Source organism: Bacillus sp. REN10 (assembly GCF_016820555.1).
Taxonomy (GTDB): Bacteria; Bacillota; Bacilli; order Bacillales; family Domibacillaceae; genus Bacillus_CE.
Map to the genome: position 1 here is coordinate 115,344 of NZ_JADHDW010000004.1, position 57,671 is coordinate 173,014.

The 57,671-nt window shown below is 39.5% G+C and carries 60 protein-coding genes and 2 pseudogenes (1 of these 62 only partly in view); 47 read left to right on the forward strand and 15 right to left on the reverse strand.

The features are described 5' to 3' along the window. Positions 1 to 126 precede the first annotated feature (126 nt). Entirely contained in the window at positions 127 to 366 is a 240-nt protein-coding gene (locus tag IRB43_RS07985) for a transposase (protein ID WP_203362940.1), read from the forward strand. Between the two features lie 67 nt (positions 367 to 433). Here the strand turns inward: IRB43_RS07985 and IRB43_RS07990 are convergent, their stop codons facing one another. After that, entirely contained in the window at positions 434 to 1,156 is a 723-nt protein-coding gene (locus tag IRB43_RS07990) for an SDR family oxidoreductase (RefSeq protein WP_203362941.1), read from the reverse strand. A 125-nt stretch (positions 1,157 to 1,281) separates the two neighbouring features. On the opposite strand from IRB43_RS07990, the gene IRB43_RS07995 reads away from it, so the two are divergent. From IRB43_RS07995 to IRB43_RS17835, 5 genes and pseudogenes are all read left to right on the forward strand, one after another. Continuing rightward, positions 1,282 to 1,629: a winged helix-turn-helix transcriptional regulator gene (locus IRB43_RS07995; RefSeq protein ID WP_203362942.1), complete on the forward strand. Its 348-nt coding sequence runs from the start codon at positions 1,282 to 1,284 to the stop codon at positions 1,627 to 1,629. A gap of 256 nt (positions 1,630 to 1,885) precedes the next feature. Beyond that, a complete protein-coding gene (locus IRB43_RS08000) occupies positions 1,886 to 2,875 on the forward strand; it encodes an alpha/beta fold hydrolase (RefSeq protein WP_203362943.1) in 990 nt (329 codons plus the stop codon). Between the two features lie 144 nt (positions 2,876 to 3,019). Continuing rightward, positions 3,020 to 3,424 (forward strand): IS200/IS605 family transposase, encoded by a 405-nt coding sequence (tnpA, locus tag IRB43_RS08005; RefSeq protein WP_203362944.1) that lies wholly within the window; start codon positions 3,020 to 3,022, stop codon positions 3,422 to 3,424. A 35-nt stretch (positions 3,425 to 3,459) separates the two neighbouring features. Further along, a complete protein-coding gene (locus IRB43_RS08010) occupies positions 3,460 to 4,815 on the forward strand; it encodes an RNA-guided endonuclease TnpB family protein (RefSeq protein WP_203362945.1) in 1,356 nt (451 codons plus the stop codon). A 289-nt stretch (positions 4,816 to 5,104) separates the two neighbouring features. Continuing rightward, a pseudogene (locus tag IRB43_RS17835) lies at positions 5,105 to 5,188 on the forward strand (alpha/beta hydrolase); the annotation flags it as partial. Between the two features lie 107 nt (positions 5,189 to 5,295). Here the strand turns inward: IRB43_RS17835 and IRB43_RS08015 are convergent. Then, positions 5,296 to 5,517, reverse strand: a complete 222-nt coding sequence (locus IRB43_RS08015) for a DUF3923 family protein (protein ID WP_203362946.1) — start codon at positions 5,515 to 5,517, stop codon at positions 5,296 to 5,298. Between the two features lie 289 nt (positions 5,518 to 5,806). Here IRB43_RS08015 and IRB43_RS08020 point away from each other — a divergent pair, with 289 nt between their 5' ends. The 7 genes from IRB43_RS08020 to IRB43_RS08050 all read left to right on the forward strand — a co-directional run bounded on the left by IRB43_RS08020 (position 5,807) and on the right by IRB43_RS08050 (position 14,564). Continuing rightward, entirely contained in the window at positions 5,807 to 6,133 is a 327-nt protein-coding gene (locus IRB43_RS08020; RefSeq protein ID WP_203362947.1) for a nucleoside triphosphate pyrophosphohydrolase, read from the forward strand. Next, positions 6,126 to 8,558, forward strand: coding sequence for a DEAD/DEAH box helicase family protein (locus tag IRB43_RS08025; protein ID WP_203362948.1), 2,433 nt, complete (start codon positions 6,126 to 6,128; stop codon positions 8,556 to 8,558). Before IRB43_RS08020 ends, IRB43_RS08025 begins: the two co-directional genes overlap by 8 nt. 86 nt (positions 8,559 to 8,644) lie before the next feature. After that, the gene (locus IRB43_RS08030) at positions 8,645 to 10,345 is read left to right on the forward strand and encodes a DUF262 domain-containing protein (protein ID WP_203362949.1); all 1,701 of its coding nucleotides are present in this window, start codon (positions 8,645 to 8,647) and stop codon (positions 10,343 to 10,345) included. A 95-nt stretch (positions 10,346 to 10,440) separates the two neighbouring features. Further along, positions 10,441 to 10,764, forward strand: coding sequence for a hypothetical protein (locus IRB43_RS08035; RefSeq protein WP_203362950.1), 324 nt, complete (start codon positions 10,441 to 10,443; stop codon positions 10,762 to 10,764). A gap of 3 nt (positions 10,765 to 10,767) precedes the next feature. Continuing rightward, positions 10,768 to 11,256: a GNAT family N-acetyltransferase gene (locus tag IRB43_RS08040; RefSeq protein ID WP_238941896.1), complete on the forward strand. Its 489-nt coding sequence runs from the start codon at positions 10,768 to 10,770 to the stop codon at positions 11,254 to 11,256. 297 nt (positions 11,257 to 11,553) lie between these two features. Continuing rightward, on the forward strand, positions 11,554 to 12,348 hold the full coding sequence (locus IRB43_RS08045; RefSeq protein ID WP_203363174.1) for a YitT family protein: 795 nt from the start codon (positions 11,554 to 11,556) through the stop codon (positions 12,346 to 12,348). Between the two features lie 164 nt (positions 12,349 to 12,512). Continuing rightward, a complete protein-coding gene (locus tag IRB43_RS08050; protein WP_203362951.1) occupies positions 12,513 to 14,564 on the forward strand; it encodes a bifunctional diguanylate cyclase/phosphodiesterase in 2,052 nt (683 codons plus the stop codon). 295 nt (positions 14,565 to 14,859) lie between these two features. Here IRB43_RS08050 and IRB43_RS08055 read toward each other — a convergent pair whose 3' ends face one another. From IRB43_RS08055 to IRB43_RS08070, 4 genes are all read right to left on the reverse strand, one after another. Next, positions 14,860 to 15,546, reverse strand: coding sequence for a hypothetical protein (locus IRB43_RS08055; RefSeq protein WP_203362952.1), 687 nt, complete (start codon positions 15,544 to 15,546; stop codon positions 14,860 to 14,862). A gap of 393 nt (positions 15,547 to 15,939) precedes the next feature. Next, positions 15,940 to 17,628 carry a hydroxysqualene dehydroxylase gene (locus IRB43_RS08060; RefSeq protein WP_203362953.1) on the reverse strand — a complete coding sequence of 563 codons (1,689 nt, stop codon included), beginning with the start codon at positions 17,626 to 17,628 and terminating at the stop codon, positions 15,940 to 15,942. A 477-nt stretch (positions 17,629 to 18,105) separates the two neighbouring features. Continuing rightward, positions 18,106 to 18,945 (reverse strand): LiaG family protein, encoded by an 840-nt coding sequence (liaG, locus tag IRB43_RS08065; RefSeq protein ID WP_203362954.1) that lies wholly within the window; start codon positions 18,943 to 18,945, stop codon positions 18,106 to 18,108. Between the two features lie 28 nt (positions 18,946 to 18,973). After that, the gene (locus IRB43_RS08070; protein WP_203362955.1) at positions 18,974 to 19,822 is read right to left on the reverse strand and encodes a DUF4097 family beta strand repeat-containing protein; all 849 of its coding nucleotides are present in this window, start codon (positions 19,820 to 19,822) and stop codon (positions 18,974 to 18,976) included. A gap of 192 nt (positions 19,823 to 20,014) precedes the next feature. Here IRB43_RS08070 and IRB43_RS08075 point away from each other — a divergent pair, with 192 nt between their 5' ends. From IRB43_RS08075 to IRB43_RS08170, 20 genes and pseudogenes are all read left to right on the forward strand, one after another. Then, positions 20,015 to 20,707 (forward strand): response regulator transcription factor, encoded by a 693-nt coding sequence (locus IRB43_RS08075; protein ID WP_203362956.1) that lies wholly within the window; start codon positions 20,015 to 20,017, stop codon positions 20,705 to 20,707. Between the two features lies 1 nt (position 20,708). Next, on the forward strand, positions 20,709 to 21,644 hold the full coding sequence (locus tag IRB43_RS08080) for a sensor histidine kinase (protein ID WP_203362957.1): 936 nt from the start codon (positions 20,709 to 20,711) through the stop codon (positions 21,642 to 21,644). Positions 21,645 to 21,872: 228 nt separating this feature from the next. After that, a complete protein-coding gene (locus IRB43_RS08085; RefSeq protein WP_203362958.1) occupies positions 21,873 to 22,082 on the forward strand; it encodes a helix-turn-helix domain-containing protein in 210 nt (69 codons plus the stop codon). Further along, positions 22,075 to 22,506, forward strand: coding sequence for a DUF2178 domain-containing protein (locus IRB43_RS08090; protein WP_203362959.1), 432 nt, complete (start codon positions 22,075 to 22,077; stop codon positions 22,504 to 22,506). The genes IRB43_RS08085 and IRB43_RS08090 overlap by 8 nt, the downstream gene beginning before the upstream one ends. A gap of 327 nt (positions 22,507 to 22,833) precedes the next feature. Continuing rightward, positions 22,834 to 23,166, forward strand: a pseudogene (locus IRB43_RS08095) (hypothetical protein); the annotation flags it as partial. Between the two features lie 14 nt (positions 23,167 to 23,180). Next, entirely contained in the window at positions 23,181 to 23,600 is a 420-nt protein-coding gene (locus IRB43_RS08100; protein ID WP_343070827.1) for a DUF7674 family protein, read from the forward strand. 426 nt (positions 23,601 to 24,026) lie between these two features. Further along, positions 24,027 to 24,950: an ABC transporter ATP-binding protein gene (locus tag IRB43_RS08105; RefSeq protein WP_203362960.1), complete on the forward strand. Its 924-nt coding sequence runs from the start codon at positions 24,027 to 24,029 to the stop codon at positions 24,948 to 24,950. Beyond that, a complete protein-coding gene (locus IRB43_RS08110) occupies positions 24,943 to 25,647 on the forward strand; it encodes an ABC transporter permease (RefSeq protein WP_203362961.1) in 705 nt (234 codons plus the stop codon). Before IRB43_RS08105 ends, IRB43_RS08110 begins: the two co-directional genes overlap by 8 nt. A gap of 21 nt (positions 25,648 to 25,668) precedes the next feature. Next, entirely contained in the window at positions 25,669 to 26,361 is a 693-nt protein-coding gene (locus IRB43_RS08115) for an ABC transporter permease (protein WP_203362962.1), read from the forward strand. 295 nt (positions 26,362 to 26,656) lie between these two features. Next, on the forward strand, positions 26,657 to 27,325 hold the full coding sequence (locus IRB43_RS08120; protein WP_238941898.1) for a DedA family protein: 669 nt from the start codon (positions 26,657 to 26,659) through the stop codon (positions 27,323 to 27,325). Beyond that, the gene (locus IRB43_RS08125; RefSeq protein ID WP_238941899.1) at positions 27,283 to 28,251 is read left to right on the forward strand and encodes a helix-turn-helix transcriptional regulator; all 969 of its coding nucleotides are present in this window, start codon (positions 27,283 to 27,285) and stop codon (positions 28,249 to 28,251) included. Before IRB43_RS08120 ends, IRB43_RS08125 begins: the two co-directional genes overlap by 43 nt. Positions 28,252 to 28,708: 457 nt before the next feature. Further along, positions 28,709 to 29,098, forward strand: coding sequence for a PHP domain-containing protein (locus IRB43_RS08130; protein WP_203362963.1), 390 nt, complete (start codon positions 28,709 to 28,711; stop codon positions 29,096 to 29,098). A 21-nt stretch (positions 29,099 to 29,119) separates the two neighbouring features. Next, positions 29,120 to 29,527: a PHP domain-containing protein gene (locus IRB43_RS08135; RefSeq protein WP_203362964.1), complete on the forward strand. Its 408-nt coding sequence runs from the start codon at positions 29,120 to 29,122 to the stop codon at positions 29,525 to 29,527. Further along, positions 29,524 to 30,300 (forward strand): sugar phosphate isomerase/epimerase family protein, encoded by a 777-nt coding sequence (locus IRB43_RS08140; RefSeq protein WP_203362965.1) that lies wholly within the window; start codon positions 29,524 to 29,526, stop codon positions 30,298 to 30,300. The genes IRB43_RS08135 and IRB43_RS08140 overlap by 4 nt, the downstream gene beginning before the upstream one ends. 18 nt (positions 30,301 to 30,318) lie before the next feature. Further along, a complete protein-coding gene (surE, locus tag IRB43_RS08145; protein WP_203362966.1) occupies positions 30,319 to 31,125 on the forward strand; it encodes a 5'/3'-nucleotidase SurE in 807 nt (268 codons plus the stop codon). Further along, positions 31,118 to 32,164: an ABC transporter substrate-binding protein gene (locus IRB43_RS08150; protein ID WP_203362967.1), complete on the forward strand. Its 1,047-nt coding sequence runs from the start codon at positions 31,118 to 31,120 to the stop codon at positions 32,162 to 32,164. Before surE ends, IRB43_RS08150 begins: the two co-directional genes overlap by 8 nt. Before the next feature lie 36 nt (positions 32,165 to 32,200). Beyond that, positions 32,201 to 33,940, forward strand: a complete 1,740-nt coding sequence (locus IRB43_RS08155) for an ABC transporter permease (protein WP_203362968.1) — start codon at positions 32,201 to 32,203, stop codon at positions 33,938 to 33,940. Beyond that, positions 33,937 to 34,998: an ABC transporter ATP-binding protein gene (locus IRB43_RS08160; RefSeq protein ID WP_203362969.1), complete on the forward strand. Its 1,062-nt coding sequence runs from the start codon at positions 33,937 to 33,939 to the stop codon at positions 34,996 to 34,998. Before IRB43_RS08155 ends, IRB43_RS08160 begins: the two co-directional genes overlap by 4 nt. A gap of 153 nt (positions 34,999 to 35,151) precedes the next feature. Further along, positions 35,152 to 36,129 (forward strand): permease, encoded by a 978-nt coding sequence (locus IRB43_RS08165; protein WP_203362970.1) that lies wholly within the window; start codon positions 35,152 to 35,154, stop codon positions 36,127 to 36,129. Positions 36,130 to 36,144: 15 nt separating this feature from the next. After that, positions 36,145 to 36,981: a TIGR03943 family putative permease subunit gene (locus tag IRB43_RS08170; protein ID WP_203362971.1), complete on the forward strand. Its 837-nt coding sequence runs from the start codon at positions 36,145 to 36,147 to the stop codon at positions 36,979 to 36,981. Between the two features lie 112 nt (positions 36,982 to 37,093). Here the strand turns inward: IRB43_RS08170 and IRB43_RS08175 are convergent, their stop codons facing one another. Together IRB43_RS08175 and IRB43_RS08180 are read right to left on the reverse strand one after the other, a co-directional pair. Continuing rightward, positions 37,094 to 37,369: a hypothetical protein gene (locus tag IRB43_RS08175; RefSeq protein ID WP_203362972.1), complete on the reverse strand. Its 276-nt coding sequence runs from the start codon at positions 37,367 to 37,369 to the stop codon at positions 37,094 to 37,096. Next, positions 37,366 to 38,046 carry a class I SAM-dependent methyltransferase gene (locus tag IRB43_RS08180; RefSeq protein ID WP_203362973.1) on the reverse strand — a complete coding sequence of 227 codons (681 nt, stop codon included), beginning with the start codon at positions 38,044 to 38,046 and terminating at the stop codon, positions 37,366 to 37,368. The genes IRB43_RS08175 and IRB43_RS08180 overlap by 4 nt, the downstream gene beginning before the upstream one ends. A 118-nt stretch (positions 38,047 to 38,164) precedes the next feature. On the opposite strand from IRB43_RS08180, the gene IRB43_RS08185 reads away from it, so the two are divergent. The 8 genes from IRB43_RS08185 to IRB43_RS08220 all read left to right on the forward strand — a co-directional run bounded on the left by IRB43_RS08185 (position 38,165) and on the right by IRB43_RS08220 (position 47,112). Next, complete coding sequence (locus IRB43_RS08185; protein WP_203362974.1) at positions 38,165 to 39,046, forward strand: LysR family transcriptional regulator; 882 nt, start codon at positions 38,165 to 38,167, stop codon at positions 39,044 to 39,046. Between the two features lie 108 nt (positions 39,047 to 39,154). Continuing rightward, positions 39,155 to 40,219, forward strand: coding sequence for an HD domain-containing phosphohydrolase (locus IRB43_RS08190; protein WP_203362975.1), 1,065 nt, complete (start codon positions 39,155 to 39,157; stop codon positions 40,217 to 40,219). 40 nt (positions 40,220 to 40,259) lie between these two features. After that, positions 40,260 to 42,743 (forward strand): ATP-binding protein, encoded by a 2,484-nt coding sequence (locus tag IRB43_RS08195; RefSeq protein WP_203362976.1) that lies wholly within the window; start codon positions 40,260 to 40,262, stop codon positions 42,741 to 42,743. A 328-nt stretch (positions 42,744 to 43,071) separates the two neighbouring features. After that, positions 43,072 to 44,007, forward strand: a complete 936-nt coding sequence (locus IRB43_RS08200; RefSeq protein ID WP_203362977.1) for a cation diffusion facilitator family transporter — start codon at positions 43,072 to 43,074, stop codon at positions 44,005 to 44,007. Between the two features lie 300 nt (positions 44,008 to 44,307). After that, a complete protein-coding gene (locus IRB43_RS08205; protein ID WP_203362978.1) occupies positions 44,308 to 45,213 on the forward strand; it encodes a lysozyme inhibitor LprI family protein in 906 nt (301 codons plus the stop codon). 220 nt (positions 45,214 to 45,433) lie between these two features. After that, positions 45,434 to 45,862, forward strand: coding sequence for a MarR family winged helix-turn-helix transcriptional regulator (locus IRB43_RS08210; protein ID WP_203362979.1), 429 nt, complete (start codon positions 45,434 to 45,436; stop codon positions 45,860 to 45,862). Between the two features lie 20 nt (positions 45,863 to 45,882). Beyond that, positions 45,883 to 46,521: a nitroreductase family protein gene (locus IRB43_RS08215; RefSeq protein WP_203362980.1), complete on the forward strand. Its 639-nt coding sequence runs from the start codon at positions 45,883 to 45,885 to the stop codon at positions 46,519 to 46,521. 249 nt (positions 46,522 to 46,770) lie between these two features. Then, a complete protein-coding gene (locus IRB43_RS08220) occupies positions 46,771 to 47,112 on the forward strand; it encodes a hypothetical protein (protein WP_203362981.1) in 342 nt (113 codons plus the stop codon). A gap of 271 nt (positions 47,113 to 47,383) precedes the next feature. On the opposite strand, the gene IRB43_RS08225 is transcribed toward IRB43_RS08220, so the two are convergent. Continuing rightward, positions 47,384 to 48,844 (reverse strand): amidase, encoded by a 1,461-nt coding sequence (locus IRB43_RS08225; protein WP_203362982.1) that lies wholly within the window; start codon positions 48,842 to 48,844, stop codon positions 47,384 to 47,386. A 136-nt stretch (positions 48,845 to 48,980) separates the two neighbouring features. Here IRB43_RS08225 and IRB43_RS08230 point away from each other — a divergent pair, with 136 nt between their 5' ends. After that, positions 48,981 to 49,706 carry a response regulator transcription factor gene (locus IRB43_RS08230; RefSeq protein ID WP_203362983.1) on the forward strand — a complete coding sequence of 242 codons (726 nt, stop codon included), beginning with the start codon at positions 48,981 to 48,983 and terminating at the stop codon, positions 49,704 to 49,706. A 182-nt stretch (positions 49,707 to 49,888) separates the two neighbouring features. After that, the gene (locus IRB43_RS08235; protein ID WP_203362984.1) at positions 49,889 to 50,383 is read left to right on the forward strand and encodes a YfbM family protein; all 495 of its coding nucleotides are present in this window, start codon (positions 49,889 to 49,891) and stop codon (positions 50,381 to 50,383) included. Between the two features lie 311 nt (positions 50,384 to 50,694). Here the strand turns inward: IRB43_RS08235 and IRB43_RS08240 are convergent, their stop codons facing one another. After that, on the reverse strand, positions 50,695 to 51,387 hold the full coding sequence (locus tag IRB43_RS08240) for a type 1 glutamine amidotransferase domain-containing protein (RefSeq protein ID WP_203362985.1): 693 nt from the start codon (positions 51,385 to 51,387) through the stop codon (positions 50,695 to 50,697). Positions 51,388 to 51,502: 115 nt separating this feature from the next. On the opposite strand from IRB43_RS08240, the gene IRB43_RS08245 reads away from it, so the two are divergent. Beyond that, on the forward strand, positions 51,503 to 51,886 hold the full coding sequence (locus tag IRB43_RS08245; RefSeq protein WP_203362986.1) for a MerR family transcriptional regulator: 384 nt from the start codon (positions 51,503 to 51,505) through the stop codon (positions 51,884 to 51,886). A 216-nt stretch (positions 51,887 to 52,102) separates the two neighbouring features. Beyond that, entirely contained in the window at positions 52,103 to 52,417 is a 315-nt protein-coding gene (locus IRB43_RS08250) for a KH domain-containing protein (RefSeq protein ID WP_203362987.1), read from the forward strand. Between the two features lie 207 nt (positions 52,418 to 52,624). Here the strand turns inward: IRB43_RS08250 and IRB43_RS08255 are convergent, their stop codons facing one another. The 4 genes from IRB43_RS08255 to IRB43_RS08270 form a co-directional block, all read right to left on the reverse strand. After that, a complete protein-coding gene (locus tag IRB43_RS08255) occupies positions 52,625 to 52,993 on the reverse strand; it encodes a hypothetical protein (protein WP_203362988.1) in 369 nt (122 codons plus the stop codon). Positions 52,994 to 53,377: 384 nt separating this feature from the next. Next, positions 53,378 to 53,872 carry a GNAT family N-acetyltransferase gene (locus tag IRB43_RS08260; RefSeq protein WP_203362989.1) on the reverse strand — a complete coding sequence of 165 codons (495 nt, stop codon included), beginning with the start codon at positions 53,870 to 53,872 and terminating at the stop codon, positions 53,378 to 53,380. A 1-nt stretch (position 53,873) separates the two neighbouring features. After that, positions 53,874 to 54,335: a hypothetical protein gene (locus IRB43_RS08265; RefSeq protein ID WP_203362990.1), complete on the reverse strand. Its 462-nt coding sequence runs from the start codon at positions 54,333 to 54,335 to the stop codon at positions 53,874 to 53,876. A gap of 8 nt (positions 54,336 to 54,343) precedes the next feature. Then, positions 54,344 to 55,057, reverse strand: coding sequence for a FadR/GntR family transcriptional regulator (locus IRB43_RS08270; protein WP_343070830.1), 714 nt, complete (start codon positions 55,055 to 55,057; stop codon positions 54,344 to 54,346). 155 nt (positions 55,058 to 55,212) lie between these two features. Between IRB43_RS08270 and IRB43_RS08275 the strand changes: the two genes are divergently transcribed. Continuing rightward, entirely contained in the window at positions 55,213 to 56,610 is a 1,398-nt protein-coding gene (locus IRB43_RS08275) for an FAD-binding oxidoreductase (protein ID WP_481748125.1), read from the forward strand. Beyond that, positions 56,607 to 57,578, forward strand: coding sequence for a bile acid:sodium symporter family protein (locus IRB43_RS08280; RefSeq protein WP_203362992.1), 972 nt, complete (start codon positions 56,607 to 56,609; stop codon positions 57,576 to 57,578). Before IRB43_RS08275 ends, IRB43_RS08280 begins: the two co-directional genes overlap by 4 nt. 48 nt (positions 57,579 to 57,626) lie before the next feature. Here the strand turns inward: IRB43_RS08280 and IRB43_RS08285 are convergent, their stop codons facing one another. After that, positions 57,627 to 57,671, reverse strand: partial view of an S-layer homology domain-containing protein gene (locus IRB43_RS08285; protein WP_203362993.1) — the 3' end only. It continues 2,361 nt past the right edge of the window; only the last 45 of its 2,406 coding nucleotides appear in the window; its start codon lies off the right edge, out of view; it ends in the stop codon at positions 57,627 to 57,629.

The following is a 57,671-nucleotide window of genomic DNA, read 5'->3' on the forward strand; positions in this document are numbered from 1 at the left end:
GAAAATTGTTCAAACGAGATTTCTTTGTCTATATGTCTTATCGCCGATTCGCAACGAAGGATCATCGATCGCGTGCTACCTAGTTCCATTCATTAAAAGATTTACGATCAATTAAGGGAACAGCGCTTGTCGCCAAGAGGAAAGATTCTTCGCTCAGTTCGTCCTTCTACGGTTGAACGGAGTTTTGCTCATAGTAAAGAACTCCACGGTTTGCGCTATGCGCGTTACCGTGGAGTTCAAAAGGTGAAAACACAAGTTTTGATGACCGCCATCATACAAAACTTGAAAAAATGGGCCAAACTTCGCTCACTTAAGCAAGTAGGCTTACATCTCACACATCAAATTATAGAAGAAATGCCTTTGTAAAACAAATAGAAACATGAAAATGTCAACAAAATTCTTGGCATTTTCATTGACACAACCTTGTTTCATTTTATGCTTGTTGTTTTGTTGGTGCCAATACAATTTCTCGAATATTTACACTTTGAGGTTGATTAAATACAAAATAAATTGTTTCTGCAACTGTATTTGGATTTAGACCACCATGAATAGATTCTTTCCATTCTGTGTAACTCTCTTTAATTTGTTCGTCAGATGTGTGTGATAGTAACTCCGTCTCAACTACACCTGGCGCAATTGTTATAACACGTACGTTATGCTTCGAAACTTCTTCACGGACATTTTCACTCATTGAATGAACTGCGAATTTCGTCCCCACATATGCTGCATGATCAGGGAATGTTTTCTTTCCAGCAATAGAGCTTACATTAATAATAGTTCCTGTTTGGCGCTTAATCATAGAGGGAAGTACTGCTTGCATTCCATTTAATAAACCTAACACATTCACATCATACATTTCTTTCCATTCATTAGGGTTTTGTGTAGCGATATCTCCTAATAACATACGTCCAGCATTATTTACGATTGCTTCAACTGGTCCGAACTTGTCCTCAGCTTCCATAAGAACTTTATTTAAAGCCTCTCTATCTGTTACATCCACACTCGCTTTCATTACATTATCACCTGTAAATTGTTCTAACAAATGGGCACGACGAGCTATAACTAAAACTTTATGACCGTTCTCCATAAATTTCTTTGCCGTAGCTTCACCAATACCTGATGAGGCACCTGTAATTGCAATAAAGCCTGTTTTCATTTTGATTGTCTCTCCTTCTTTGATTTCTAAGTAAAATCAGTTTACAATTGAAGCTACTTGAGGTAAAGTAGGCACCTCTTTGTCCTTTAGTAACCTTGAGGTACTTATATAAGGGAGACAATGAATTGAATCAGAAAAAATATTTAAATGAGTTTGATGCAACGATGCAAATCATTCAAGGAAAATGGAAAATAATGATTTTATATGAACTATACGAGAACCCTATCAAACGATTTGGAGAACTTCAAAAATATATTGAGGATATTTCACATAAAACACTATCCAGACAATTAAGGGAACTAGAAAAGGATGGACTAATTACAAAAACTGTTTATCCAGAAGTCCCTCCTCGAGTAGAATATTCCCTAACTAAAAAAGGATTATCCCTTATTCCTTTACTCGATATGATTTGTGAATGGGGGATTACTCATATAAAGAGGGAACATTTAGAACGTGTGTTATGTGATAATTAGGTACCTGTCACCCCCCGGTTTTTGTCGAATGACAAGCATGTAGTTTTGTGAAAACGTGGATGATCTACAATAAAGTTTCGTGACAATCATTCCGCACCTCTAGTTCTTTTTGGAGGGGCGGTTTTTTGTTGGATATTTATGTTAATATTGCAATGGAGGTTGTAGAAAATATGCCTATATTAAAGGGGCGATTTTGTTCAAAAAGAGAAAGGGGGATATCAAGATCCACTTAATACGTTAAACAGAAAGGAACCTCATGAAAAAGATCAAAAAATTAATAAAGTTTATTGGAGTCCTTCTTGTCTTATCACTAATTGTAGCGCTTTTTTTCCCGACATGGACTGCACGTATAAAAGGTGATAACAGTATAAGTACATTGGAACAAGTAAAGATCAATGGAAGTAATCATGAAGTGATGATACGCGGCAATGATAGGGATCATCCAGTGATTATTTTTGTACATGGCGGACCAGGGTGTCCAGAAATACCATATGCTGATAAATACCAAAACTTATTAGAAAACGATTTTACAATTGTTCATTACGACCAAAGAGCAAGCGGAAAATCCTATCATTTTTCTGAAGACTATTCTAACCTTTCATCAGACTTACTCGTCGAGGACTTGCTGGCTATGACGGACTATATATCAAAACGTCTTGGCAAGGAAAAGGTCATCCTCATTGGTCATTCTTATGGTACATATATTGCAACACAAGCGGCTTATAGAGCGCCTGGAAAATATGAAGCATACATTGGCATTGGGCAAATGAGTGATACAGTGGAAAGCGAGATTGATAGTTTGAACTACTCTATTAATCAAGCTCAACATGAGGGGAATACGGAGGATGTTTTATATTTACAAGGGCTGACTGAAAAAATCAAAAAGGGTGATACATTTACTCCACGAAATTATGTTGCAAAATATGGCGGGTCTTCAAGACTTATTGAGAACCCTGATGGGAATAACATCGGTATGTTATTCAGTAGTGAGTACAACTTATTAGATGTCATCCGTTACAACTATGGACTATCCTACTCTCAAAAAGTTTTGTTAAAAGAAGTGTTGGAGAATCCATTGCCTAAGATCGTGCCGAAACTAGAAGTCCCTTGCTACTTTGTTATGGGGAAATACGACTACATGACTTCCTCTCATGCAGCAAAAACATATTTTGATATGCTTGAAGCCAATCAAAAAGAATTTATCCTTTCCGGCAAGAAGACTCCATCTGATTTGTGTTACGGGTGAAGCCCGACAATTCAGGTGGAGATGAATTACCGTCAGCCAACAGGCTGAACTTTTTTGTTTAGTTCATAACTATTTTTAAGAACAAACATTCGCTTCTTTTTTTGTCTTATGATATAATTAGTCGTAGATAAGGAGGGCATAGATATGACAGTTAAATTGGACAACAACAACCATTCAGTGTTCTCGCTCTGCTATCATTTAATTTTGGTTATTAAATACCGCAAAGAAGTGCTGGATGATGACATTTCAGATTATCTGAAGGAACACTTCGTTCGGTTACTTGAGCCAAAAGGAATTACCCTAGAAGAATGGAATCATGATGGAGATCACGTTCATATTTTGTTTCGTTCAGTTCCAAATATTGATTTGTCAAAAGCTATTAACAGTTACAAAAGTGTTAGTTCTCGTTTCGTGAAACGAGATTTCCCTAAGATCAAACAGGATCTATGGAAAGAAATGTTTTGGTCTCGAAGTTATTGCCTTTTAACAACGGGCGGCGCATCGATAGATGTCATTCGTAAGTACATTGAATCACAAGGAATGAACTAATTTTCATTAACTCCACGAGAAAGGCGGTGAAAACAATGACTAGAAAGAAAGCAGTTAAAGTATTACGCAAACAAAAGAAAAGTGAAAACATTCAACGTTTCACTCAAAAACAGAATATTGGACGAGCTTGCCTCAAGGCAAAAGAATTTCGTGTACTTCAACGCATGTCACATAGTTCAAAAGCGTTGCGAAATGTTGGATTGTACACCATTAAGCAAGGTTATTTGAACCACAATAAAATGGCTACCGTAAAAGAAGTGGACGCTGCCATGAAAGCCGATATGAACTATTGGGGTGTTCAATCCAACTCTGTTCAAGCTATCCGTAGAACCTTATATGCAGAAGCGAAAAGCTTTTTTAAAGCACTGGAACAGTGGAAGAAAAACCCTGAAACATTCACAGGTCGCCCTAAGTTTCCGAAATATTCTGGTTCGACTGAAAAACGAATAATTGAAATCTATCAAGTTCCAAAAGTAGATGATAACGGGTATTGGACGATTCCAATGAATGTTGAATTCAGAAAAAGATTTGGTTCCATCAAGATACGTATGCCTAAAAACTTAATGAATAAAAAAATTTCCTACATTGAAATTGTACCCAAACAAAAAGGTCGGTTCTTTGAGGTGCATTACACATATGAAGTGCACGTTTCTCAAATGAAGAAAAAATCAACGACTACTGTTAACGCTTTAAGTTGCGATTTAGGTGTAGACAGATTATTAAGTTGTGCAACAAACACAGGTGATACGTTCTTGATTGATGGCAAAAAACTAAAATCTATTAACCAATACTTCAACAAAATGATCAGTCATCTGCAACAAAAAAATATTGAAAATGGACTTTCAAAACGTGTTGTAACGAATCAAATGGCTGAACTTTGGAACAAACGAGAAAGACAAATGAATGGTTACATTTCACAAACTGTAGGTTTGTTGTTCAAAAAAGTGAAAGAATTCAACATAGATACTGTTGTCGTAGGTTATAACACTGGTTGGAAACAAGAATACGATATGGGAAAAAAGAATAATCAAACATTTGTTCAAATCCCATTCAATAAACTGATTTCAGCCATCGAGAATAAATGTTTAAAAGAAGGCATTCAATTCTTTAAACAAGAAGAAAGCTATACCTCAAAAGCTAGTTTCTTAGACAAAGATATGATTCCTGTTTGGTCAAAGGATAATAAGACGAATTATCGCTTTAGTGGCAAACGAATCACTCGTGGTCTGTATCGAAGTGAATCAGGGAAATGTATCCACGCTGATATTAATGGTGCGTTGAATACATTGCAAAAATCAGGAGTTGTAGAATTGAATGAAAACCTCAAAGTGAAAACTCCGATTCTATTAGAAGTGCAAAAACGTAAGGCTGTTGCTTCGTGCATAGCTTAGTGGGTGTGTCAACCATCCATGTGTACTCGACTTGTCGGGGCTTGTAGCACACGCCGGAGTAATCTGAGTGGTGACTTCTTCCGCAAGGGAGAATTGCTCTTTTTCGAAAGGGTGGTGCAAGTGGGAAAACAATCGTTCGTTGCCAGTACCAACCAAAAACTTACTTGGGGTGTTGCCGTAAGGTGGCATGGATTCTAGAGCGTCAAACTGTCTAGTGATAGACGAAAAGACCTAGAGTTCTAACTCAAGCCCCCACTGAAGCGTTTCATCTCAGTGGGGGTAGTTGACTACATTTGAGAAATCAGCTCATTATCCACAAATGGAAGAGAAGGAAAAATTTCATGAATGGATGTCTAATGTATTTATAAATTGAATCACTTTGTTTTGATCGCTAAAGATAAGTAAATTGAGATCTTCACTCTCATTTATTAAAAGGAGAGCGCTACGAAAAGCCGCTCTCCTTGTTTCTTCATTTGTGAACTATCGCGTTGCATTTCTTCTAACAAAATAAAGAAAAACCAGCTGAATGACTACAACCATTATAAAGGCAATACCCAACACAATGAATGATACCATTCTGATTTCAGGAGTTTGAACAGCCCCTGCCCCATCCACTTCCCTTATTCCAATAAATACGGCTCCAACAGCAAAAATCAATAGCCACACCATATTTATAAGCCACCATATTTTCATTTTCACCATCAATGTCTCCTTTCTCAGCGAGTTAGTAAATCTACTGATACTGCCAATTTATCACCAAAAAACATATGATAATTCCAAATTCTTCATCCTTCTTAATAACAGTATCCTAATTACAAGTCATTTACCAGTTTGAAAGTCCTAGCTTCCTCTTACAATTTCATGAGATTTGTCGATCAATAAAATAGGTGGAAATATAAAGGGAAAATTCAATGCAATGTAGAGGGTGTCTGTTTTTTTAATTCACCTTTCTGTTAAAATATTAGAAAACACTAAAAAAGGAGTCGTTCCTATGCCTACTTACAATAAACTCGTCCGTGACCGCATTCCAGAAATCATCGAAAAAGACGGCAAATCTTTAAAAACTCGTATTCTTAACGAGCAAGAATACTATGAAGAAGTCCATAAGAAAATGAATGAAGAATTGATGGAATATGAAGCTGCCGCTAACGACGAAGAGGCACTCGAAGAACTGGCGGATCTACTAGAACTGATCCATGCAGCAGCCACAATTCATGGGGCCGATTACGAACAACTTGAAGCGATTCGTGAGCGTAAGGCAGAAAAGCGCGGCGGATTTCAGGAGCGGATTTTTTTGATTGAGGTGGAGGATGACTAAGCTACAATTAATCACTAAAAACTTGGTGGACACGATTAATGTACTCGCAGAAGAGGCGGAAGAAATTTATATTCTCACTTCTTTTGTAATGAAGTCGGGTGTGAAAAAGATTCTTCCTTCATTAAAAAAGGCCGCTTTGCGCGGGGCGGAAATTAAAATTGGCACAGGTGACTATTTACATATTACTCAGCCGGATGCCCTTCAGCTTCTTGTGGATGAACTGCCTGAAGCGAAAATCCGCATGTGGAAAAGCGGAGGAAAATCCTTTCATCCGAAAGCGTATTTGTTTCGGACCAATGGATCAGGTCATTTAATTGTTGGCTCATCGAATCTATCAGCTTCGGCGTTAACGAGTGGGATAGAGTGGAATCTTCATGCTCCGCCAGCTGTGGATAAAGATATTTTTGAGAAGGGGTTAGAGGAGTTTTTCTCTATTTTTCAACATGAATTTACCATCCCTGTGAATAAGGAAACGATTAAGCAATATCGAGAAAGCTACGATCAGTTTCATAGAGAGCAGTCCGTGGCGAAACAGTGGACAGAAGCGGAAGAAACAGAAATGATGTTTTCAGAACCTGCTGATCAAGCACAACTCTTGAGTGAGACAACAGAGCCATACATAGTGAATCAAGAATTAAGTCCAAGACCCGCTCAAGAAGAAGCGTTAGCAGCGCTGGAAAATACACTTGAAGAAGAGTATGACCGCGCGCTTGTCGTCATGGCAACAGGGCTTGGAAAAACATATCTTGCGGCTTTTTTCGCTCGCAAATTTCAACGAATCCTATTTATTGCGCATCAAAAAGAGTTATTAACACAAGCGAAAAAATCATTTCAGCATGTGATGCCAGAAAGAACGGCGGGCATTTTAAATGCGGACTACAAAGAAAAAGATGTGGATATGCTGTTTGCTTCTGTGTTTACTATTGGAATGAAGCATCATTTAGAAAGCTTTGCTCCAACTGATTTTGATTTAATTATTATTGATGAATTTCACCATGCGGCCACTCAGTCTTACCAAACGATTCTTGACTATTTTCAGCCGAAATTCTTGCTTGGGATCACAGCAACTCCTGATCGAATGGACAATAAAGATGTGTACAGCATTTGTGATGGAAATACCGCTTATCGAATTCATTTTATTGAAGCAATTCAGAAAAACTGGCTCGCTCCGTTTGTCTATTATGGAGTGTATGATGACACCGATTATTCTGCACTCACTTGGTTGGGGACAAGGTATGATGAAGAACAGCTGTTGCAAGTTCAGCTGAAAGAAGAAATGGCTGAAAAAATTGAAACCGCATGGGAAAAATACCGTCAAACAAAAACAATTGGCTTTTGCTCATCGATTCGTCAGGCGGAATTTTTAAGCGATTATTTTAACCGAAAAGGCTGGAAAACGATTGCGCTTCATTCACAAACAAAGAGCTATTCTCGTCAGGACGCGATAAAAGCACTGGATTCAGGGGAGCTCGATATCATTTTTACCGTTGATCTATTTAACGAAGGGATTGATATTCCTTCTGTGGATACACTGTTATTTGCTCGTCCAACTCAATCGTTGACGATATTCACTCAGCAAATCGGGCGTGGTCTTCGGGTTGCCGATGGAAAGAGCCATTGTGTGATCATTGATTTAATTGGGAACTACCACAACGCCGATATTAAATTGCAAGTCTTTGATAGTGATCCTGATAACAAGAAGAAAAAGAAAGGGATCATCCCAACTGTTCCAGAAAATTGTCATATGGAGTTTGACTTGCAAGCAGTCGAGCTATTAAAGGAAATGACTCGCAAAAAGAATCCGAGAAAAGACCAGTTATTATATGCGTATGAAGAGTTAAAACTAGAGCTTGGTAGACGACCGTCTTATCTCGAATTTCACTTAAAAGGCCATGCCGACAGCAAAGCAATCAAAGAGTTTTACGGCTCTTATCCAGGGTTTCTTCACGCCATTCAGGAGCTGACGGGACAAGAAGAGCAGGTTTATTTAGCCCATGAAAGCTGGCTTCAAGAAGTGGAACGAACAAGCATGACAAAAAGCTATAAAATGGTGGTTCTCAGCTACATGCTTTCCAAAGGGACAAACAAATGGCTTGAACCGATCACGCCAGAAGAAGCAGCGCCGTTTTTCCATGATTACTTAACATCAAAGGCATATAGAAAAAGAATCGACTTCTCCGATAAGCAAAGCCGAGAGCTTGAACAATACGAGGAGAAGAAAGTCGCTGACCTCATTGCCAAAATGCCCATGACAAAATGGAGCGGATCTTCAAAGGGAATGATCTCGTTTGAGGACAACCAGTTCCAAGTGCATATTGAAGTGGAAAAAGAACATGAACAAATCTTATTTGACTGGACGAAGGAGATTTGTGACTATCGATTGCATTGGCATTTTGAGAGGAAAGACCATACGAAGCAACAATGATTAAAGTATTAGAATAGAGATCATTTATAGTATGATAGAAACAAATTAGCTTGTGAGTGGTGGGCATAGGAGGTTTAACGGATTAAATGATTGATACGAAAATTGCAGCAAAAGAAATCCTGTTTAAAGATTTATTTGGTTCGAAATTCGCTTTTCAAATCCCTGGATATCAACGGCAATATTCTTGGGAAAAAGATCAACAAAATCAATTGTTTGAGGATATTCAAGAAGCGCTTGTCTATAAAGAAGAGAGTTATTTTCTAGGTAGCGTCATTTTACAAGTGATGTCTCAAAAAAGTGATGAAAGTGGCGTTTATGATGTAGTAGATGGTCAACAGCGTTTAACGACTTTGACGATCTTAATAGCGGTGATGCGAGATTTAGTGACGGATTCGCGTGCGAAGGTGACGTTGCAATCAAAAATTTATCAGGAAGCAGATCCATATGAAGATAAGCCAGAAACGGTTCGCCTGCGTGTAAGAGATCGGGATTTTGCTTTTTTTAAGAAGCATATTTTAGAAGAAGAAGGTACGAATCTTCCTGTTAGTGAGACGGATTTAACGGAATCACAAGAAAGAATGATCGAAGCAATTGAACTATTCCGTGGAAAGTTTTATGAGAATGGGCTACTAAAAGAAGAATTTCTTAAGCAAATGATTCAATTTGTTTTAAATAAGTGTATGTTTGTGTATGTAAAAACAGGCACATTTACATCAGCCTTTCGTTTATTTTCGATTTTAAATGACCGGGGGATGCCATTAACTAATGCCGATTTATTAAAAAGTACGAATTTAGGAGCCATAAATGAATTAGAACGCCCACATTACCAAAATCTATGGGAGTCCATGGAAGAAGAACTTGGGCGAGAAGAATTAGAGAAATTGCTCGGTTTTATTCGTTTGATTTTTGTAAAAGAAAAAGCGAGAAAAACGATTCAGGAAGAATATACGGAGAAGGTTTTTGATAAGCATCCTGAATTCAAAGGTCAAAAATTTATTGAATACTTACTCCGTTTTGCCAATATTTATCGAGAGAAGATTTTAAATGCCGATATTCAAACGGCTGATAAAGAAATTGGGGCTAAGTACTACGGATTGTTAACGTTAATGCGCGATTTTATTCCATTTTCTGATTGGATTCCAGTCTTCATTAGCTTCTGTCAAAAGTTCTCAAACGATGGGGAAGCCTATTCTTTCTTAAAAGTGTTAGAGCGGAAAAATGTTGTTAGCTGGGTGAAAGGTATTACGCCAACGGCTAGAGTCGTAGAAACAGTGAAAATGATTCAAGTCATTGAACAAGCTGAGACAGTAGAGCAAGTGTATCAAGCGGATATTTTTCAAACTCAATTAGATCAAGAGGTGTTTTCTTATAACATTCATTCTAATGAATTATATAAGAAAAAATATGCTAAATACTTACTTCTTCGTTTAGATATGGCCCTTAGTGAAAACGTAAATGTGAAAAAGTCCTACACAGGCATCATTAGTGTAGAACATATTTTGCCACAAAAGCCATCAGACAATAGTGATTGGAAGAAAGGATTTACAGACGAACAAAGAAAAATATGGACACATCGATTAGGTAATCTTGTTTTATTAAGTCGTAAAAAGAATGCTTCTGCCAATAACAGAGAGTTTCAAATTAAACTACAGAAATACTTCTCTAATGGAATTACAGACTTTGAACTAACGAAAGAATTGAAGAATTATCAACAGTGGACAATAGAAGAGTGTCAAGTTCGTCATCAACAATTAGTTGATAAATTAATGCAATTATATTTAGTATAAGAAGTTTTAATATCTATGCGCCACCCTCCTGCTATTTAGTGGAGGTGGCTTTTTTTTACACTAAATTGCTATAATAAAGCAAAAAAGGAGTAATCATGCAAATATACAGTCTATCTTCATTTATTTTTGCTTTAATTGGTGCGATGTTTGTTGAGATGTCGTTTGTGCTTGAGAATTTTGTGGAGTATGTGTTTGCGATTGGGTTGGTGTTTTTGGTTGCTGGTGTGTTGGTGAGCCTTGGAGCGATGCGGAATGGGGAGACGGGCTGGCTGAAGTGGGGAGGGGTGGCGATCTTCTTTTTGATGTTGCTGCTTATTGTGTGGTTGTCACCGCTTCATTTTGTGAGATTGGTAGTTTGGGTGAAGAATTGGCCGATTTTTGAGATGTTGGATCGAATGTTTGTCGGAAAGGTAGGATAAGGGATGATGTTGGAAACGGAGAGATGTGAGCTTTGCTTGATTGGGCGAGCGGATGCAGCGGATGTGAAGGGATTATATCAAAATGAGGAAGTGAGAAAGTATCTTGGAGGGGTTCGCGAAGAGGAATCGATGGGAGCCGTTATGGATGAGATGCTTCATCCAGAGGAAGGGGCATTCTATTGGGTGGTGAGAGAGAAAGGGACGGGTCATTTTATTGGGTTGGTGTCGCTTGATCGTCATCATGATGGAGAAGATCTGGAGATTTCTTATCAGTTTTTGCCGAGTTGGTGGGGATGTGGTTATGCGACGGAAGTGGTGTTTGCGGTGATTCAGTATGGATTACGTGAGTTGAAGTGTGGGAGAGTTGTAGCAGAAACTCAAACAGCAAATATTGCCTCTTGCCGGTTGTTAGAGCGAGTGGGGATGCGGCTGGAACGAAGGGTGATGCGCTTTGGAGCGGAGCAAGCGATTTATTGTGCGGAGGCGGTATAAGGGTGGATGTTTGTCTATATACATAAGTGCTTGTCCGAGATTTCAGAAAAAACTTAATTTTAGTTGAGAGGTTGTTTCTCCCTTATAATGAACACACTAAAGTGAAACTTCAATCAGTGGGGGTTTTCTTCATCCCCCGCTGATTGTTAGTTGAACGGATCGGGCGTTTACGGGCTGTTGATCCCCACCTACATGCCTGCGTTTTTTTCTCCTATGTTGAGGTGGGGGTCTTACAGCCCGTTAATGCGGGATAAATGATATGTGTGAGCGAAGGGGGAGCGGCGTTTGAAGTTATTGATGATGGCGGTTGGCTCGGTCATTGTAGGAGTTGCTTATAATTTATTTTTGATTCCTCATGAGATTTTGAGCAGCGGGTTGAGCGGGATTGCGATTATGCTTGGATTGATTACGCCTTTGAATACAGGGGTGATTAACTTTTTGTTAAATCTTCCTTTGTTGTTAGTTGGTGTGAAGAAGCTCGGGAAGCAATTTATTTATTATACGATTTTTTCGGTTGTGATGATTTCGGTGAGTTTGTATGTGATTCCGATTTATGAAGTGTCGACGGAGCCGGTTTTGTCTTCTTTGTTCGGCGGGGTGTTGACGGGACTTGGGATTGGGCTGATTTTTCGGGCTTCTGGATCATCCGGCGGTTTTGATATTATTGCGATGTTGTTAACGAAGAAGAAGGATTTTCCACTCGGCGCGCTGTTGTCGGCGATGAACGGAGTGGTCGTTGCGGCGTCCGGCTTTATTTTCACCTGGGATGCGGCGCTGTATACGATGCTGGCGATTTATGCGACCGGCAAAGTGGTCGATGCGATCCATACGAATCATATTAAATTGACGCTGACGATTATTACGGCGAAAGGGGAAGCGGTGAAAGATAAGCTGCTTGCGAATGTCTATCGTGGCGTAACGATGATGCCAGGTGTCGGCGCATATTCTGGTGAGGAGCGCGCGGTGCTGATGACAGTCATTACGCGTTATCAGTTGAATAGTGTGAAGGAAATGATTCATGAGGCGGATCCGAATGCGTTTATTAACGTGACGGAGACAGTTGAAGTGTTTGGGTCATTTCATAGAGGATAGATGAACAGCCTTTTCCGAATGGGAAAGGTTTTTTCTATACAAAAAGAAAATATGCTTGTAAATGATAGATTAATATTGTCGGGACCATTAAAATAAAGGTAAAATGACATAGGAAAGAGTGCCTGTCACTTCTTCTTGAATTTTTCGGAAAAGAGAGGAAAATCATGTTTTCAACACCTTCTACAGCTCAATATGAGGTTCTTCAAGGGGAGTATTCTCTCCCTGTTGTTATTCTTTCGGTTTTGATTGCATGGGTAGCGGCTTATACATCGCTAAGTATGAATGAGCGCTCGCATAAGAGCAGCTTTTTTCATCAAAATCTGTGGTTGGTGTTCGCGGCTATTTCGATGGGCATTGGGGTTTGGGCGATGCATTTCGTTGGGATGAGCGCTTTGTCATTGCCTGTTCATATGCATTATGATCGTTTGCTTACGTTTGTTTCGATTGTTCCGGCGATGGTGGCTTCTTTCCTTGCGCTCTATGTCTCTAGTCGTTCAAGGCGTACGAAGAAAACATTTTGGATCGCGGGGCTGATGATGGGAGCGGGGATTTCGATCATGCATTACGTCGGGATGGCAGCGATGAAAATGGAGGGCGTGATCTATAGCTATAATGTTTGGCTATGGCTTGCTTCGGTTTTGCTTGCGGTGTTGGTTTCTTGTGTAGCCTTGTATGTGTTTTCGATGCTGCAGCATCAGTCGGAACGTTTTGTCGTTCGACTCATCATTGCCTTGATTTTAGGATTAGCTGTATCAAGCATGCACTTTACAGGGATGTCCGCCATCACGTTTTATGTACCGAGTGATCAGCCTTTAATGAGCGGTAAGTCCCATTTGGAGGAAGTTCTCTTTTTAGTGAAGAGTGTATCGGTAAGTATTATTTTGCTGTTATGTGTATTTTTATTTTCAAGTATGTTAGATCGTTATGCGGAACATCAATTGCGTTACGTGGATTCATTAACAAGATTGCCGAATCGCCGCGGATTCGAGAGAAATGTGGCGCATCTTCCGTATGATGCGTTAGCGATATGGCATTTGCATGATTTAGAGTCATTAAATCGAGCGCATGGGTATACCTTTGTGGATGAGCTGATTCAAACGACGAGTCTGTTGTTTACATCGATGAAGCCTCCTTTGACGGATTTGTATCGATTAGACGGTCATCGCTTTGCTTATGTGGCGCGAGGAGCTAAAGGGGTACAGGCGTTGAGGGAAGCGATGGAGAAAACGGCGGAACGGTTAAAGCAGCCGCTTCTTGTGAAAGAGCGGCAAGTGAAGTTAGAGACAGTTTGTGCGTTTTCAACGAGTACGGACAAGGAAACACCGGCGGAGCTATATTCACAAGCGATGGCGGTGCTGAATCATCCAACGATTGAATTTCAGCATGAAATCATTCATTATAATCCGATTGTCCACACGCAGTCATTTGCTCAATCGCTCATTGATGATGTAGAGCGAGCGATGGCTGAAAATGAGTTGTATGTTGTGTATCAGCCGAAAGTGTCAACCTCATTACGGAGAATGCTTGGTGTGGAAGCCTTGCTTCGCTGGGAACATCCGGAACATGGATTTCTTTCTCCTGGGGTATTTATCCCTATTTTAGAAAAACATAACCGGATGATGGATGTGACCGATTGGCTTATTGATCAAGTATGCCAGCAGCTTCAAGCGTGGCAAACGAATAAGAAGCACGACTGGTTAGTAGCTATAAATATTCCGGGCAATTATGTGACTTCACCGCGATTATTAGATTGTGTAACTAATAGAATGGAATTTTACGGAATTGATCCGAAATACTTAGAACTGGAAATTACTGAAACAAGCTTTGTGAAGAAGATTGATGAAGCGATTGAAGCGGTCAATAAGTTTCGGGAACAAGGGTTAGCGGTGGCGTTAGATGATTTTGGTACAGGAGTCTCATCTCTTTCGTATTTAAAGAAAATCCCTATTACCACGCTGAAAATTGATAAATCCTTTATCGATGGGGTGCCCGAGTCAGAAAAAGATGCGGCGATCATCCAATCCATCATCTCACTTGGAGAATCACTCAAACTCAAAGTCGTCATAGAAGGTGTAGAAACAAAAGAACAAGTCGACTACCTAATCACAACATGTAACGCACCTGTCATCCAAGGCTACTACTACTCCAAACCACTAAAACCGGAGGAAGTTCCTGCATTTTTCGACAGGTGCCTGTCACTCCCCGATGTTTGCTGATTTTTGTCGCTTGATAGATAAGAAACACCAAGGTGGATTTGTTTGCCTTGGTGTTTTTGTTTGTGCCTGGCATGGGTGTAATCTTTAGGGTGAAAGTCCCAAACCACGAAGGCAGTATTAGGGGTTAGCTGATGACAAGGGTGTCCGTGACGACGCGGAATCTAAAGGAAGTCGGAGGCAAGTTTCCGCTAAAAACGCCACAATTACACTTTTCTACTTGTGTAATTGTGGCGTTTTACCTTGATGACTTCAATTACAAGGCTAACTTTCTTTTGCAAATAAATTCAGATTAAATTTACTTGTAAAGCTCTATATGTTTCACAATATTGGTATCGGGATCTACAATTAATAGTACTTTATCGGCTAAACTACTCAAAGCAATCAATGTTTTAGAAGATTTTAGTTCCTCATTTAACTCCCATCCTATAGGTGAGAAGCTAAGGTGAGAGCCTTTCTCTTTTAAATAAGAGTTCTCTAAAAAAAAGAACAGCGAGTCACTATGAAAGCACTCTTTTGGGTTAATTAATTCTTCTTGTATAACCTCATACATAATCCTTTCTTTCGGAAACTCAAAAGGAGAATTAATTTTTTTGAATGGATTTTTTAGATATACCTCATAAACAAGTGGATGAACGCTCTTACTGTCTATGATTTGTTTAAATTTTTGGGGAGAAGTCTCCTTGATGCCTTTGACTTGTATAGATCTTAATTCTCCTTCAAATTTCAGTTCTTGTATAACTTGAAAATGAGGATATATCTGATCTTTAACTATATTATATATACTATTATCCATGATTGGGACATTAGATAAAATCTCTATGTTGTTGATAAAGTATGGAGCTACTATGAATTGAGCTATTTCTGACAGAAATTCTACTTCTTGGAAGGATGTAATGCTAGTTATTTCAGATACAGTACAATCATCAGATTCTATATATAAATTGTTAAATTCATTTTCATTTAATACTTTTAACCAATTCATTAAAAATCACCTACTTATTCACATTTTAAAATAAAGGCTACCCTAAAAGCAAAGAGGTCATATCACTCCCATCATAATATCTAGCGTAAAATAAGTGGAATATTTCTAGATATAGTAAAATGTATGGAGGTCGACCCACTTATGGGGCAGCCTTTAAATATGTTATTTTATTTTGAATGTTTTAGAAGCTAATTGATTTACGTTATAGCTACCTTTAAAGCCATATACATTTCCCCAAATATAACTTCTATAAGTTCCTGGATCTCCAACCCAAATACTTACTTGATCATATGTGTCAAACTTAATCTGAACCGCCGTATACGGAACCATACGTACGGTGGTGTGAGAGGTCGGAGGTTAACCGCCTCCTCCTACTCGATTGTTATAGAGGGTTCAGAAAAGCTTTTTCATGTAGACCCAAGAGACATACCTTGCTGTCGATAATATCCGTTTCATCATCGAACAGTGACCATCCCATGGGAGACCTTGTTGAAAGCGGCGCTGATCATGAAGGTGCCAAGGTGTGAGTAGATCAAAGGTGTACATTTCCCATAGCTTGCATTTGCGAGCTTTTGACCGTGAAGCTTGAAGAATGCCATTGACCGCCCGGCGAGCGGCTTCGTTCGCCGCTTCCATCGAGGCTAAATCGGTACTCGTTCGCACATAGTCCGAGGCGAGAAACAGATTTGGAATGCGGGTTGTTGCGTCAGGCCGAAGTTTCCACGTGTTGACGTTGTTCACTAAGAGCGGCGAGTGATTGACAGTATGGGGCGGCTTCACGACCATATCCGGGTCGATAAAACTAGAGTGGAGATCTCCATCTTGCAGAATCGTTTTCCCTGTGTTCAAGCTTCTTTTCAGTTGAGCCCACACTTCTTGTTTCACCTCTTCTTCCGTACATTGGGCCGCCGTCTTTCCGTAGAGGATGCCCGGTCGATGCCATTCGGACACACATACAGAGAGAATGCCTTTTACTTTGCCATCCCCATATTTTCCTAAATTCGTCGCTGGCCAAAATTGCTTTTGCGAAATGAGCGTTAATGCCCAAGGCGAATCGATACATAAAATATGTCCGTTAATGATGGGGGTATCTTGTTTTAAATAAAATTGAACGCCATTCATCCAACCGACACTTTCCGCGAGTTGTTTCATTCCTTTTAAGGAAGGATCGAGTTCAATCATTGTGGGTGATACCAATTTTTCCATCGTTTCTATAGGTAAGGCAAAAAGAAAGTAGTCTCCTTTCACCGTTAATTGGCGGCCGAGGTGCTGAACGATTACATGACTAACTTTTTGTTGCTCATACTCGATAGTTACACACTCGGCATTGGCGACAAAGCGAACGCCTTTTTTTCTTAAATAGGTTACCCATGGATCGATCCATCGGTCGTTGGTCGGCCCGTCTAATAGCCGGTCGTTCGGAGGAGCGGGAAGAATGAAATCCAACAGCATTTGCGAAAACACATTGCCAATCGTTTTTAAACTGGCCTCCCTTGCTTTAGCGGCGACGAGTGAACGCGTCATGCCTTGGACCATCTTTTGAAACGCTTCCGATTGGCGATCTGCTTCGACATACTCCCACCAGCTGATTGATTCATACTCCTTGTTTCTTCGTTCTGGACAACTTGTGATCACTTGCCACACTCGTGCCACGAGAAAATCAAGTTCTTGACCAGAAAGTTCCCAATTTGTTTTTAATAAGGATTTCATATTGGTTCTTAAATGAATGAACGACTTCGGAAAACCTAGTACAAAGGGCACAAGCGGTTGATCAAAACGGGCGAGCCCCATTTCTTTGGCATTCACTAAGTGGTCATACACTGTTTTCTTCTTATCCACAGGAATTCTTTTCATCGTATGAATGATGTGCTGATAAAACCCGGGAAAAAAACGAAATCCATGCTCACCAGGCAACTCCATGTTGCCGTTTGTCGCGGAATGCGGAACCGAGACCGACCGAGCTTTTCCTCCAGGAATGGACTTTGCTTCATAAATCGTCACATCCAACCCTCGCTCAATCAACTCATGCGCCGCACTCAACCCGGCCACCCCACCACCGAGTATAATCACTTTCTTTCTCATCCCATCACCCACCCAAGAGTAGTCAATAGTTCATTATATGCGGACAGTTTGACCGTTCATTCTCGCTGAAAAATGTGGAGCGGGAAGGGTGAGGGGCGGAAAAAGCGTGGTGAGGGCCGGAAAGTGAGTGGTGAGGGCCGGAAAGTGAGTGGTGAGGGCCGGAAAAAGTGTGGGAAGGCCGGAAAGTGAGTGGGAGGGCCGGAAAGTGAGTGGGAGGGCCGGAAAGTGAGTGGGAGGGCCGGAAAGTGAGTGGGAAGGCCGGAAAATGAGTGGGAAGGCCGTAAAAAGTGCGGGAGGGCCGGAAAAAGAGCGGGAAGGCCGGAAAGTGAGCGTGAGGGCCGGAAAAAGAGCGACCTATCTAAGACAGATGGGCCGCTGTTTTTTATTTTCCTTTATTATTGATATAGAGAGGTTGCTCATCTTTTATCGCATCATGTACATCTCGTTACAACGGAGCAAGTTGAACGTCCCCTTTCCTTAATAAATCTTCATTTCACCGCTCGATAAGGATACATCAATGTTGTATTTCCCGGAGCCGTGTGTGCCAGAGATGTCCCCACTGTCTATCTTTTGATCTTTTAAAGGAAAGTCACAGGAAATATCGCCGCTGCTCATCTTTCCTTTTAATGTAAAATCGGCCTTATCAGGTAGGTCGAGTTTGACGTCGCCAGAACTTAAATCCATGCGGACATCGCCAACAAGTTTCTCCATTTCCACGTGCATATCTCCAGAAGAAAGTTCTCCGTCTAGAGGCCCAACGTATCGAGTGAGTTTCACATCACCGGAGCTGAGGTCAAACATTCCTTTCTTTGTTGTAAGTGAATCGATTGTTAGCTTTCCTGAGGAAGCGTCATGTTCAAACGAATCTGTTTCTAAGTTGGCTAATTTCACATCTCCAGAGCTCATATCAATGCTCATGTTATTTAACTTCATCGGTCGGGAATTCGATTGGCCAGAAAATGTGACGTCGCCAGAGCCGACATTGAGCTCTAGGTTGCGATTATAGTCTTCCGGAATGTAAACGGTGAGATTGGAATGTTTCAACACCGAAAACCATTGATACCATTTTCGTTTCATTTCCACTTCAATCGTATTTCCGCTTGTTCGAACAGTGAGATTACCTTTTCCGTCCAGTTCCGCTTTTACGTTATCTCGTTTTTCTGCAATGATCGTCGTCTGGCTGCTGTCGACAGTCAATTCAATGTTATCAATGCGTCTCGTCATCTCCGCGCTGTTTCCTTGAGATTGTTCTTTTTTTATAAAAAATGTTGTACCTAATGCTAAAACGATCATGAGAATAATCAAAAAATTTCTCATAGTTTTCCTCCTTGCTTTCCTTTTTCAATTAATAAATTTCCATCTCTCCAGCCTCTACTGACAAGTCCAATTGATGCTTCCCAGAGCCGTGTTTCCCGGAAATATTTCCGTTGAGAATCTCTTGATTTTGTAAAGGAAAGTCGCAGGAAATATCGCTCATTTCTGACTGACCTTTTAATGAAAAATCCGCTTTGTCAGGGAGGTTGAGTGCAACACTTCCAACGTTTACATCAAAGCGGACATCGCCAGCGAGTTTCGCCATTTCAACCTCCATATTTCCAACAGTTAGATCTCCTTCAAGAGGGCCTGTGTAACGAGTAAGTGTCACATCGCTTGCACTAACATCAAAACGACCTTCCTTCGTTGTTAACGAATCAATCGTTAACTTGCCTGCAGAAGCCTCCAGCCCCCATTGAACGGTTTTTAAATGGCTGAATTCTACATTCGCCGCATTCATTTCGGTATTCACTGTATTGAGCTTCATTGGATTGGATTCTGATGCACCTGAAAATACTAAATTCCCAGCGTCAATATTGAATTCCATGTCGCGGTCGTAATCTTCCGGAATATAAACGGTGGCTGTCCCTGATTTTCCAGAAGAGAAAAATGATTGATACCATTTGCGCTTCACTTCTACTTCAATCGTATCTCCGTTTGTTCGGACGGAGAGTTCTCCTTTTCCTTTAAGATTCGCTTTCACATTATCGCGTTTTTCAGCGATGATCGTTGTATCGCTACCTTCCATGTTTACTTCAATTTTGTTACTGTCTTTTGTTATATTAGCACTGTGTTCTGTCGATCCCCTATTTGCATTGAAGATAACAAAAGCTGTACCGAACGCTAAGATAACAAGAATAAAGGCAATAATATTTTTCACTGCTTTTCCCTCATTTCTATGTTTTTCCTTCTAATCTATGTTGCTATTTTATTGGAATTTCCAAGTTTAAACAACGAACTGGAGGTTTAGTTTCAACTAAGACCAGAGACGTAGGATATTTATTCACATGTCTCCCCTCCTACGGTACAATTGATTGTGCTAATATATGTAAAGTTAGGAGATAAAATGAAGATGCCATCTCGTATATTGCTAGTGGAAGATGATCAATCGATTCAAGAAATGGTAGAAAGCTATTTAATAAAAGAGGGATTTTATGTAGCGACCGCTTCGGATGGAGAAGAGGGACTGCAAAAGTTTATGCAAGAATCGTTTGACTTACTCATTCTTGATATTATGATGCCGAAGATGGATGGGTTAGAAGTCGTGAGATTGATTCGAGAAAGAAGTGCTGTACCGATTTTAATGATGTCGGCAAAGGATACAGATGTCGATAAGGCGATCGGTTTAGGTCTTGGTGCGGATGATTATATTTGTAAACCGTTTTCTATGATTGAGTTATGTGCGCGAGTGAAGGCGGGCATCCGGCGTTCGACCCAATATTCAGCTCCGCAGCAGAAAGAGGACATCATTCAAATCGGTGAGTTGAAAATAGATAGTACTAATTTTACTGTTTGGAAGAAAGAAGCAGTCATTAAACTCACGTCTAAAGAATTTGAACTTTTAAAACTATTTGCGAAGAATAGCAATCGCGTGTTTACGAAAGCGCAAATTTATCAGCTGATTTGGAATGAGGAATATTACGGAGATGAAAATGTCATTAATGTTCATATGAGACGGCTGCGAGAGAAAATTGAGGATGATCCGTCCAACCCTCAGTATATTAAAACGTTATGGGGCATCGGCTACAAGCTGGAAGTGATGTAGCATGGTCATTTTTTTAACGACGATGATATTCATGTTACTAGGTGTGATTTTTTTTCAATATCGGATGCAGAAAAAGCAAGAGAAGCAATTGTATGATACGTATGAAAAGCTGCAAGACATCGTTGAAAAGCAAACAGCGGAAAAATTGTTAGTGGTGACGGATGATCGAGAACTGCAAAAGCTGTTAGTAGCGATTAATCATTTATTAGAAGCTAACCAAAGAACGAAGGCTAATCATGCGAAAGTAGAAATAGCGATGCGTAAGATGCTTTCGAATGTGTCGCATGATTTAAAAACACCGCTGACGGTCATTCTTGGGTACATAGAAATATTACAAACCGATTATGAGCTGTCTGAAGAAGAACGGCAAGTATTGCTGAGAAAAGTGCAAACGAAAACGCATGAACTGATGGAGCTTATTCATAAGTTTTTTGACTTAGCGAAGTTAGAGTCGGGAGATCAAGATATTGAGCTAACGAGAATCAATATGAATGAAGTGTGTCAGGCGAATATTTTATCCTTCTATGATTTATTGACGACGAAAGGCTTTACTGTCGATATTGATCTACCAGAAACGCCTCTCTATGCACTTGGAAATGAGGAAGTGTTAGGACGGATATTAAATAATTTAATTTCGAATGCGATTGCGTATGGGGATGATGGAAAAACGCTGGGCATAACATTAAGAAGTAATGAAACAGCTGTGTGTATTGATATATGGGATAAAGGAAAAGGGATTTCAGAATCGCATATCGACAAAGTATTTGAGCGGATGTACACATTAGAAGATTCCAGAAATCGTTTATATCAAGGCAGCGGGCTCGGCTTGACGATTACAAAGCGGCTCGTCGAAGCGTTAGGCGGGGAAATTCATCTTTCTAGCAAGCCTTATGAAAAAACCGTCTTTACTGTTGTGTTCAAAAGAGTGAACTTTTAGCTTGCGTTTTTTGCAAGCTTAGGCACAAAGGGAGTATTGATGTATCAACATTTCTAGAGATTTTGATCAAACTTTTTTATAAAGCAACAGCACAAACCTTGGTCTTGGTTTGTGCTAGTAATGTTAGTATGTTTTTTTTACAAACAAACGGAAAGTGAACTTTACATTTTGATTGAGTGATTGTATAGTTATGGAAAGTTAACTTTCCTTTTAGGAAGGAGTGATTATGTGAAGAACAGACTAGAAAAAATAAGAAAACAACGTGGAATAAAACAAGAAGAACTTGCAGCTGCTTTAGAAGTCACTAGACAAACAATAGGTTCTCTGGAAAATGGCAGATATAATCCATCAATTATTTTGGCGTTTAAACTTGCACGTTACTTTGAAATGAGTATTGAAGATATTTTTATTTATGAGGAGGAAACGAATAATGAATAATGAATTAAAATTAAGTTGGTTTATAACATTCGTTGGTTTGTTCTTAACGGTATCAGGTATTACTCTGGGAGTTATTGGAGCTGAAGTATTAAATATACCGTTTGTTAAGATGGATTTAGTTCCAATTACCATTGGTTTTTGGGGAAGTTTATTATTTATTGTAGGTATGATTAGTTTTTTTGTAGAAAAATATAGAAATAAAGAGAAAAGTATTGTAGAAAAAGATGAAAGAATTAAAGTGATTAAACAAAATGCTAAATCTAAAGCTTTTAATTTGATGATTATATTATTTTCGGGTGGTCTTTTAACATTAGCATTGCTTGGTTATATGAATGAGGTTTCATTTTTCAGTCTTATAGGTCTTTATTTTATTACGCTGGTGTATTATGTCTACCAACTTTGGATGAATGGGAAAGTTATGTAGAAAAGTTCTCTAATTAACATCGCATCAAAGTAAATAGCATGACATGCACGACTCCTGTTAACCCATGATCCTTAACTACTTCGATTACATTTTGCATCATAACATCTCTTTTTCTTCGATTTTCAGCACTTTACAAAGTTCTTTAGAAATAAAAAATCTGCTAAGTTCGTCAACTTTTCATATAAACCTTTTTATCTCATACGGAGCGTTCCAGTTTGTACGTCGTTAACCGTCGCCTTGCGCTTTTCTTGTCTAGCTCCAGGCTCCAACGACTAGCAAACTTCCCCGCTCCTCCTTACGAGCTATGTGGTCTGACCCCAATGTCCAGACGCTTGGAGAGCCTATAAAATATATGCGAAAGAAAAAGGGATTGAGCATTATCACATTCAAAATGTAAATGGTCTCCACTCCCGAATGAAACAATGGATAGGCCGCTTCAAAGGTGTGGCTACAAAATATCTCGACAATTATCTTGCGTGGTTACTGTTTTTAGATAGTCATAGTAACGAAAGCATTAAACACAACATCAAGGAGTTTCTATTATCATCATTTGTAGTTGAAATGACGGATACTTATGATAGTTTGCGCATGTCAAAATTTAATGTGCAGTCTCTGCTAAAAACAATCTTCATCTTAAACGAGTTGAAATTAATTCCTTAGAAGGGTGATGTACAGTGAAAAAAGAAATTTCTACAAATGAAGTAATGAAACTACTCCTACAAGCGTGCCCATCTTATCAAACAAGATGGGGAGAATATGTTAAAGACAATTATGAAACGGGAGAAGAACATTTACTTTATATCGACCTATCCGATTTCTCTGCTCACATTATAGATTTATACAAACAAAACAAAATAGACGAGTTCCCAGCAGTGTTTGAAGTAATAGAATTACTGCACACAAGTGGTGACGACTATGTTAAAGAGGCTTCAACAATTGGATTATTGGAAGATATGCAAAATCAACTTCTTACTGACAAAATAGATACAAGTGTTTTTAAGCAATTTTTAAAGAAAGATTCATTAAAATGGTGGAACAACCTTAATGACTTTTGGGGCGGTCAAACTAAATATGTTGGTCGTCCAGAAAAATAAGTGATTTTATAAGGAAAGCCTCAGTATTAGTGCTTTCCTTACTTTTTTATTCGAAAATTAACATTAGAGATTAACACAGCCAAAAAATAAAGAAATTAATCGATAATTAAATAAAATGAAACCATACATCCATCTGGTGATCGACTACAGAATATTTATGATAAGAATAATCAACTGGAACATGTGGCGGTAAATGGTTCAAGAAAGTGGAGCTATGGCCCCAATGTCAGTGATAAACTAAAAATTCTTCAGTGGGATCACAACGGATTTTGGCTTCATTTATCTCATACAGAGCAGTCCAGTTTGTACGTCGTTAACCGTCGCCTTACGTTTTTCTAGGAACTTAAGAATTTTGTAAGGATTGAGTAAGAAAAAAGAGAAATTCGCTTCGTACAATAAGTGTAGGAAGAGAAGGGAGAAGACAATATGTCCTATATAGTAAAAACGAATCAATTGACAAAGGTGTTTAACGGGAAAGAGGTTGTTTCCGGGGTTAATATGCATGTGAAGAAAGGGGAGATTTACGGATTTTTAGGGCCGAATGGTGCTGGTAAAACAACGGTGATGAAAATGCTCACGAGCTTAATGAAGCCGACGAGCGGTGAGATTGAGATTTTTGGTGAGAGATTAACGGATACTTCCTATGAAGTACTCAAGCGAATGGGGACCATTATTGAATATCCGATTTTTTATGAAAAATTAACGGCGAAAGAGAATCTTTACCTACATTGTGAGTATATGGGCTACTATGACAAGAAGGCAATTGACCGTGCGTTAGATCTTGTGAACTTGCATAATGTTAATGACAAGAAAGTAAAAGATTTTTCCCTTGGGATGAAGCAGCGCTTAGGCATTGCCAGAGCGATTACGACTAAGCCAGAGCTGTTAATTTTAGACGAACCGATCAACGGCTTAGACCCAATCGGGATTAAAGAGTTGCGGGAATTATTTAATATGCTTTGTAAAGAGTATGGGATTACGTTGTTAGTGTCCAGCCATATTTTAGCGGAGATGGAGCAGATGGCTGACACAATTGGGGTGATTCAAAACGGCAAGCTGATCAAGGAAGTGTCGATGCAGAGTATTAACGGTGAACAAACGGAGTATATTGAAATCACCGTTCATGATGTTCAAAAGGCGGTTTATATTTTAGACCATCAACTCGGTTTAAAAAATTATAAAATCATGAATGGCAAGTTGATTCGTATTTATGACATGAAAGCCACCCAGCAAGACATTTCAAAAGCGCTGATTATGAATGATATCGAGATTGAAAGTATCAACAAAAAGCACAGCTCATTAGAGGAGTATTTCCTAAATTTAATGAATGGAGAGGGCATCCATGCTTAATTTGATGAAGTTGGAGTGGAAAAAACATCAATTATCTCGTTACTTTAAAGGAGTCGCATGTTGTATTTTAGGAATTTTCGCCGCTGTTGGTCTGATGGCGTGGGGTTCTAAAGTGGAGAACGATTTAATGTTCACAGATTATGCGGGATTCATGTCTTTAACGAATATCTTTATTCGAATCACATTTCTCATTTTTTCAGCGGTCATTTTATCCCGTTTAGTCATTGATGAATACAAGAATAAAACGATGCAATTATTGTTTACCTATCCGATCGAGCGAAAAAAATTAATGCAAGCGAAATTAGCCATTGTTTTTGTTTTTTGTTTTTTCAACATTATTCTGTCTACTGTCATTATTAGTCTATTGATTTACTTTTTCAATCCTATGCTAGAGTTCTTTGACACGCCGGTTAGTATAGGTGAGATGATTGCTACCGTTCCAGCTACGTTGCTTCATGCCTTTATGATTGCTGGAATAAGCCTGATCCCTTTATATTTCGGCATGAGAAAAAAATCAACTCCTACCACCATTGTCTCGGCTATAGTAATCGGGTTGTTGATGAACGGATCGGTTGGTAATGAGAGTGGTCAAGTTAGTTTATTCGACTTCATTGCAGTCCCAGTTACGCTTTGTCTATTAGGTCTTGGAATTGGTTATCTTTCTTATCATAAAGTCAATAAAATGGATGTGGTCTAAAGACATGAGGAGGGGAGAATCATGCTGCAACTAATGAAGCTAGAAATGAAGAAATTTAAATTTGGATGGTATGTAAAAGGGGCGATGATTGCCACCATCATTATGACGGCAATGATTTGTTTCATTATGTATATAGAACAATGGGAAGGAGAATTAATGGTTACCATGTATCAAGATGTCTTTATTTTGATTGGTGGGATGGTGAGAGCAACGTTTATTGTCTTTGCCGCTGTATTAATTGCAAAAATGGTAATCGAAGAATATCGAAATCAAACGATTTTGATATTGTTCTCTTATCCTGTCAGCCGCAAGAAAATTATTGTTAGTAAACTATTAATCATAGCGATGCTGACGTTTATTACGATTTTATTATGTAATGTGATTGTCGCTGGTTCATTTTTTGTTGTCAATGCTTATTTTTCGATGGTCCCTTTTTCAGTTACCGCTCATCAGTTTTTAGAAGAAGCGATCAAAATGATTTTCTTTGCCATCGCTGCTGCTGGAGCTAGCTTAATTACACTGTACTTTGGGATGCGTAAATATTCGGTGCCAGCCACCATTGCTTCATCTCTGCTCATTGTGTCGATTGCTTGTTCGAGTAATCCAGCTTTCTCTATGGTGACATTCATTCCTCTGCAATTAGGACTCGCTATTGTTGGGGTGATGATTGCCTACTTGACGATTCGTAATATTGAGAAGGTCGATGTTAGTTAATTTTTGGTGCCGCTACCGTTATAGATGGAGAAAAGAGGGAGATCCCTATCGTTGTTTTTCAGCGACTATTGGGATCTTCTTTTTTTGTCTTTATTCGTGGGAATAAGCTAAAAATCAACACGACCATTTAACATAATTTGTGATGAAAAAGATGGTATGATTTGATTATGCTAAATCAATTTGAGGTTCGATTTCATATAAAGTGAAACTTCAATCAGTAGGGGGTTTCTTCGTCCCCCACCTACACGTCTGCGCTTCTTCTGCCGTGTTGAGGTGGGGGTCTTACAGCCCGTTAATGCGGGATAAAGTGGGAACAGGTGAAATAGCAGAGAAGCTGTTGGGAAATGGAGAGGAAATGATGGAACTTGATTATTTGATTAAGATCCTTGAAGAGGGTGGATATATAGGCTTGTTCCTATGGCTATGGCTCGGTATTTTTGGCATTCCCGTGCCGAACGAAGCCATTGTGACGACGCTTGGGGTAGCGGCATCTGCTCATTTATTCAATCCGATCATGGCTTTTTTCGTCATTTATGTAGGCATTGTTGCTGCTGTGACCACTAGTTATGGATTAGGTCGATTTATCGGTCGGCCATTGCTCATTTTTTTCGAGCGCAAAAATTATTTTTCAAAAGCGTTGCGAAAGTCGTTAAAAATGATTGATCACTATCATTCTTATTCTTTGCTATTCAGCTATTTCGTGCCCGGTATCCGTCAGTTTGTCCCCTTCCTGTATGGAATTCGTAAGCTGCCGTTTGCTGTTTTTGCGCTGTTTGCTTACACCGGGGTGCTGTTATGGTTATTGATTATGTTTACGATTGGCTATGTATTTGAAGATCATATCGATACAATCATTTATTATGGGATAGAAACGCTCATCATTTTTGCCGGTGTTTTGACGGTAGCAGGTGCGGCTTTCGTATGGAAAAGGAAGAAACAAAATCAGAAAGGTTATGCAAAATGAAACTAGACCGTTTATTAACGATGACGATGATTTTAGTTAATCGTAAAAAAGTGAAGGCGCAAGAACTGGCGGATTTATTGGATGTGTCAATCCGTACGATTTACCGAGATGTGGAGACATTGAGCTTTGCAGGCATTCCTGTCGTTAGTCAACAAGGGGCTAATGGGGGGATCAGTTTGATTGATGGCTACCGGGTGGATAAGCAAGTATTAACGAAAGACGAACTGGCCTCACTTTCTGTAGCGATTAAAAGTGTGCTTACTTCTTATGAAGATCCGCATGCCGAAGCAGTGCTTGAAAAATTAGCAGGTGTAGCCGATGACAAGGTCAGACAATCGGTGGATCAAGTATTTATTGATCTTAGTCCTTGGGGGCAAAATGAGATGTTGAAGGAGCAGCTTACTTTATTAAAAAAGGCGATTGACGTGAGGCATTGCGTTAGTTTTTCCTATTCAACGAGTGAGGGAAGGCAAACGAATCGTAGGATCGAGCCCCATACGTTAGTGCAAAAAGGACGGATGTGGTATGTGTATGGGTATTGTCGATTGCGAAATACGTTTCGCTTATTTAAAATTTCTAGGATGAGAGGATTACGAGAAGAGAAGGAATCATTTGAGAGAAAGCCGCTTCAGTTATCAGAGCTACCTTGGGATAAAGAGTGGCATCAGCCGCAAAATTTAGTCAATCTTACACTTTCTTTTGAGCCGCAGATGGTGACGATAATAGAAGATATGTTTGGAGCGGATCGTGTAGACAGGGAGCATTCGATTGTGACGCTGCTTTTGCCTGAAGATGAGTGGCTGTACGGTTATTTACTGAGCTTTGGGCATCGAATCAAAGTTCTTGATCCACCACATATTAGGAAGATTTTAAAAGAACGTGCCGAGGAAATAGTAGCATTGTATAAAGAACATAATGAATGTTAAAAGGACTGTTTGATAAGTCGATAATTCGGCTTGTGGATGGTCCTTTTTTTCTATTAGATGGGAGGATTAGTCAGTAGATTGTGACAAGTGCCTGTCACACCCCGGTTTTTGTCGAATCATAGTGTAGCTTAGGTTGTGTTTCGCTTCAATGTTTAAGTAAATGACAAAAATGCCAGACTTGCACTTCGAGTAAGCCGGAGAAGGGGGGGTTGTTCTATTACATCAAAATATATTCTTTCAATCACCTTAAAAAATGATTTGTATATTAAGAGCTTGTTAATAATTTACACTATTTTTACGGAATCTATGGAAGTGGCGATTTATTCATGGTTTTAATTGAGGAGGTTCTCATTTTTCTTAATAAATTCTAAACATACTATTAACTATAGATTTATTCGTTATTCATAAATATTTTTTAACATAGTAATTAGATTTGGAGGAAAAGGGAGGGAAATGATTGGATTTACATATTCATTCTATTTATTCAGATGGACACTGGACGCCAGCTGAAATTGTAAAAGAGGCGAAAGATAAAGAAATTCAGGTGATTGCTATAACCGATCATGATGCGCTGGAAGGTTATGATATCGGTCTTAAAGTAGCGGAAAAAGAAGGAGTTAAGCTGATCTCAGGGATTGAACTGAATACCGATGGGGAGTTAGGTGAGATGCATATATTAGGGTACTTATTTGATGCGAAACATCCTAAAATCATCGAACATGTTCAATGGAGAAAGAAAGAAAGGTTAGAATGGGGAAGAAAAATTGTTGAACAGCTTCAACTATTGGGATATTCCATTTCTTTTGAGGATTGTTTAGAACGAGCGGGGCAAGGGGTTCTTGTCTGAACACACATAGCAGAAGAGCTTGTGGACACTGGTTATTTTAAAGACCAGCAACTAGCTTACGACACATTGTTGCGTAAAGGACAACCAGCCTATGTTCAACGAGAAGCCTTTTCAGCCATTGATGCGATCCATCTTATTCATGATGTGGGCGGATTAGCTTTTTTAGCTCATCCGGGAATATATTCATTTGAAGTACCTTTAGATATTTTATTGAAGCATGGATTAGATGGTATAGAAGTGTATCATTCCAGACATACAACAGAAGCGACAGCATATTGGTTGAAAGTAGCGAAAGAGAATAAGCTGTTAATATCTGGTGGGAGTGATTTTCATGGACCTCATTCACGAAATCCTTATCCGATAGGCAGCGTGAAGATTCATTCTATTATTCGGCTTGAGCAATGGGAAAGGAGAATTGCCAAGAGATGAAATTACTTTTTGCTTCAACTTTAGCTTGGGCTTATCCAGTAGATGTAGTAATGAAAGTGGCGAGAGAGGAAGAGTTTTTTGGTGTTGAAGTTTGGGCTGAGCATATATGGAACTATGAGACCGCTCCTAAAAAAATTGAAGAGACAAAGAAAGAACTTGATCTTGCATTAACAATGCATGCAGCCAGCTGGGATTTAAATCTTTGTGCCCTTAATTCTGGTATTCGTCAACAATCCATTGAAGAAATTAAGCGTTCGATCGAATTAGCCATCAAAATAGAAGCGAATAATATTACGTTTCATCCTGGTAAGATGACATTACCTTCTTTTTTGACTTCTATGCATGAAGAATTACTAGTCGAATCACTAGATGAGGTTGTTCGATTTGCTAGAAGAGAAGGAGTAACGCTGTCGCTTGAAATGATGGAGTGGAAGGCGAAAGAATTTGTCACAGAGCCTACTGTTTTAAAGAGAGTAATTGACCCATTCATTCCGCATTTGCAAACCACTTTCGATGTGGCTCATATTCCTTTTCATCAAGATATTCAGGCGGTTTGGGCGGCTATGCCTAATGTGGGGAAGATTCATATTAGTGATGCAACGCAAGACAAGCTTCACCTTCCTTTAGGAGAAGGAAATATTGAAGAAGATACGTTACATTTTTTCTTACATACCGATGAGTTTCCTATTGTCATAGAAGGGTTTGATCGTTCGAGAGAATTAACATGGTTAAAGAAAAACTTAAATTACGTTAAGCAAGGCAGTTTAGTGTAGATGAACGGAGATGGTTCTTTGAAAATTTTAGTGACAAATGATGACGGGATTTTTGCACCTGGTGTTTCCGCTTTAGTTGAAGTGTTGCAGCACTTTGGTGAGGTGTATGTAGTATGTCCTGATCAGGAACGGAGTGCGGTGGGGCATTCGATTACATTAAGAACACCATTAAAAGCGAAGCCTGTTCATATTTTTCCAGGTGTTAAGCAAGCATGGGCAGTGAATGGCACACCTGCTGACTGTGTGAAGCTAGGAATGGAAGTTTTATTAAAAACACCACCAGATATTTTGTTTTCTGGTGTGAACCTTGGTCCTAATCTTGGAAGGGATTTGTACTATTCTGGGACAATGGCTGGAGCGGTAGAAGCATCTCTTTATCACATCCCCTCTGTTTCTATGTCCTTAAATGCTTTTAATGATGTTAAGGTGAACTATTATAAAGTCAAACAGCTTATATATGATGTGGTTGAGACAGTGATTAGAAATAAGATTCCTAAAGGCGTGTTTTTAAATATTAATTTACCTAATTTATCAAAGGAATTATGTAAAGGGATCGCTACTATTCCTTTAGATATGAATGTTTCACGTTATCGTTATGTTGGTCTGAATGATCCACATGGCCAAGTTTATTTTTGGTTAAAGGATGAGCTGAATCAGCTGTCAGAGTTCAGTGAAAATAGTGATTATGCAAAGCTGAAAGATGGCTATATTACGGTGTCACCAGTAGAATTTCGGACTCATCAAAAACGAAAGCAAGAACAAATTCAACGATGGTTTCAACAAGCACATTTAAGTTATGACAGGGAGGAAAAAACGAATGCGTAAATTATTTATGACGATGATGGTTTTAGTATTTGCTATTGTAGCAGCTGCATGTGGGAATAAAGAAGAGCAAAGTTCAGCAAAAGAAAATGAAACAGAAAATACAACTGGCAACTCTGAAGTAGCTGGTACTCTTAATTTTTATACATCACAGCCGGATGCTGATGCGCAAGCACTAGTGGATTCTTTTCAGAAGAAATACCCTGATGTGAAAGTAGAGACTTTCCGTTCGGGAACAGAAGAAGTCATTTCTAAAATTCAAGCGGAAAATTTAGCTGGAGATATTCAAGCTGATGTGTTGCTAGTAGCTGATTCCGTTACATTTGAAAGTTTAAAAGAAGAAGATCTTCTCATGTCCTATCAATCTCCTGAAGCGGACAAGCTTCCAGAAGCTTTTGTTGATTCAGATGGAACCTATGCAGGAACGAAGATAATGGCGACTTCATTAGTAGTCAATACAAATGAAGTGAAGGATGTACCTGATAGTTGGAGTGTTTTATCAGACGAGGTCTCTAAAGAAAAAGCCATCATGCCAAGCCCGTTTTACTCAGGAGCTGCAGCTTACAATGCAGGAGTTTTTTCTAGACAAGAATCGTTTGGATGGGATTTTTATAAGAATTTAAAAGAAAATGGAATGAGTGTTACAAAAGGAAATGGTGGCGTGCTCGAAGCAGTGGCTACTGGAGAAAAATCTTATGGAATGGTAGTAGATTTTGTTGTCGCTAGAGCGAAAAAAGAAGGTTCGCCTGTTGAATTAGTCTATCCGAAGGAAGGGGTACCAGTTATTACAGAACCAGTAGGGATTATGAAGAATACAGACAATGAAGCAGCAGCAAAAGCATTTATTGACTTTGTTCTTTCCGAAGAGGGGCAAGAGTTAGCAGCAGAATTGGGATATACGCCAATTCGTGAAGGTGTAGCGGCTCCAGAAGGATTAAAAACAATCGAAGAATTAAAGGTATTAGAAGCTGATACGGCAGAACTGCTTAAAGCTCGCGAAGATGATAAGAAGCAATTCGGAGAAATTTTTGGACAACAATAAGTTGGAGAGTGCAAGAAATAAAAGGGAGAGAGGGCAATGATTGCTGACAATCAACTTACGGAAAAGAGAATGAGAGGGCTGCCCTCCTTCTCTTTATTAAATAAAAAAAACATCTTGTTCACAATTGGTTTTCTATTAGTTATTTTATTCTTTGTTGTACCCGTACTACGTTTGATTTTCCTTAGTTTTATGGAAGAAGGGTCGATCACTCTTAATCATTACACAGAAATCTTGAAAGAAAAAACGACATGGTTAACGATTCAAAATACGATATACATTGTTTTAGGATCTACGGTTTTGTCACTTAGTTTAGGAGTAACCCTTGCTTGGATTGTGGCTTATGTCAATATCGGTGGAAAGAAATGGATGCAACTCTTTATTTTCCTTCCGTTCATTATTCCTTCATACATAACGACTTTAGCTTGGATTCAATTTCTTAGCAAAAATGGTTTAGTCTCCTCAATGTTACATTCGCTTTGGCAAGAGGTGAAACTTCCCAATTTATATAGCATGGGAGGGATTATTTTTATTCTTGGGATTTCCCATTATCCATTAGTTTATTTATTTACGGTGAATGTGTTTCGGAAGATTCCTAGGGAGTTAGAAGAAGCGGCTAAGACATCTGGAGCTACTAGAGGAACGGTATTTAGAAAGGTTATATTCCCTTTGGCCTTACCAGGGATTGCTAGCGGTGGTTTACTAGCGTTTTTAACCAATCTTGATAACTTTGGTGTACCTGCTTTTTTAGGTATTCCGGCTAATATACGAGTGTTAAGCACTTATATATATGAACAAATTGTTGGGTTTGGACCGTCAGCTTTCTCCAGAGCGGCTGTTCTTTCTGTATTATTAGGCATCATCGCACTTGTTGGAACGTTCATTCAATGGTTGCTTTTGAAGCGGAGTAGAGTCACTGATACGGTGACGAGAGATTTGGAACCGAGAATCTATTTATCTACTACCCGTAAAAGAGTCGTCGAGTTTGGTGTTTGGACTTTTTTGCTGGTGACTAGTTTAGTGCCATTTTTATCAATGGCTGCTACTTCTCTCATTAAAGCCTATGGACTTTCCTTTAAATTTGAAAATCTATCACTTAAAAATTATCAATATGTCTTTTTTACCGACCCAAAAGCTATGTCATCACTATCTACTAGTTTGCAATTAGCGCTCTTTTCTACGATTGTTTGTGTAGTAATTGGAACACTCCTTGCGTATTTACGATATAAACAACCGAGTGTTGGAACGAAAATAACCGAGTTGTTTATTACGATTCCGTATGCTTTACCAGGAACGGTTTTTGCGCTTTGTATGATTTTTGCATGGATGCAGCCTATTCCTGGTTGGAACCTTGGGATTTATGGATCTATTTGGATATTGCTTATTGCTTATGTGACAAGGTTTTTAATTTTACAAGTTCGTGGAAGCTATACTGCTTTATTACAAGTAGACCCATCTATTGAAGAAGCAGCAAGAACATCGGGAGCGAAAGGTTGGGTGAAATGGAGGAAAATCCTTTTGCCATTAATTTTTCCAGGACTAGTCGGTGGTGCTTTATTAGTGTTTTTGATGGTTTTAACAGAACTAACCGTATCAAGTTTGCTATGGTCTACTGGCTCAGAGACAATTGGAGTGGTCATTTTCAATTATGAACAAGCTGGTTACACGACCTATTCAACTGCCTTTGCCAGTGTCATTGTGTTAGCTATCTTACTTGGTGGAATTTTATTTATATTGTTCAGCAAATTATGGGAAAGAAAGGTGATGAAGAGCAAATGATTCAAGTTGACCAATTAACAAAGAAGTACGGTTCTTTCACAGCTCTTCAGTCTGTAGATTTACAGATTAATAAAGGGGAATTTATTGCTATTCTCGGCCCGTCTGGTTGTGGAAAAACAACCTTACTAAAGTTGCTGGCTGGTTTTATGAAGCCAACTGACGGAGAAATTGAAATGGATGATCAGGTAGTAGCCTCCAAAAAACAGTTGATTCCTCCGGAAAGGAGAAACATAGGGATGGTTTTCCAATCCTTTGCTTTATGGCCACATATGACAGTTTATCAGCATATTCAATTTCCGTTGTTACATCATCATTATGTAGCTAAAGAATTAAAAGCCGATGTCGATCGTAGAGTGCGAGATGTGTTGAAGTTAGTTGGACTAACGGAAATGGCTGATAGATATCCAGCGGAACTTTCAGGAGGGCAGAAACAGAGGGTGGCTTTTGCACGAGCGGTTGCTTCTCTTCCTCAACTATTGTTAATGGATGAACCACTGAGTGCTTTAGACGTAGAATTGCGTATGGAAATGAGGAAGGAAATTCAAAACATCCATAGAAAAACTGAAGCGTCGATTGTTTATGTAACACATGACCAAGGAGAAGCATTGGCTATGGCTGATCGAATTGTTGTTATGAACAACGGCAGGATTGAGCAAATTGCTTCTCCGGAAATCATTTATTCAAGGCCAGAAACAGAATTTGTTGCTACTTTTGTAGGGAAATGCAACCTTGTAAAGGGGACATGGGAGAAGGACTTTTTTGTACCGGAAAAAGCTCCTTACGAGAAATGGCTCGATACTGGCGTGTCTTTACAATTTAAAAAGAAAGGTGTTTATCCTATTCGTCCAGAACAATGGCAGCTAACAAAAAACAACCATCATGCACTTCAAGGCGTCATCACCTTTGTCCAATATCAAGGGAAAGAAATTCATTATACCGTTGAAGTAGAGAATGAAACATGGACCATCCATGAATCTGTTCATTCACCGCGCTACTCTATCGGTGATCAAGTCGGTCTAATGATAAAAACAAAGGAGCGTGAGTTACTGCCTGTATGATTCGACAAGTGCCTGTCACGCCCCGGGTTTTGTCGAACTCCCAAATACGTCCCGCGTGTTTGTTTGTGCGGGATGTTTTTTGATTCTATTTTTCTTTTTGGGCATATACATATAAGTAGCTTAGGTGGAAAATTTGCTTAGAAAGGAGAAGTTATGAGTCGCTGGGTACAATCTCATTTTCTTGAAGTGTTGGCTTTGATGGTTATGGTGACGGCTAGTTATTTGACTGTTCAGCGGTTAGTGGGGAGACAAGCTGTTACTTGGGTGTTGCCGGACTCTTTGTTGCAGATGAACATGATTTTTTTAAGTATTGTGATTGAAGCGATTCCGTTTGTCTTAATTGGTGTATTGATTGCAGGGTTTATCCAAATTTTCATTCGGGTGGAACAAATGGAGCGATGGATACCGAAGAACAAATTTTTGGCTGTGTTGATGAGTTGTGTTGTGGGAGCTTGTTTTCCAGCTTGCGAATGCGGCATTGTTCCCATTGTCCGGCGGTTAGTTGCTAAAGGGGTACCTATTTATGCTGGAGTTGGCTTTTTGTTAACGGGTCCGCTTATTAATCCGATCGTAATCTTTTCAACGTATATGGCTTTTGGGAACGATTGGGAGATAGCAGGGCTGCGAATGGGCGTCGGGTTTGTGGCGGCGTTACTCATTGCTTTGCTTGTCAGTTTGATTTTTAAAGGGAACCAATTGAAAGAGGAGCGTTTGGCCGCTTCATCTGTCGAAGAAAAGGCTCCTTTTTCGAAGCAGTTGTTCTCGATGTGTACCCACTCGATTGATGAGTTTTTTGACATGGGCAAATATTTGATTATTGGGGCTTTTTTAGCGGCTTTTGTACAAACATATGTCTCCACTCAGTCCATTTTACAAATGGGAAATGGAGTGTGGACCATGATGGGACTTGCTTACTTTTTGTCTTTATGCTCGGAAGCGGATGCCTTTATCGGTGCCTCTTTCCGTCAGTTTTTTCCCGCGACCTCTATTTTGGCTTTTTTAATTTATGGACCGATGATTGATTTGAAAAATACGTTTATGCTTTTAAGTGTGTTTAAAGTGAGGTTTGTGGCAGTTTTAATCGTAATGATTACGTTTATTGTTTGGGGATGTATTCAATTATTGAGTTAATGAGGGGGAGAAACGATGAAGTTTCAATCTCAGCAAGCCGTTCGTGCCTTCATTTTGCTCGCTTTTGCTTTATTTTTAGCTCGCTTGCATCATGGGGGAGATATTTCACGATATGTAAATCCGGCATACAAGTGGTTAAGTCAACTGGCCACAGGGCTATTTCTCTTTTTGTTTATCATTCAATTATCTCGGCTTTGGGCAAAAAAAGCTTCTTCTTGTGATCATGGTTGTTGTGGTCATGATCATGGCCATTCCGATTCGCGAAGGAAAACCATTCTTTCTTATTCTATTTTATTGTTGCCATTAGTAACCGGTTTTTTACTGCCGGTTCAAATATTGAATGCCTCCACTGCGGCTAAAAAAGGGATGGCTGCTTTTCAATCGGAACGGACTGTAGAAGTGCAGGAGCCGCTCGTGAACGCAAATGAGATGAGTGATCAAGAATACAATCAAAAAATACAAGCGCTTCATCAAGAGGAGATGATCACGCTCACCAATGAATTGTTTGAGCCTTATTACGGGGAAATCAATGCCGAGCCAAGTCGGTATATCGGCAAGAACATTAAGATGACTGGCTTTGTGTTGAAAGATGGGGATTTTCAACAGAATCAACTCGTGCTTGCTCGATTTTTGATTACTCATTGTGTCGCCGATGCTACGACGATTGGCTTTTTAACGGAAATAGAAGAGGCGGCGAGTATTCCGCAAGATACATGGTTGGAAATTGAAGGAACGCTTGCGACGACCTCCTATAATGGAGCGACATTGCCGATGGTGAAGGCTATATCGTGGAAACAAGTCGAGGAACCGACTGAGCCTTATGTGTTTCCAGTGTTGACGAGGATTCGGTAGGTGCCTGTGATTCGACAAGTGCCTGTCACGCCCCGAGTTTTGTCGAAAAAAATAATGCCAGTTCCCGCCCTGCGATGGAGCAGGAGGGAGCTGGCATTTGTCTTTTTGTCTATTATTCTTCCACATTAAAGTACACTTTTTCAATACCTGTAAATGGTACAGGAGAGGTACCCATTTTGACGGTGGAGAAGATGAGTAAGGTTTGGTCTTTTTCGTTATAGAACATTTTCTTAATGTTTCCGTAAGTTTGCAGTTGAGCAAATGGTTCCATTGTTGAATAGTCAGATGCTTGAATATCATTTTTGCCATTGGCTGTGTATAGTTCACGATTCGCAATGTCGAAAGCAATAGAGGTATACGGACGGTCAAGCTTCGCTAAATACGTCATTTCCTCCCAAACAAAACAACAAAATTAAAATATTTATAGATGCAATCGACATCGTGAAAGCCGCTTTCTGTTAACCAGTTCAGCTGTTGTGGCAAGGTGGACATTCGATCGATCTTTGTTCGCTCGCGGGCTTCTTCGAGTTGCTGTTTCGTTAGTCCACTGGCCTCGATTTTTTGCCACCAATCCTGTTTGTATAATGAGTCGATGAACGGTGTATGACCTAGTACTTGGTCAGCGTTGATGAAAACGCCTCCTGGATTCAGTAATGTGTGCACCTCTTCATATAATTTTCTTTTTTCCTCATCAGATAGATGGTGAATCGATAAAGAAGAAATGATGATATCGAATGTTTGATTGAACTTGTATTGCGTGTAATCAGCTGTGATGTAGTGGATCTCTTCATGCTCGAACCGTTTTTTCGCGATCTCTAGCATATTTTCAGAAAGATCAATAAAAGTGAACTGAGCTTTCGGGAACTTCTCTTTCAAAAAAGCGGAAAACAATCCTGTACCTGCGCCAATGTCTAAAACAGTCGGTGCTTCTTTCTCACATTCTATAAGCGATATTGGAATCGAATAAAAATCATCAAAGCAAGGAATCAGTTTTTTCCTTTGTTCATCGTAAGCAGCGGCGTGTTCATTGAATTTGTGCATGACTTGTTTTTTTGTCGTATCCATTTTATTGCCTCCTTTTTTGGTGTTAAATAAAGGATACATGACTTAATATATAATGAAAATGAATAAAAAAAGCACTAATTGATAACGAACTGTTATTAGAGAGAAAGCGGGGATCAGCATGGAAATGAAGTGGATACGCACATTTATTAGTGCGGCTAACTATGAAAATTTTCGTCAGGCGTCGGATGAGTTATTTTTAACGCAGCCGGCTGTCAGTAAACATATACAGCGGTTAGAGCAGCACTTGGATATTAAGTTATTTGATCGCGTAGGGAAGCATGTAGTGTTGACAGCGGGCGGAGTTAAATTTTTGCCGATCGCGAAGAAATGGATGACTGTTTATGAAGAAGGAATCGAAGAAATGGAGGCGTGGAAGAAAGGGGTTCATCGTATGATGAAGATCGCGGTCGCTCCGCAAATCGCCGCTTCGATGTTGCCACCGGTGTTAAGTCGCTTTATGGCGGCACATCCAGAGATAGAAGTGGTTATTGATGTCGTTCGTTCCTTTGACATTGGCAAAAAGGTGCGAAGCGGACAAGCGGATATTGGTTTGTCACGGATGGAACCTTGGGAAACGGGCATTCATTATCGAGTGATTCATCGAGATTCCGTCGTGCTCGTCGCTCCCTATCATTCAGCACAGCATTCCATGACGGAAGTGGAAGCGCTGGGAACCTATCGCTTGCTGACAGAAAATCACCCGACATATTGGGAAGAACTATTGCCAGCTATTCGGCAAGTGGTCCCAGCCGTCCGTACTTTGCCTGTTACACAAATGGATGTGACGAAACGACTGATCGAACAAGGACTTGGTCTCTCTTACTTACCTTTATCCATGGTAAAAGAAGAAATTGAACGTCAAACACTCATGACCATCCCATCCGTCCAAATCAATCCACCCGACTCACTCACCTATTTCATCACTAAAACCCACACAGAAGAAGTCGCGAAATTCGACAGGTGCCTGTCACGCCCCGGGTTTTGTCGAAACAAACCATGACAGTTTCATGTTGCATAGTTGGCATGGTTTGTTCTATAGTTGAAAAATAATTTTTTAAATGATTTTTTTAGCATACAATACTTATATCTAAGAATGAAGGTGATGAGAATGGTTGTAGAAAAACTGTTTCACGAAGCGAAAATTTTAATTGTGGATGATACACCGGCTAATGTATTGTTGTTAGAACGTTTGCTTAAAATGGAGGGGTATCAACATATTTATAGCGTTAACGATTCTAGAGAAGCGGTTCAAACATATGAAGACATTAAACCTGACGTTATTTTATTGGATTTGCGCATGCCTTATTTTGATGGGTTTCAAATTCTGCAAATGCTGAAAAATCGACATGAAGAAGAGTTTTTGCCTGTCATTATCATTACTGCACATGGAGACCAGCAGTTGAGAAACCAAGCGTTAGAACAAGGGGCCATCGACTTTATCGGCAAACCATTTGATCGCACAGAAATCTTAATGCGTATCCGGAACGTGATTCAATTACATATGATGAACAACCAATTACTCCATCAAAATGAAGAGCTAGAAAAACGAGTGGATGAACGGACGAAAGAAATTCAGAACATAAAGTTAGAGCTGATTCATCGACTAGGTTTGGCGGCTGAATATCGCGATAACGAAACCGGTGAACACACGGCGCGAATGAGTCACTATTGCAAACGTTTAGCCAAAGAGCTCGGGAAAGATGATGCCTATTGTGACCTTCTTTTTCACGCGAGCAGGCTGCATGACATTGGGAAAATTGGTATCCCAGATCAGATCTTGTTGAAGCCAGGGAAATTAACGCCAGAAGAATTCCAAATAATGAAAACGCATACAACCATTGGGGAACAATTATTTTCTGGTTTAGAATCGTTTAAAATTTTTCAGATGGCGAAGCGAATTGCATTAACTCATCATGAAAAGTGGGATGGTTCAGGTTATCCCAACCAATTGAAAGAAAAGAGCATTCCATTAGAAGGAAGAATTGTGGCGGTTTGCGATGTGTTCGATGCGTTAACGTCCAGTCGTCCGTACAAACAGGCGTGGTCGATTGAAGAAGCGATCAAGGAAATTGAAAAAGGCAAGGGAAAGCACTTTGACCCAGAAATTGTGGATGCCTTTTTAAGAATTATTCCAGAGATGATAGATATCAAAAAACAACAATCTTCCTCATAACAAACTTGTATATCAATCCCCTTAAAGGTGGGACATTTCATTGGAAAAACAACATCAACCTACTAGAATCTCTATCTTTCGTTACATTCGCCGGTCTTTTTTATCTAAAGCATTGATTCCGCTCGTCTTAGTTGAGCTTAGTTTTATTTTGATTTATTTCGTGACGAATCAATGGTCTAATACCGTGATGACAAACACGATCTCAAAAGATATTCAAGAGGAACTTAAAGAAATATCGTTTCGGGAAGCCGCCTTAATTAAAGAGCAAGTCACAAGTGTCGAAAATGCGACCCGAACCTTTCAAAAACAAGTGACACGGTTTCAACAGACCAATCAAGTGATGGATACGATTGATACCAAACGTTTGGCTCTTGCGAATAATGGCGTTTATCACACGACAAGTGATCGTCCGGATCGTGGGGCGGCCGTCTTTTACAGTGGTTATGTTCCTATTGGAGAGAAGGAACGAGAAAAAGTGGCTACATTATTGCCGATGCAAACATTAATGAAGGATATTAAAGAGAGTGAGCAGTTAGCGGCTGCCATTTATTACAATACGTATGATTCGTTAAATATCATCTATCCTTATTTTGATGTTTTAAAGCAATACCCACCACATATGAATATCCCTAGTTACAACTTTTATTATGAAGCCGATGCTCGCCATAACCCGAAGCGCCAAGTCGTTTGGACGGATGCTTATTTAGATCCAGCTGGGAATGGGTGGATGGCGTCTGCGATCGCTCCGGTTTATAAGGGGAATTTTCTTGAAGGGGTTGTGGGAGTCGATATTACGATCGATACGATTATCAAAAATATTTTAGATTTAGACATTCCTTGGGGTGGATATGGGGTGCTAGTAGGGAATGATGGTGTGATTTTGGCACTGCCACCAAAAGGAGAAAAGGTTTGGGGGGTTAAGGAGTTAAAGCAGCACACATATAATGAGGCGGTTAAGCAAGACACATATAAGCCAGAGAAATTTAATATTTATAAGCGGAAAGACTTACAATCGTTTAGTTTGAAAGCAAAACAGATGAACAACGGGCTGTCGGAAGCCAAATTAAACGGTGAAGACTACATGATTTCTTGGGCAACGGTTCCGAAAACGGGCTGGAAATTATTTATCGTGGTTGAAAATGATCAAGTATTTGCATCTGTTAATAACCTAAAGGATGAATTAACGAGAATCGGATTATTTATGATAGTAGGTCTCGTCGCCTTTTACATCATCTTCTTCTCTCTTTTAATTCGCAATGCTAAATCGATTAGTTCGTTGATTGCCGATCCGTTAATTGAAATGGGGCATTTAATCCGGCATATTGGTAAAGGCGATGTGTCTTTGAAAAAGCCCAATTTTTATATTCAAGAACTTCAGGAAACAGCGAATCATGTCGTGCGTATCGGAAATCAGTTAAGTATGACCCAAAATCACTTGAAAAAACGAGAAGCAGATTTAAGGGCCCTTGTCTATTCGTTAGATGATATCGTTTGTGAGTTGCAAGTGGATGGGAAAATTTTGAATATTTGGATGGGTGAACAAGCCTTCTTAGCACCGTTAGGCGATTTATTATATCGAAATATAACAGAGGTTTTTGGGCAAGAAACAGCGGAGCATATGATGTCAGCGGTAGAAAAAGCCATGACGTTAAAGAAATCGATCGCCATCGAAATGACGATCGCGACTAGTTTCGAAGTAAGGTGGTATCTATGCCGGATTGCACCGATCTTGCATGAGAACCAGCCGGTGCATTCCGTTTCACTTGTTGCTAGGGATATTACGGAACGAAAGCAAATGGAACAGTCGATTATTGTCGCAAAAGATGAAGCGGAAAAAGCGAATCAAGCGAAGACGAAATTTTTATCGAATATGAGTCATGAGCTGCGTACACCGCTGAATGCCATTATTGGCTTTTCTCAGCTATTAGAATATGACACGAGCCATCCGCTGACAACGGAACAACGAGAAAATGTCACGGAAATCTTGAAGGCGGGTCAACATCTTCTATTGATTATCAATGAAATTCTTGATTTATCACGCATTGAATCTGGTCATTATTATTTATCGATCGAATCCGTTCATTTAACGAACAAGATTCAGAACTGTGTGACGTTAATGATGCCAATAGCGAAAAAGCAACAAGTGAGCATCGTTTGTGAATTAAGTCCACAAGAATCGATTTATGTGAAAGCCGACCCATTCCGGCTCAAACAAGTCATTTTGAATGTGTTGTCCAATGCGATTAAATACAACAAAGAGGGAGGACAGGTTTGGATAAGAGGACAAGTCGTTGGCGAGATGTTCCGGCTCGAAATCATTGATAACGGCATCGGTATCGCAGAAGACCAACTCGAGCACATTTTCGAACCATTCACACGTATCCCATCCATCGAACAAGTGGAAGGAACGGGCATCGGATTATCCGTATCCAAAAAACTAATCGACCTAATGAACGGAAACATCGGTGCCTCTAGCCAACTAGGTGTGGGCAGTACCTTTTATATCGAACTTCCGCTTGGATAGGGGGGTGCCTGTCACTCCCCGAGTTTTGTCGAAAGGCCGCCTTGCCAATTGCAGTTGGCAAGGCGGTCTTTTGCAAATATTGGAGTATGTTGGTTGTGTGTGAAAGTTTTTTATTCTGAACTGTGTATGTACGATGGTGTGAGAGGTCGGCGGTTATACTCGATTCAGGGCATCTTTTCTCATCCTTTCATTGACATTATCTGAAAAATAGAATAAATTAATATATGAGTATATGCTCATATATTTAATATACAACGGCAAATTGTTTTACTAGATCACAGTTCAACTCTGTTTCGAGGAGTGACATACAAACAAAGGGGGAGGCAATATGGGACATCATCACCACGGGCACGATCATCATGGACATCATCACCATCATCATTTTGAAGACACGCGAGAAGGCAATAAAAAAGGATTAATCATCGCTTTATTCATTACAGCGGGCATTATGCTGTTGGAGTTTTTCGGGGGATTATTCACGAATAGTTTAGCGCTGTTATCCGATAGTGGTCATATGTTAAGTGATGCAAGTTCTTTATTATTAAGTTTAGTGGCGATCTCGTTTGCGGCGCGACCGGCTTCGCCAACGAAAACGTACGGATTTTATCGCTTTGAAATTTTAGCTGCTTTATTAAATGGTGTGACATTATTTGTGATTGCTGGATTTATCGTTGCAGAAGCCTATGAGCGATTTTTGGAACCGCCGACTGTGGCGAGCGGAACGATGATGCTGATTGCCTCCGTTGGGTTGTTAGCAAATTTACTTAGCGCTTGGTCGTTAATGAGTAAAGGCGATGTGAAGAATAACGTCAATTTGCGAAGTGCCTATTTACACGTGTTAGGGGATGCACTTGGGTCTGTCGGTGCGTTAGTGGCTGGTTTGTTAATGCTTCTATTCGATTGGTATATTGCCGACCCGATTATTTCTGTTTTGGTCGCTCTCCTTATTTTAAAAAGTGCGTGGGGCGTCATTAAGCATTCCGTCCATATTTTAATGGAAGGTACACCGATGACGATTGATCAAGCAGAAGTGAAAAAAGAGTTAGAAGCCATCGATGGCGTCATCGATGTTCACGACCTTCATATTTGGACGATCACTTCTGGATTGGACACCTTAACTTGCCATATCCTAATCGAAGACAACAAAGATAGCCAACAGATCTTGCAGCAAGCGATTAACAAAATTCAAGACAAATTCAAAATTAAACATACAACGATTCAAATAGAGACATCTCAGATTGAGCATGGGGAGATGAAAGTATAATGAGCAACAGCCGCTTTTCCAATTGAGGAAGGCGGTTGTTGTTTTTGGTTTTTCATTAAAGAATATCATCATTTTTTCACTTGCATTTATGTTATTATATAACCACAGTAGGTAATATATGGTATTGAGGTATGCGGTTATATTTTTATTAGGGTTTTTATTAACATTTATTGTTTCAGTAGACTTCTTTGATCAATCCAATTTAGTACTTAGTTTATTTTCTAGAATGATTTTTGCTTTATTTTTCTTATTAATTATTTGGCTGTTCCAAAAAAACACTTTATAAGAGGAGATGAAGAATTGGTATTAAAGAAAAAATGGTTGATTATATTGGTGACAATTACTACTGTATTACTTTTAGCAGCTTGTAGTAGTTCTAACGAAAGTAAGATAATAGGAAGTTGGAAAGCAGTTGCAGACGATGATACTCTGTCATACTTAGAAATAGGTGAAGAAAGAATAATAATCAGATCACAATCAGATGATAAACCAATGACCGCTGACTACATACTAACTGAAACTCAAGACGAAAACTTCATTATAGAACTTATCAATCCAGAAGATGGATCTGTTGAGTTTTTATTTGAAGGTTATTTTGAAAATAAAGACAAAATAATGATTGTAGAAACTCTAGATGGTGCGGCAGAGAATAGTAAATTAATTAGAGTGGATAATATAGCAGAAGAAAAAGAAAAAGAGGAAAAAGCATTAGCAAAAGAAGAGAAAAGGTTACAAGAAAAAGAAAAAGCATTAGCAAAAGAAGAAAAAAGATTACAAGAAAAAGAGAAACAAGCATTAGCAAAAGAAGAGAAGAGATTACAAGAAGAAAAGGAAGTAAAACAACGAACTACCGAAGAGAATAGTTTGAAGAAGGAGTATTTGCAGAAGGCGGATGATCTTGAGAACAGGATAGTGGGAGAAGCTAAAAAATTGTATGCACATGATATGCGGCCTGGTTTCTATAGTCAATACTATAGTGATTGGGACGGTTTATTAAACGAAATTTGGGGCGTATTAAAAGATACGATGCCAAAAAATGAATTTGAAAAATTAAAATCAGATCAAGTAGAATGGATTAAAATGAAAGAGCAAAATTTTGCTGAAATGCCACAAGAACTAGCTTCAGAAAGAGCTAGTGGAATGGACTATCTAGCATTTGAAACGAAAGAAAGAACCTACTATTTAATTGAGAATTATATGGATTAAACGTGAGTTTATAATCAAATGACGCATAGCTCTAACATCGAGCATGGGCAAATAAAGGTGTAACGATGCTAGATTACCGCTTTTCCAATTAGGAAAAGCGGTAATTTTTTGCTTTCAAGATAAAGTGATTGCATTTCGACATGGAGTCGAGTATATTAATTGATGCATCAATTATTGATAGATCAATTAATGTTTTTTTAACTGGAAAGGACGGGATCAGTTGACGAATTTATGCATGAAGGAGTCGATGATTGTCTATAAATTACATTTCCTCAATAAAGAAATTAGCTCGAAGTTTGAAGGGTGTACAGGCCTTAGTCAGTCAAGGCTTGAGCTGTTGTACCAGCTATATCAAGTCGAGGAAATGAGTCAAAAAGAGCTTCAGCAACAAATCAATATTGACAATGCCGCTATTACAAGACATTTAAAGCAATTAGAAGCGAACAACATGATTGCAAGGCGCAAAAATCCGATTGATCACCGGATTACGCTTGTTTGCTTAACCGATCATGGACGTCATGAGATTAGTTCCTTCTTAAAGGAAAAAGAACGATTTGTCTCTTCAGTGTTGAAAGATTTTACGGAAGAAGAAATTGATCAGCTGTTTATGATGTTGAACCGCATTGAAACAAATATTAACGATATTTAATGAAAAGGGAGTATTCATCTATGATGACAACACAAAAAACAAATGACTTTACAGAAATTATGACAGGACGCCGTTCGATTCGTTACTACGATCCGTCGGTGAAAATTAGCAAAGAAGAAATGACTGAAATGTTGACAGAAGCGACGTTAGCGCCGTCTTCGCTCAACATGCAGCCGTGGCGTTTCCTTGTGATTGAGAGCGAGGAAGGAAAAGAAAAAATGGCGCAGCTGGCGAAATTCAACCAATCACAAGTAGAGACATCTTCAGCAATGATTGCGTTATTTGGTGACTTAAATAACTTCGAAAACGGCGAAGAAATTTACAGCAAAGCCGTAGAGCTTGGCTATATGCCTCAAGAAGTGAAGGATAGCCAAATGCCACAAATTACTGCTTACTACGATTCGCTTTCAACAGAAGCAATGAAAGACGTCGTGTTAACGGATGGGGGATTGGTTGCGATGCAATTAATGTTGGTGGCTCGTGCTCACGGATACGACACATGTCCAATCGGCGGCTTTGATAAAGAGAACATCGCTGAAGCGTTTGGCTTAGACAAAGATCGTTACGTACCAGTAATGTTAATTTCAATTGGGAAAGCAGCGAATAGCGGTTATCCATCTGTTCGTCTACCGATTGAAAAAGTTGCACAGTGGAAATAAGAAAATAGATAGCGCCAGTCACATTTTGTGGCTGGTGTTTTGTTTGTATATACATAGTATTTAAAACATTTTTATGTTGCGTTTACTAAAAAAGGATGTTGATAAAAAGAAAAATGGTTGTCTAAGAGACAAATAATGAAAGATTATCCCGTAAACGCCTAATCCGCTTAATTAACAATCATTAGAGGATGAAGGAAACCTCTAATGATTGAAGTTTCACTTTATCATGGTCATAGAGGGTGAATGTATTTGAAGATAGATATGGATGCATTAATGATATTTTTGATGATGTGGGGAATACCGACTTTCACGGTTGTTCGAGGCTATTTAAAAATGAGCGAGGAGGAACAGAAGGAGGCCATGACGGATTTTAAATCGTTACGATTTATTTTTACCATTGGCTTTATTACTATCGGCGCTGTTTTCGCTACATTAGGAGGTTTGTTAAAGGTAGATAGCATAAAAATCAGTGGGAATATTGTAATAGCAATTGGGATCACGGTGTCCATTGTGAGAATGTGGAAAAGCAACAAGTTACGAAGTATACTCCTCTTTCTCGTTCTCTTGCTTTTGCTAGCTATTATTACATAATTACTATCTCTGAGCGGTTACATATAAGGAGCTGTTCTTCTATGCATGAAGAATAGTCCTATGGTATTCGATTTTTATAGCAAGACGAGCTAGACAATATCAAAGAGGCTGGGACATAACTAAATTTGCTGTCGTTAAAGCCGAATCATTGTATTTTATTAAAAACATGAAGAACAATAAAACCGAACTATTACGAAACTCTAAATTAGAGCCTTAAATAATAGTTCGGCTTTTTTATTAGCTGAAAACCTTTTGTCCCAGCCTCTTAGTGTTAAAATGTCGTATTAGCTAATTTAGACGCGTGAACAGACGGTTTTCTGTCTTTCCATGGCAACGCTTTTTCCAGTTGGGCAGCGAGTTGCAGTAAAGTAGATTCATCGGCAAAGCGTCCGGTAAATTGCATGCCGATGGGTAGTCCGGTTTTACTTGTTTTTAATGGGAGTGAAATCGCAGGCTGGCCGGTTGCATTAAATAAATTCGTAAATGGAGCATAGGTGAAAATTTGTTCCGTCCATTGTTTGGCGTTGATGGATGGGTTGTTGGCATTTAATGAACCGATTTCAGCAGGTAAAGTGGCCAGTGTCGGCGATAGTAATACATCATAATCAGTGAAAAATTGCCCAACTTGTCTTGAAACCATCGCATTCACTTCGATCGCTTCTAATAGTTCAGATGCCGTCATTTCCTTTCCATATAAGTAACATTGCCAAATGGCGGCTTCGATGTTTTTATCACTTGGTGTTCTTCCTAGAGCTTGAGCGGCTCCATTGATCATTTTATAAATATTAGCGGTCCAAATTCGTAAAGTAGCAAGACTAAAAGGCTCCACATCATATTGAGGGTGATCCTCCACCACTGTATGTCCTAAATCCTTACATAATTGAACGGTTTCATGCAAGGCCTTTAAACATTCTTCATCGACAGGAACACCAGAAGCTGGGCGGCCTGTCCAAGCAATTTTTAATGGCTTTACTGGTTTCTCAATCATTGTTTTGTAATTTTCTGTTGGTGACTGTGGCCAGCTATAACACCCAATATCCGGTCCGCTAACGGCGTCAAGAAGGTGGGCAGTATCTCTTATTGTTTTTGTTAAGGCAAACTCAATGGCAATCCCGTTAAGCGGTTCACTGTTATAAGGTCCGGCAGGTATTCTGCCTCGAGTTGGCTTCAAACCAACGAGACCACTGCAGGCAGCAGGGATTCTTATTGATCCTCCACCATCGTTGGCATGTGCTACAGGAGTAATGCCGGCTGCCGTTGCTGCGGCGGAACCACCACTTGATCCACCAGGACTATGCTTGAGGTTCCATGGGTTACGTGTCGGTCCATAAAGAACAGCCTCTGTCGCTGCATTGTAGCCAAATTCAGGAGTAGTGGTTGTACCGACCGTCACAAACCCTGCTCGCCGGAATCGCTTCATCAGTTCGCTATCCACTGGCAGTTGAAATCCTTCTGCTAATCGGCTGCCCATACTAGACGGAATATTTTCTGCATGTAGAAGCATTTCCTTAATTAAGAACGGGACTCCTTGAAAAGGCCCTTTAGGCACTCCTCGTTTAATTTCTTCCATCGCTTCTTCTTCTAGAATCGATACTACTGCATTCAAATCAGCGTTTAATTCTTTCATCGCTTTAACAGATAGCTGAACGAGCTCCTCTGGTTTGACCTCTTGATTTTTGACGAGTTGTGCAAGCCCCAATCCATCATAGTTTGAAAATTCCGAGATATTCATTGAGCATTCCTCCTTTTATATCTATTATCCATGACCATAAAATTTCTGCTATTACCCAAAAGGATAATTATTTGATTATTTAGAAAATTCATATATGATAAGAGTGAGAGTTTGTGGGTGAGGGAGAGGAGTGGCTATGCAATTAACAAAGGAAGAGTATTATCATCTGCTTTGTGCTATGGAGCAATTGACAAGTAAGCAAATGAATACCGATATAAATAGCTACCGTACGGAGGTTCTTACAGTACTCTGCGAAATTTTAGGATTTCACCAATCATTATTTTGGCTTGTTGATGAAAATAAATTAATTGATCCCATTTTATTCAATATAGAAGAGAAGACTCTGCAGGAATACAATGACTATTTTTATCAGTTAGACTATCTTCAGCCTTCTAATTTAAACAAGAAGAGGCAAGTGCAAAAGTTAACCGATGTGATTTCTTTTTCAAAATATATCGAGACGGAGTATTATCACTCGTTTATGAAGAAGTATTCGCTTTTAGATGAGATGGGGATTTATTTAGAATATCAAGGTGAGTGCGTAGGCGTGATAGGCTTATTAAGAAGCAAAGGAGAACAACTATTTGTAGAAACAGATCGTATTAAATTAAGTTTTTTAGCTAAACAAATTGAAAGCAGCTTGAATATACAGAGTGTTCTAAAGCTGAACCAGCAAAAACAAAGTGATCTATTAACTGAAAGAGAAAGAGAGCTCGTCAACTACCTTGAAAAAGGATTGAAGAATAAGGAAATAGCAAAAAAACTCTATGTTAGCGAGCATACGATCAAAAAACATTTGCAAAATTTATATAGAAAATTTAATGTGAGTAACCGAACGGAATTGTTGTATAGGATGAAATAGAATCATTCGCAAGACTCAAGAATAGCTTCAAAGCTTCTCGCTTTGTTACATCATTAGGATTAAACTCAGCTACTTCATTGAGATTTGTAGAGGTAAAGGGGCATTTCTATACCATGATTATTTTATCAATAGTAGAATAATAAAGAGTTTATAAATATTACCATAAAAGGAGAACGTTGAAAATGGGTATGATTGCGAGCTACTATCGAATTTCCACTGAATTAATCGAACATTTAATATCTCATCCAGAGGAGGTAGAAACATTTCTTTATGAAGTGGAAGAAGTGAGTGAAAAGGAATTAGATATTGATAAGGCCTGGCACGGCATTTACTTTCTTTTAACAGGAGAAGCACAGCTTGGAGCAGCTGTTGATTCAACAGAAGGAGATGCGGTTTTAGGTGGAAGGTCACTAGGTCAGGATTTAGGTATGGAACCTTGTCGCTATTTACAATCGGATGAGGTAAAAGAAATATATGATACGTTGAAAAATATTTCAGTCAACCACCTGTCCGAACAATTCGATGCCAAAGCTTTTAACGAAGCAGATATTTATCCAATGTACGGCGAATGGACAGAAGAGGATAAGGCCTACATACTAGACAACTACCAACAGCTTGTCCAGTATTTTAAAGAAGCGGCTCAAAATGAAGAAGGAATGTTATTGCTGATTCATTAAAGTAGCAATATACAGTACCAAGCTTATATTACGCTTGGCACTAGCAAGTCTATTAAAAATATTCCGGAATAGGAGAGGACATTATACCTGCATCTTTTACGCTCGAGTAATACATGCAAGTACTGTCTTGATACTTCTGTTTAGAAGAGGGAATTTCAAGGAACTGCAATCGTTTGTAAAACGTTGTGCCGATATCAGTATAAAGGAAGCAAAGATTACAATTCTCATGCTGTTCTAGTTCTGCGATCACTTCTTTGATTAATAAAGAAGCAGGAGCTATGGGGTCTGACCCCATAGCTCCTAAGGCTACTTTATTTACCTCGGTTTTGTAATTGTGCTAACACAAGATCAGCAACTGGGCCTCCCGATGCTGGATTCTGTCCTGTGACCAGACGACCATCCTCAATTGCATAAGGATCAAAAGGTTTATCTGCTTTCTTGTAGCGGGCACCTCTTCTAATCAGTTCATCCTCTGTTAGGAATGGAACATATTGATCCAACTCGGCAAGTTGCTCTTCTTCATTCGAAAATCCTGTTACTTGTTTGTCTTTAATCAGGTATTCACCATTGTCTAGCTTAATATTAAGCAAACCAACTGCACCATGACAAACCGAAGAAACAATACCACCATTTTCATAAATTCTTTGGCTAATTTTCTGTAGTTGTTCATTCTCAGGAAAATCCCATAAAACACCGTGACCGCCTGCATAATAAATGACAGTATAGTCATCTGGGTTTATTTCCTCAGGTTTCAATGTAGAACCAAGATCATTCATAAAGTCTTTATCTTGATACCATTCCCAATCCACTGGCTCAGCCAAAGCCAAGCTATGTGGATCAATTGGTGTGTATCCGCCTTTCGGGCTGACATAATCGACCTCATATCCAGCCTCTTTTATTTTCTTAACAAAGTGTACGGCCTCCCCCAGCCATAGACCTGTAGCACGATTTAGGTTTGGATATTTCTCATAACTAGTGACAATAACAAGAACTTTTTTACTCATAAAATCTCCATTCCTTAAAATTTTTTTGATTGCTCCTTGCTTGAGCAATTTCATTGTATATGTTAAAGTGCACTTTAACACAAGGATAAATATTCTTGAAATTTTAGGGGGAATTATGAAGGTTTATTCCATAAATGAGGTTTCCTCTCTTACGGATGTTTCTCCATCCAATCTGCGCTATTATGAAAAAGAAGGTTTGTTACCTCCAATTCAAAGGAATAAAAATGGGGTAAGAATTTATAATGAAACAGATTTAGAGTGGATTCAGTTTATCAAAGCGCTTCGATCGACAGATATGTCCATTGCTAATATTAAAAGATACGTTTGTTTATTTAACGAAGGCAAAGAGACTGTTCAAGAAAGAAAGGAATTAATTCAAAACCACAAAAAGAAGGTAGAAGCAGAAATTGCGGAGAAGCAAAAACATCTAAAAAGGGTAGAGCGGAAATTAAAATATTATGATGCGATTGAGAGAAGGATACAAAGAATGAAATTTTAGCTTTATGTTTTAATATTGAACTGAAATATAGAAGCTATGGGTTCAGACCCCATAGCTGTGTACACCTATGGACATCGTCCAGCTTCGGATGTCGAGGGGATCGACACCCCCATCTCTAGTGAAGTGCGAACCGATAGGTGGGGAAGGTTCATCATAATTATGATATATATTGGATGTGAAAAGTGTAATTAGATTTTATAGGAGGATGGGATTTAGATGGGTAAAAATAAATATCCAAAGTGTCATATTTATTCTCAAGATAGTTGGCATGATGAAGCTTATATCGTAGGAAATAAAGAGGGATTGGAAAAGCTTCGAGATGCAATTAATTTAACTTTGGAAAAAGGAAATACAAAAAATGGTTTTTGGCCTAAGGATTTAGAAGCGTATGATGTATTTATAGCTTGTGTTGAAGATGAAGTACTCGATGATCTAGAATTACCTTATAGCCAGGAATTTTATGAACGTGCAGATGATGAAGAAGAAGCTTACACAGTTTTCAAAAAACCTTACTATTCTTTAGAAGATTGAGATTTTAGGAGATTAAAAAAACACCTTTCCCAGGTGTTTTTTTAATCTCCTAAAGTGCTACTGTGCCAGTATCGGGTTTATGTTCTTTAGGGATAAATTTTTTCAATGTATAATGTGTGTTGCTAGAACCATGATGGAAATGCCAAATGGCTTTTTGATTTCCTGGTTTTAATGGGATTTTGTGATAATCAACTGCAAAGGCTCTTCCTATTTTTTGCCATTTTTCTTTTGGACTACTACCACTAGGCTTTTCAGATGTTTTTTATCTTTTGATTTCACATCCCAAGTTACATCATAATCTTTACTTTTTTCAGCTTTGGCCAGTTTTTTCTTTAGAAAGGCTCTTGCTGCTTTAGTGCCTTCACCTTTAGTGCCGATTAATTCTAATGTTTTTTTTCCGTCAGCCATTGATACAGGTGATGTTATTTTAGGTGTTGAAGGTTTTGGTTTAGGTTTTGCTTTTTTCGCTTGAACCTCAATGTTAGTAGTAAGTGATGAATTTGGGATTTGTATAGATGTGAAAATTAGAGTTATGGCTATACAAATAGATAATAAAATTTTAATCGTGTTTTTCATCTGTATCTCCTCCTACGTTATAGTATTTATTTTAAAGTGATAGTTTTTATTTTTATATGGGTAAAAGTATATAAATTCATTATATGGGAGTGGTTGGATAGTAGGATTGGAAGTCTATTATCGCAATTATATAAACCTAAATTGATTGTTCGACATCAACATACCCTATCTAGTTAGACAAGGATGTTTGGCTTCTACTAGTGTGAGATCAAGGTTTCACACTAGTAGGAGCCAAAAACCAATAGCGTATGCAAATCAGCATTCTTATGTCGATGTAATAAGTTGAACACAACGTTTTCAATTAGCGGTTGATGAAGAAGGAATATTGTTCTTGATTCATTAAAGAGTGCCAAGCTTATATTACGCTTGGCACTAGCAAGTCTATTAAAAATATTCCGGAATAGGAAAAGACATTACATCTACATCTTTTACGCTCGAGTAATACATGCAAGTACTGCCTTGATACTTCTGTTTAGAAGAGGGAATTTCAAGGAACTGCAATTGTTTGTAAAACGTTGTGCCGATATCAGTATAAAGGAAGCAAAGATTACAATTCTCATGCTGTTCTAGTTCTGCGATCACTTCTTTGATTAATAAAGAAGCATATCCGTTTTGTCTTAAACGCCGAGGTGTCGCGATTGAACCTATTCCTCTAGCAATGAAACCTTCCGATGAAGGGAGTTCATAGATGATGAGGGAACTTAATAGCTCTTTCGTATTCGTTTCTTCAAGAACGTACCACCGTCCTTTTTTGTATTTACTAGATTCGCTACACATGTTGATATAGTCATTAGACGGCAGATCATCTCCCCAAACGTCATACCCCATCATGTAGACTTCATTCATCTCGTCACTTGTTGCTTCTCTAATCATTTTCATACTACTTCACCTCAATCACAAAAGTATAAACCGCATCTCCCTTTGAGACGTTGGGCTCTTTTTCGTCGTTCCACCATACGCTATAGCCATAGTAATAAACACCTTTTTTGAGCGGGGCTGTGAACTGCTGGTCTTTCACTTGCACATCCATTTCTTCGTTGTGATGAAATTGGGTCACATGCTCTTCCGTTGGTTTCGGCTCATAGTCGAGAGTGAATGTGATCTTTTCACCAGGTGAAACTTCGATCGGTGTTTGTTTCTCTAACAGTTCAACGGGTCCCGCTTTATCTACACAAGTGCCTTTCCCTTCTTCGCTCCAACAATAGGAACCAAGCGTCGTTTCATATGAGTGTTCTCCAATTTGAATCGAAGCGTTGGGCGGCTTTTCTAACGCTGTCGGCTTGTCGTTGGCACATCCGGTTAAGCAAAAGCTAAGGATGAAAATAAATAATATTCGCTGCATGTTACACCTCATTCTTGGTTTAAAAGTGACTCGGCTAATTCTTTTCGAATTTGTGTAATATGCTTTTCCATCAATTGTTTCGCGCGTTCTGCTTCTCCAGCGGCGATGGCTACATAAATCGCTTTATGCTCCTCGATGGTGTCTTGTAGCCGCTCGGGGTCCGCTAGGCGCTGTCTTCGTGTCGCGCGGATTGTGTCCTGCATATGCTCGCTCAATGTTTGAAGCAGCTGTAAAAAGATCGAGTTACGAGAGGCGCGAACGATGCTTAAATGAAAGTGGAGATCCGCTTCTAAGCCAAGGTCGACATCATGATCAGCGGCCTTCATTTTCTCGATCGCTTGGCGAATCGGTTGTAAGTCTTCAGAGGTCGCTCGCTGGGCAGCTAAAAAGGCGCATTCCGCTTCCAGTGCCCGGCGCAATTCCAGCATTTCATAGACGAGTTTATTTTCCACTTGGAGAATGGTGGTCGATAGTTCTTCTCCAAGCAGTTGAAACTCTGATGTTTTAATAAAACTTCCGCTGCCTTGTTTAATCTCGATAATTCCCTTCATTTCTAGCTTCCGCAATGCCTCTCTCACAGATGTTCGGCTGACATTGAAGCGGCTGGCTAGTTCTCGTTCCGTTGGCAGTTTATCTCCTGGCTTTAATTGTTCTGTTAAAAAATAGTCTTTAATTTGATCAACAATGAGCTGATATGTTTTTTTCTTCGGCTGCGAAATCACCAAATCTCCCCCTTACTCTGTATTCTACCTAATTTAGTGAAATATTTTAATTATTGATTTTTTCTGATAATTTAGTACAATAGTGAAAAAGGTTGGACCAATTTTCGTTTGGTTAGACCTCTAGTGTAGTATATCTCAAGGTGGAGGAAATGAACATGAATACAAATAAACAATGGGTTGAAGCGTTAAGAGAGGCTCTTTCGGATCAGCAAGTATCCGTCAACCCAACGATTTTAGATCAGCATAGCAAAGATGAATCTTATCATGCGGCGAGTGTGCCAGATGTCGTGGTGTTTCCAACAACGACAGAAGAAGTGAGTGCGGTCATGAAAATTGCGACGGAATATGAAGTGCCGGTTGTACCATTTGGAGTGGGGTCGAGCTTAGAAGGGCATGTCATTCCGTATGATCAAGGCATCACGATGGATTTCTCGCAAATGAACAAAATTTTAGACGTGAGAGCAGAGGATTTTCTCGTTCGTGTACAACCAGGGGTCACGCGTTCACAATTGAATAAAGAGCTGAAAAAGCATGGGCTGTTTTTCTCGGTCGACCCAGGGGCTGATGCCACACTTGGAGGGATGGCGGCGACAAATGCCAGCGGAACGACATCCGTCAAATATGGTGTTATGCGTGATCAAGTACGTGATTTAGAAGTGGTACTAGCGGATGGTACGGTGATACATACAGGAAATTTAGCGGCGAAATCATCGTCGGGCTATCATTTAAATAGTCTATTTGTTGGGTCAGAAGGGACGTTAGGTTGTTTTACCGAGTTAACGCTTCGTGTGTATGGCATTCCTGAATATATTATGGCGGCGAGAGCTTCTTTCCCAACAGTCGATGAAGCAGTTGGAGCCGTGGTCGGTATTTTGCAAGCGGGGATTCCGATCGCCCGAGTGGAGCTTGTGGATGAAGTGTCCATGAAGCAAGTCAATCAGCATAGCGATACGTCGTATAAAGAACAGCCAACATTATTTTTAGAGTTTCACGGAAATGAAGCGGGTTTGCGGCAAGATGTGGACTTTATGAAGGAAATTGTGGCCGAATTTCAATGTGAGGGAATCGAGTTTGAAACGGATAATGCGGCTCGCGTGCAGTTATGGGAAGCGCGCCATAATTTAGCTTACGCCTATGTGCATGGGTATCCAGGTAGAAAGATGATGGTTACCGATGTATGTGTGCCGATTTCTGAATTAGCAGGAGCGATTCATCATGCGAGGGAAGAGCTTGATCAGATGGAATTGATTGGCGGCATTGTCGGTCACGTCGGTGATGGGAATTTCCATGTGTTGTTAATGATTGATATGAACAATGAGACAGAGAAGCAAAAAGCTGATGAGTTAAATGAAAAAATCGTGATGTATGCGATTGAGCGTGGCGGCACATGTACAGGGGAGCACGGCGTGGGTGTCGGCAAACAGAAATATCAAGAGAAAGAACACGGCAAGGCGTTGCTTGTGATGGAGAAAATCAAACACGCACTTGACCCACTTGCTTTGTTAAATCCCAATAAAATCGTAAAAAGGAAAGCGGAAGAGGTGAATGTATGAAATTTTTACAAGCGATCAGCAATCTTGCCGGAAAATACTTTGCCATTTGGGTGATTGTCACTGCCTTACTTGCTTTCTTCATTCCGGCTCCGTTTCTTGTATTTAAAGGCTATATCACGATTTTATTAGGTGTTGTGATGTTCGGCATGGGTCTAACGTTGAGAGCGGTTGACTTCAAAATCATCTTCACGAATCCGCTTCCTGTCATTATTGGAGTGTGTGCTCAGTTTGTGATTATGCCGCTCACCGCCTTTGCCATTGCTTATTTATTGAACTTGCCAGCGGAATTAGCCGCAGGACTCGTCTTGCTTGGCTCAGTCCCAGGAGGAACGGCATCAAACGTCATGGTATATCTCGCGAAAGGGAACGTGCCTTTGTCCATTGCGATGACGTCCGTTTCCACTTTATTGGCGCCGATCGCGACACCGTTTATTTTATTCCTGTTAGCTGGCCAGTGGATGCCGGTTGATACGATGGCGATGTTTATGTCCATTATTCAAGTGATTATTGTTCCCATTGTATTAGGTCTGACGGTGAGAAAGTTTCTCCCAACCTTTGTGGATAAAAGCATTCAAGTCATTCCGCTCATTTCCGTTCTGGCAATTATGATGATCGTATCCGCGGTCGTTGCAGGGAATGCGGATACGATTGCAACGGCGGGACTGATAATTTTTATCGCGGTGATGCTACATAATGCGTTCGGATTGTTACTAGGTTACTTGACCGCCCGCATGCTTGGTCTCGATGAAAGCAATCGCCGTGCCATTTCGATCGAAGTGGGCATGCAAAACTCTGGACTTGGCGTCGCCTTAGCTACCGCCCATTTCGGTCCATTAGCTGCTTTGCCGAGTGTCGTTGGAGCGGTATGGCATAATATTTCCGGACCGATCTTGGCGACATATTGGTCGAAAAAGCCGGCTAATAATGAGGCGGAAGTTTCTATCCCGCTGAAGAGCCGTCGAGCTTAATATATAAAGAAAGAGAGTGAAGCAACGTCACTCTCTTTTTTTATGTGATTATTTCTGTAGCATTAAGCTAACCATTTTGGCTGCTTGCGCGCG

Coding starts and splice junctions, on each gene's coding strand:
- IRB43_RS08000 (WP_203362943.1), top strand. CDS start 1,886: ATGAAAAAGATCAAAAAATTAATAAAGTTTATTGGAGTCCTTCTTGTC.
- IRB43_RS08280 (WP_203362992.1), top strand. CDS start 56,607: ATGAAATTTTTACAAGCGATCAGCAATCTTGCCGGAAAATACTTTGCC.
- IRB43_RS08105 (WP_203362960.1), top strand. CDS start 24,027: ATGTCCTATATAGTAAAAACGAATCAATTGACAAAGGTGTTTAACGGG.
- IRB43_RS07990 (WP_203362941.1), bottom strand. CDS start 1,156: ATGAAAACAGGCTTTATTGCAATTACAGGTGCCTCATCAGGTATTGGT.
- IRB43_RS08235 (WP_203362984.1), top strand. CDS start 49,889: ATGGGTATGATTGCGAGCTACTATCGAATTTCCACTGAATTAATCGAA.
- IRB43_RS08245 (WP_203362986.1), top strand. CDS start 51,503: ATGAAGGTTTATTCCATAAATGAGGTTTCCTCTCTTACGGATGTTTCT.
- IRB43_RS08090 (WP_203362959.1), top strand. CDS start 22,075: ATGAATAATGAATTAAAATTAAGTTGGTTTATAACATTCGTTGGTTTG.
- IRB43_RS08035 (WP_203362950.1), top strand. CDS start 10,441: ATGCAAATATACAGTCTATCTTCATTTATTTTTGCTTTAATTGGTGCG.
- IRB43_RS08080 (WP_203362957.1), top strand. CDS start 20,709: ATGGTCATTTTTTTAACGACGATGATATTCATGTTACTAGGTGTGATT.
- liaG (WP_203362954.1), bottom strand. CDS start 18,945: ATGAGAAATTTTTTGATTATTCTCATGATCGTTTTAGCATTAGGTACA.
- IRB43_RS08225 (WP_203362982.1), bottom strand. CDS start 48,844: ATGAATATCTCGGAATTTTCAAACTATGATGGATTGGGGCTTGCACAA.
- IRB43_RS08020 (WP_203362947.1), top strand. CDS start 5,807: ATGCCTACTTACAATAAACTCGTCCGTGACCGCATTCCAGAAATCATC.
- IRB43_RS08155 (WP_203362968.1), top strand. CDS start 32,201: ATGATTGCTGACAATCAACTTACGGAAAAGAGAATGAGAGGGCTGCCC.
- IRB43_RS08050 (WP_203362951.1), top strand. CDS start 12,513: ATGTTTTCAACACCTTCTACAGCTCAATATGAGGTTCTTCAAGGGGAG.
- IRB43_RS08200 (WP_203362977.1), top strand. CDS start 43,072: ATGGGACATCATCACCACGGGCACGATCATCATGGACATCATCACCAT.
- IRB43_RS08260 (WP_203362989.1), bottom strand. CDS start 53,872: ATGAAAATGATTAGAGAAGCAACAAGTGACGAGATGAATGAAGTCTAC.
- IRB43_RS08040 (WP_238941896.1), top strand. CDS start 10,768: ATGATGTTGGAAACGGAGAGATGTGAGCTTTGCTTGATTGGGCGAGCG.
- IRB43_RS08180 (WP_203362973.1), bottom strand. CDS start 38,046: ATGGATACGACAAAAAAACAAGTCATGCACAAATTCAATGAACACGCC.
- IRB43_RS08045 (WP_203363174.1), top strand. CDS start 11,554: ATGATGGCGGTTGGCTCGGTCATTGTAGGAGTTGCTTATAATTTATTT.
- IRB43_RS08060 (WP_203362953.1), bottom strand. CDS start 17,628: ATGAGAAAGAAAGTGATTATACTCGGTGGTGGGGTGGCCGGGTTGAGT.
- IRB43_RS08015 (WP_203362946.1), bottom strand. CDS start 5,517: ATGGTGAAAATGAAAATATGGTGGCTTATAAATATGGTGTGGCTATTG.
- IRB43_RS08265 (WP_203362990.1), bottom strand. CDS start 54,335: ATGCAGCGAATATTATTTATTTTCATCCTTAGCTTTTGCTTAACCGGA.
- IRB43_RS08125 (WP_238941899.1), top strand. CDS start 27,283: ATGGAAAAGGAAGAAACAAAATCAGAAAGGTTATGCAAAATGAAACTA.
- IRB43_RS08010 (WP_203362945.1), top strand. CDS start 3,460: ATGACTAGAAAGAAAGCAGTTAAAGTATTACGCAAACAAAAGAAAAGT.
- IRB43_RS08190 (WP_203362975.1), top strand. CDS start 39,155: ATGGTTGTAGAAAAACTGTTTCACGAAGCGAAAATTTTAATTGTGGAT.
- IRB43_RS08030 (WP_203362949.1), top strand. CDS start 8,645: ATGATTGATACGAAAATTGCAGCAAAAGAAATCCTGTTTAAAGATTTA.
- IRB43_RS08055 (WP_203362952.1), bottom strand. CDS start 15,546: ATGAATTGGTTAAAAGTATTAAATGAAAATGAATTTAACAATTTATAT.
- IRB43_RS08115 (WP_203362962.1), top strand. CDS start 25,669: ATGCTGCAACTAATGAAGCTAGAAATGAAGAAATTTAAATTTGGATGG.
- IRB43_RS08175 (WP_203362972.1), bottom strand. CDS start 37,369: ATGACGTATTTAGCGAAGCTTGACCGTCCGTATACCTCTATTGCTTTC.
- IRB43_RS08230 (WP_203362983.1), top strand. CDS start 48,981: ATGCAATTAACAAAGGAAGAGTATTATCATCTGCTTTGTGCTATGGAG.
- IRB43_RS08120 (WP_238941898.1), top strand. CDS start 26,657: ATGCGGGATAAAGTGGGAACAGGTGAAATAGCAGAGAAGCTGTTGGGA.
- IRB43_RS08275 (WP_481748125.1), top strand. CDS start 55,213: ATGAATACAAATAAACAATGGGTTGAAGCGTTAAGAGAGGCTCTTTCG.
- IRB43_RS08150 (WP_203362967.1), top strand. CDS start 31,118: ATGCGTAAATTATTTATGACGATGATGGTTTTAGTATTTGCTATTGTA.
- IRB43_RS08025 (WP_203362948.1), top strand. CDS start 6,126: ATGACTAAGCTACAATTAATCACTAAAAACTTGGTGGACACGATTAAT.
- IRB43_RS08075 (WP_203362956.1), top strand. CDS start 20,015: ATGCCATCTCGTATATTGCTAGTGGAAGATGATCAATCGATTCAAGAA.
- IRB43_RS08170 (WP_203362971.1), top strand. CDS start 36,145: ATGAAGTTTCAATCTCAGCAAGCCGTTCGTGCCTTCATTTTGCTCGCT.
- IRB43_RS08240 (WP_203362985.1), bottom strand. CDS start 51,387: ATGAGTAAAAAAGTTCTTGTTATTGTCACTAGTTATGAGAAATATCCA.
- IRB43_RS08160 (WP_203362969.1), top strand. CDS start 33,937: ATGATTCAAGTTGACCAATTAACAAAGAAGTACGGTTCTTTCACAGCT.
- IRB43_RS08140 (WP_203362965.1), top strand. CDS start 29,524: ATGAAATTACTTTTTGCTTCAACTTTAGCTTGGGCTTATCCAGTAGAT.
- IRB43_RS08185 (WP_203362974.1), top strand. CDS start 38,165: ATGGAAATGAAGTGGATACGCACATTTATTAGTGCGGCTAACTATGAA.
- IRB43_RS08250 (WP_203362987.1), top strand. CDS start 52,103: ATGGGTAAAAATAAATATCCAAAGTGTCATATTTATTCTCAAGATAGT.
- IRB43_RS08165 (WP_203362970.1), top strand. CDS start 35,152: ATGAGTCGCTGGGTACAATCTCATTTTCTTGAAGTGTTGGCTTTGATG.
- IRB43_RS08215 (WP_203362980.1), top strand. CDS start 45,883: ATGATGACAACACAAAAAACAAATGACTTTACAGAAATTATGACAGGA.
- IRB43_RS08110 (WP_203362961.1), top strand. CDS start 24,943: ATGCTTAATTTGATGAAGTTGGAGTGGAAAAAACATCAATTATCTCGT.
- IRB43_RS08255 (WP_203362988.1), bottom strand. CDS start 52,993: ATGAAAAACACGATTAAAATTTTATTATCTATTTGTATAGCCATAACT.
- tnpA (WP_203362944.1), top strand. CDS start 3,020: ATGACAGTTAAATTGGACAACAACAACCATTCAGTGTTCTCGCTCTGC.